Source organism: Kitasatospora sp. NPDC036755, from assembly GCF_040636595.1.
In the GTDB taxonomy this organism is placed as follows: domain Bacteria; phylum Actinomycetota; class Actinomycetes; order Streptomycetales; family Streptomycetaceae; genus Kitasatospora.
In genome coordinates this window covers 1-51,866 of record NZ_JBEZUT010000013.1, presented here as the reverse complement: position 1 = coordinate 51,866, position 51,866 = coordinate 1, and the positions used below count along the sequence as shown (strand labels likewise).

Sequence of the window (51,866 nt, the reverse complement as noted above, 5' to 3'; positions counted from 1 at the left end):
GAGGACAGCCCCCGCAGCCGGTCGAGCTTCCCGGCGGTGAGCGTGTAGCCGGTGGTGTCGAGACCGACCTTGAGGCCGGCGGCGACGGCACGGTCCACTTCGGCGGCCAGGACCTCACCGCCCCCGGCCAGGGCGATCTGCACCCAGTCGTTGGCCTTGTCGCGCCGACGCCGGGTCTCCCAGCCGTCGCCCATGACGGAGGCTCGGCCGGGAGCGTTCAGGTTGTGCGGGGAGGAGAAGTAGCGGTCGGACGCCGCCTCGGCCACGCCGCCGTACTCCTGGGCGGCCAGGTCGAAGGTGAGGCCGTCCAGTTCGCGCGGGTCGGGCAGCACCTCGCCGTGCACCCGCAGCCGGGCGACGCCGCCGTCCGGGAAGATGTTCAGCCGCACGTGGGTGTACCGGGTGCCGTCGGTGACGGCGAACTCGTGGGCGGTGTCGCCCCTGAGCGCGGTGCGCGGCACGATCGTGGTCCACTCGGCGTCCTGGAGCTCCTCGGGCGAGGGGTGGCCCGGGACGGAGGCGGCCTCGACGGAGGCGGACTCCGGGTAGTTGCCGGTGAAGTGCGCGGTGTCCACGATCACGCCGCGGACCACCCCGGCGGCGCCGAGCCGGACGATCGTCCGGTCGTGGTCCTCGTCGGTGGGGTGCGGGTGGTCCGCGCAGACCCCGCGGCGGCGCCTGGACTCCCAGCCGTCCATGATCTGGCCCTTGTGGCCGAAGGTGTGCGGGCGGAACTCGGCCGGCGCGGCGACCAGCAGGTTCTCGGCGTCCGCGAAGGTGTCCTCGTCGGTGGCGACGACGCCCGCGCCGAGCAGCCGTGAGGCCAGGTTGACCAGCTCGGTGAAGGGAGCACTCTGGGTGTCGACAGTGGTCACTGACTCTCCTTTGGGCGCGTGCGGATGTGGGCGCGTGCGGACGGAACGGTGGTGGGGCGGGCGTGCGGCCGGACGAGCTGCCGGCCGAACGGGCGGGCCGCGGGGTCCACCTCGCGGCCGCGCAGCCAGGTGGCGCGCACCGCACCGGTGAGGGTGCGTCCCGCGTACGGCGTCACCGGGTTGCGGTGGTGCAGCCCGCTCGCCCGGACGGCGAACCCGCCGTCGGGGTCGAAGGCGACCAGGTCCGCGTCGTGGCCGGCCGCGATGGCGCCCTTGGTGCCGGTCAGGCCGACCAGTTCGGCCGGGCCGGCGGACATCCAGCGCACCACGTCGGCCAGGCCGTGGCCGCGCCGGCGGGCCTCGGTCCAGACGGCCGGCAGGCCCAGCTGGAGCGAGGCGATCCCGCCCCAGGCGGCCGCGAAGTCGCCGCTGCCGCCGTACTCGGGCAGCAGCTTGAGGTCGGGCGTGGACGGCGAGTGGTCGGAGACGACGGCGATGAACTCGCCGTTCGCCAGGGCCTCCCAGAGCGCGTCCCGGTTGGCCTCGTCGCGGATCGGCGGGCAGCACTTGAAGGCGGTGTCGCCGTCCGGCACCCGCTCGGCCGCGAGGGTCAGGTAGTGCGGACAGGTCTCGGCGGTCACCCGCACGCCGTCCTCCCTCGCCTGCCGCAGCAACGGCAGCACGGCCGCCGAGGAGACGTGCAGGACGTGCACCCGGGCCCCGGTGCGCCGGGCCGCGTCGAGCAGGTGGGCGACGGCCTCGGTCTCCGCGTCGGCGGGCCGGGAGGCCAGGAAGTCCCGGTAGTGGACGCCGGGTTGCTGCGGGGCGGCGGCGAGCACGGCCGGGTCCTCGGCGTGGATGATCGCCAGCGCCCCGATCCGGGCCTGCTCGGCCAGCGCCGCCTCCAGGTCGACGGCCTCGACGTGCGGGAACTCGTCCACGCCGGAGGGAGCGAGGAAGCTCTTGAAGCCGAACACGCCCTCCCGGTGCAGGAGTTCGAGCTCGGCCACATTGCCTGGGACGGCCCCGCCCCAGAAGCCGAGGTCGATCCAGGCCTGCCCCTCGGCGACCTTCCGCTTGGCCGCCAGCCCGGCCACCGTGGTGGTGGGCGGGATGGAGTTGAGCGGCATGTCGACGACCGTGGTGACACCGCCGGCCGCGGCGGCCCGGGTGGCGGTGGCGAAGCCCTCCCACTCGGTGCGGCCGGGCTCGTTGACGTGCACGTGGGTGTCGACCAGGCCGGGCAGCAGGGCGGTGTCACCGAGGTCGACGAGCTCGCCCTCGCGGGCCGCCAGCGAACCGTGCGGGGCCGTCCGGGTGATCCTGCCGTCCTGGATCAGCACGTCCGCGGGGCGCTCGCCGTCGGGCAGGACCGCCCGCCGGGAGCGGATCACCGTGGGCTGGCCGAAAGGCATGGCGAACCTCCGAAACCTGGGAGTCGGGAGTGCGGGAACACGGGTGGAGGCGAAGGATTGCCGGGAGCCTAGGCCCGCCTTCAACAAAACGTCAATGGATGGACGGGCGAGGAATCAGCCCGGCAGCAACCGGCCGGCCAGCCGCTCCCCCGCGCGTTCGGCGAGCTCGGCGGCCCTGGTCATGCTCTCCCCTGGCCGTTCGGCCAGGTCGGTCAGGGCGATCGCGGCGGTGAAACCGGCCGCCCGCCACTCGGGCTCGGAGAGCTCCAGCCGGCCCGCCACGGCGGCCACCCGAACCCCCGCCCGGGCCGCCGCCGCGGCGACTCCGGCGGGGGCCTTGCCATGGAGCGTCTGCGCGTCCAGGCAGCCCTCGCCGGTCACGACGAGACGCGCCCCACGCACGGCCCCGTCGAAGCCCAGCAGGTCGAGCAGCAGCTCGATGCCGGGCCGCATGGTGGCGCCGAGCAGGGCCAGGGCGGCGAAGCCCACCCCGCCCGCGGCGCCCGCGCCGGGCGCCTCCCGGACGTCCCGGCCGGTCGCCCCGGCGACCAGGTCGGCGAACCGGGTCAGCCCCGCCTCCAGGACCGCCAGGTCCGCGCCGCCGGCACCCTTCTGCGGACCGTAGACGGCCGCGGCGCCGCGCGGCCCGAGCAGCGGGTTGTCCACGTCGCAGGCCACCACGACCTCGACCCCGCCCAGGGCGCCGGCCAGCGGGCCGAGGTCGATCTCCGCGAGCCGGCGCAACGCGGCACCGCCCGGCGGGAGTTCGACGCCGTCGGCGTCCAGCAGCCGCACCCCGAGCGCCTGCAGCATGCCGGCGCCGCCGTCCGTGCTCGCACTGCCGCCGAGGCCCAGGACGATCCGCTCGACGCCGAGCGAGACCGCCCTGGCGATCAGCTGGCCCACCCCGTAGGACCCGGCCGAGAGCGGCGCGGTCCGACCGCCGGGCAGCCGGGCGAGGCCGCAGGCCTGTGCCAGCTCGACCACCGCGGTGTCGCCCCGGACGGCCAGCGCGGCGTCCACCGGCAGTCCGGTCGGGCCGGCCACCTTCGCCGGGACCCTGCCGAAGCCGGCCGCGAGCGCGGCGGCCAGCGTGCCCTCGCCGCCGTCGGCGACGGGCAGTTCGCGCACCTCGGTGCCGGGCGCGGCGCGCCGGATGCCGGCGGCGATCCGGGCCGCCGCCTCGGCGCCCTCCAGACTGCCCTTGAACTTGTCGGGGGCGACGACCACATGGCCCTGGTGGGGGGTGGGGGGCATGGCGCGCTCCTCGCTTCCGTACGGGTCTGGCGGTGGTTCCGCGGCGTGCTGTCCAGCATGGGCCCGGGGCGGCCGGGGGTGCGAGCCCCTCGCCCGGAGGGGCCGGGGCCGGGGCAGCTGCGGGCCGGGTCCGTCGCCGGTGGCCCGGGGCAGCTGCGGGCCGGGTCCGTCGCCGGTCATCAGGAGGGGTGCGCCCCCTCCCCGCCGGTCCCCCTCGTCCCGCTTCCGACGCACGAGGGGCTCCCCGCGGCGGGGAGGGGGCCGGGCGACGCGCACCGGGCACGACCGGAGTGCCCCCAGGGGGTACGTACGCGTCACCGGCCCGGGTCGACCGGCGGGCGGGCGGATGAGCCCCGGCCAGCCCACCGGTCGGATCCGCCCTCCTGGCGGCGCGGGCACGACCGGAATGGGTACACGCCGCCAGGAGGAGTTCGGGCCGGGGCTCCGCAGGCGGAGCCCCGGGCGGTGTTACGCGGCCTCGCGCCCGGAGAGCCGCTCGACGCCGCGCAGGAGCGCCGAGTGGTCGAGCGAACCGTCGCCGTTGGCCCGGGCGGAGGCGACCAGCTGGGCCACCACGGCACCGACCGGCAGAGCGGCGCCCACGGCACGGGCCGCGTCGGTGACGATGCCCATGTCCTTGTGGTGCAGGTCGATCCGGAAGCCGGGGGCGAACTCCCGGTTCAGCATGTTCGCCCGCTTGCGGTTGAGCACGGTGGAGCCGGCCAGACCGCCGCCGAGCACGTCCAGCGCGGCCGCGAGGTCGACGCCGGCGTTCTCCAGGAACACCACGGCCTCGGCGAGCACCTGGATGTTGGCCGCGACGATCAGCTGGTTGGCGGCCTTGACGGTCTGGCCCGCACCGGACGGGCCGACGTGGACGACCGTGGTGCCCAGTGCGTCGAACAGCGGCTCGGCCTCGGCGAAGTCCTCGGCGGCGCCGCCGACCATGATCGACAGGACGGCCTCGACGGCACCGGCCTCACCTCCGGAGACCGGGGCGTCCAGGGTGCGGACGCCCTTCTCCCCGGCGGCGGCCTCGACCCTGATCGAGGTCTGCGGGGTGATCGAGGACATGTCGATCAGCAGGGTGCCGGGCCGGGCGTTCTCCAGCACGCCGCCCTCCCCCAGGACCACCTGCTCGACCTGCGGGTCGGCCGGGACCATCGTGATGACCACCTCGGCGTCCCGCACCGCCTCCGCGATGCTGCCGGCGCCGTGGCCGCCGGCCGCCACCAGGGCGTCGATCGGCGGCCGGGTGAGGTTGAAGCCGGTGACGTGGTGGCCGGCCTTGACCAGGTTGGCGGCCATCGGGCTGCCCATGATGCCGAGGCCGATGAAGGCGATCTTGCGGCTCATCGCGTCGAGGTTCCTTACGTGTGCGCGGGTGGGTGGTCGGGGCGGGCCGGCGGCGGTGCCTGACGGCGCCGCTCGGCGGCGGTCGTCGGCGGCGCTACTCGGCAGCGGTCGTCGGCGGCGCTACTTGGCGGCGCGCAGCTCGCGCGGCAACCACCCGAAGCTGTCGGTGCTGACCCCGCCGGAGGGGCGGTACTCGAGGCCGATCGAGCCGGTGTAGCCCACCGCCGAGAGCCGGGCGAACAGGTCCTCGAAGTCCAGCTCGCCGGTGCCGGGCTCGTTGCGGCCCGGGGTGTCGGCGATCTGCACGTGGCCGATGCGGTCGGCGTGGGTGTCGATGACCGCCGCCAGGTCCTCGCCGTTCCTGGCCAGGTGGTAGAGGTCGCAGAGGAACCTGGCGTTTCCCAGGCCGGTGGCGGCGTTGACCCGGTCGACCACCTCGACCGCGGCGGCGGCCGAGACCAGCGGGTAGTCCGGGGACTCGGCCCGGTTCAGGGCTTCGATCAGCAGGACGGCGCCGATCCCGTGCGCGGCCCGCGCGGCGAGCGCCAGGTGCTCCAGCGCGAGGGCGTCCTGTTCGGCCGGGTCGACGCCCTCGACCCGGTTGCCGTACAGCGCGTTGAGCGCGGTGGCGCCGAGCGAGGCGGCGAGTTCCGTGGCGACCGGGAGGTTGGCGCGGAAGCGGTCCCGCTCGGACGGCACCGAGACGGTTCCGCGGGCCCCCTTGCTCAGGTCGTCGAGGAGGTTGAGTCCGGTGAGCCGCACGCCTGCGTCGGTGAACGCCTTGCGCAGCGCGTCCAGTTCGGCCTGCGCGGGGTCGTGTTCCGCACCGAAGGGCCACCAGAGTTCGGCCGCGGTGAAGCCGGCCGCGGCGGCCGCGGCGGGGCGCTCCAGGAGCGGCAGTTCACCGAACAGGATCGACAGGTTGACCGTGAAGCCGTGCTTGGCGGCCGCCGTCACGTCGCTCACCTCTCATCTCTCTTCCCCCGACCTTCCCCGCCACCGTGAATTCCACAATGCGGAAGGGAGATTCTGTGTGGTGGAAGCATCTCCGCCCGCCGGGCGGGTGTCAAGGGAGTCGCAACATTTTGTTGAAGAAGCCCCGAGGGTTCGCCACCCACGGGGTCGGAGCGTTCGATCACCCGGCCCCCACCCGCCCGCAACCCCCGCTCGCTACAGTGACCCCGTGCGATTGATGGTGGAGTTCACGACAGAACCGTTCGAACTGGACACGTTCCCGGAGCACGCCTCGGCGGCCCGCAAGGTCGTCGACGAGGCCGGCCTGTCCGTGTCCGTCGGCCCCTTCGGCACCGGCGCCGAGGGCGGGGCCGAGCAGGTGCTCGCCGCGGTGACCAAGCTGCTCAAGGAGACCCTGGACGCCGGGGCGACCCGGATCTCCGTCCAGGTCAGCGTGCTGGGCGAGGAGGACGGTACGCCGTGACCGAGAACGTGGAACACCCGCTCGCCGCGGCGGTGAAGCCGCTGCTGGCCGCGGTCGGCGCGACGCCCGTCCCCCTGGACGAGGCCAAGCCCGACGACGTGGTCCTGGAGTGGGAGGGCTCGCCGGCCCTGGCCGTGCGACTGCCGCACCTGAGCAGCGCGCTGGACCGGCTGCTCGCCGAGATGACCCGCCAGTTCGACGGCCGCCCGCTGGCCGAGCTCGACCGCCTGGAGAAGCAGCGGGTCGTCGCCCTGCTGGAGGAGCGCGGGGCGTTCACCGTCCGCCACGGCGTGGAGACCGTCGCCTCGGCCCTGGGCGTCAGCCGCTTCACCGTGTACAACTACCTGAACCGCCAGGACGGCGCGAAGTCGTCCTGACGCCCGGCTCGGCGCCCTCCGGGGCGCGCGCGGCCCCCGCTCCGGGGGCTTCCGAACGGGTGACCCCGCCGGCACGGCAGGACTGGATCGGCCTGCGGCGGGGCACACTTGGCGAATCGCACACGAAAGGGCCCGGTCTCGTGGCCCGGTTCAAAACGTAACCACCAACCGTTCAACAAAGTGTTGACGGCCGGGTGGGGCCGATCTAGCTTTTCCGGGTGGCACCACTCTTCAGGAGGTCCACTCGTGACCAACCACCCCCACCCTCACCCCCACGCCCTCGACGCCCTGACCGCGGCCGGCGCCGCGGAACTGGAAGAGGTCCTGCTGGAGGTCTGCTCCAGCCCCCGCTGGGCCGCCGCGGTCGCGGCGACCGGCCCCTGGTCCGACCGTGACGCCCTGCTCGCCGCCAACGCGGCGGCCACGGCCTCCCTGACGGCCGAGGACCTGCGCGACGCGATGGCCGGCCACGCCCGGATCGGCGAACCCACCGCGGGCGACACCGTCTCCGAGCGCGAACAGGCCGGAATCCAGGGCGTGGACCGGGCGCTCCTCGACGAACTGCGCGAGGCCAACGCCGCCTACGAGGCCAAGTTCGGCCATGTGTTCCTGATCTGCGCGACCGGCCGCACCGCGGCCGGCATGCTCGCCGCCCTGCGCGAGCGCCACCCCCACGACGCCGCCACGGAGGCGGAGATCGTCCGCGGAGAGCTGCGCAAGATCAACGACATCCGGCTCAACCGCCTGCTCGACACGAACTGACGCATCGTCGGAATGACTGCCGCAACCCTGCCGCACGTCGCGCAGGATTCCACCAGGCGCACCTCGCCGCGAATCTGACACATCATCACCACTGCCATCAGTAAGGTCACTTCACCCATGGCTGGCATCTCCACCCACGTGCTCGACACCAGCCTCGGCCGCCCGGCCGAGGGTGTCCCGGTCGAGCTCGCGCTGCACACCGAGGGTGGCTGGCAGGTGCTCGGCACCTCCGCCACGGACTCCGACGGCCGGGTCAAGGACCTGCCGGCCGTGGAGGCGGGCTCGGTCGTCCGGCTGCTCTTCGACACCGGCGCGTACCTCGCGCCCGGGTCCTCCGAGCCGCCGTTCTTCCCCGAGGTCTCGATCGTCTTCACGGTCGCGCCCGACCAGCACCACTACCACGTGCCGCTGCTGCTCACCCCGTTCGGCTACTCGGTCTACCGCGGAAGCTAGTGGACCGATCTCGAGAACCCAGGAGCCACGTCATGGCCCACGTACTCGGTCAGAACCAGTACGGCAAGGCGGAGAACCGCATCGTCCGGATCCACCGCGACTCCACCCGGCACGAGATCAAGGACCTGAACGTCTCGGTCTCGCTCCGCGGTGAGTTCGAGGACGTCCACCTCACCGGATCCAACGCCAACTGCCTCCCCACCGACACCACCAAGAACACCGTGTACGCCTTCGCCAAGGAGTACGGCATCGAGTCGGCCGAGGCGTTCGGCATCCTCCTGGCACGCCACTTCGTCGACGACACCGAGCGCGGCGTCGTGCACGGCGCCCGGATCCGGATCGAGGAGTACGCCTGGGACCGGATCCGCACCCCGGACAGCTCGGCCCGCTTCATCGGCTCCGAGGAGGTCGGCCACTCCTTCGTCCGCAGCGGCCGGGAGGTCCGCACCAGCGAGATCGTCTACGACGGGCAGTCCGTCCAGGTCGTCTCCGGCCTGAAGGACCTGGTCGTCATGAACTCCACCAACTCGGAGTTCTGGGGCTACATCAAGGACGACTACACCACCCTCCAGGAGGCGTACGACCGGATCCTCGCCACCCAGGTCACCGCCCGCTGGAAGTTCGGCTACGGCGGCGGGGCCGGCGAGGCCCAGCCCAACTGGAACCGCTCCTACACCCAGGTGAAGCGGCACCTGCTGGAGGCCTTCGCCGAGACCTACTCCTACTCGCTGCAGCAGACCCTGCACGCGATGGGCACCCGGGTCCTCGACAACCGCGCCGAGGTGGACGAGGTCCGCCTCGAACTGCCCAACAAGCACCACTTCCTGGTCGACCTGGAACCGTTCGGCCTCAAGAACGAGAACGAGGTCTACTTCGCCGCCGACCGGATGTACGGCCTGATCGAGGGCACCGTGCACCGCGAGGGCGTCGTCCCGGTCATCCCGGTCGCCTGACGCCCCCCCAGCAGGTGGACGCCGCCCGGCATCGCCGCTCCTTCCGGCCCGCGCGGGCCGGTCGCACCGGGCGGGGCCGCTCCACCGCCCCCACCCCCGCACCACCCGTACCAGCAGTTTCTCCCCCACCCACCGGAGTTCGTGTCTGCCTCGCGGCGGCCGGCCCGGGGCGCACCGGAGAGGCCGGCCGAGGGACCCTTGCACCGCCGTCCCGCCCTCGGCCACATCGGCACCAGCCGCACTCCGGCGCCACGGGCGCGCCGGGAGCCACGGGCACAAGAGGGGCTCGACATGGCACCCAGCAACACCACCAGTACAGACGGCGGTTCCACCCCGGCAAGACCTCACGGCCCGGACGGCACGCCGGCACACCTCCCCGGTGCGCCGCCCGGGCACGGGACCCACCCCGTGGACGAGTTGCTGCCCCCGGTGAAGCTGTTCTCCACCGGGCTCCAGCACGTCACCGCGATGTACGCGGGAGTCGTGGCTCCCCCGCTCATCGTCGGCGCCGGCGTCGGGCTCTCCCCCGCCGAACTCGCCCTGCTCATCTCGGCCAGCCTGTTCACCGCCGGACTGGCCACCCTCCTCCAGACGCTCGGCGTCTGGAAGATCGGCGCGCGACTGCCGTTCGTGAACGGCGTCTCCTTCGCGGGGGTCGCACCCATGATCGCCATCGCGAAGGAGCACGGACCGAAGACCGCCCTACCGGTGATCTTCGGAGCGGTGATCGTCGCGGGGCTCCTGTGCTTCCTCGCGGCGCCGTACTTCTGCAAGCTCATCCGGTTCTTCCCCCCGGTCGTCCAGGGCACCGTGATCACCCTCATCGGGGTGTCCCTGCTTCCGGTGGCGGTCAACTGGGCGCGCGGCGGCTCGCCGGGCGCCCCCGGGTACGGCTCCATGCGGGCCGTCGGCCTCGCCGCGGTCACCCTCACCGCGGTGGTGCTCTGCAACCGGCTGCTGCGCGGGTTCTGGCAGCAGCTGTCCCTGCTCATCGGGCTGGCGCTCGGCACCCTGGTCGCCTTCCCGCTGGGGCTGGCCGACTTCGGCGCGGTCGGGGACGCGAAGGTCTTCTCGCTCCCCTCTCCGTTCCACTTCGGCGCGCCCGTGTTCGACGCCGCCGCGATCGTCTCGATGTGCATCGTCATGGTGGTCTCGATGACCGAGTCCACCGCCGACATGCTCGCCCTCGGCCGGATCGTCGACCGCGAGGCGGACGAACCCACCCTCGCCGCCGGCCTGCGGGCCGACGGTCTGGCCACCGCGCTCAGCCCCGTCTTCAACGGCTTCGCCGCCAGTGCCTTCGCCCAGAACATCGGGCTGGTGGCGCTGACGAGGATCCGCAGCCGCTTCGTGGTCGCGGCCGGCGGCGGCATCCTCGTCCTGCTGGGGCTGTTCCCGGTGCTGGGCTCGCTCGTCTCCCTGGTTCCGCAGCCCGTCCTCGGCGGCGCCGGGATCGTGCTCTTCGGCACGGTCGCGGCCAGCGGCATCCGCACCCTCGCGGAGGCCGGCATGGAGTCCGGCTCGAACACCGTGCTGGTGTCGGTCTCACTCGGTGTCGGGATCGTCCCGATCGCCGTGCCGACGTTCTACGACTCCTTCCCGGAGGCCGCCCGGACCCTGCTGCACTCCGGGATCTCGGCCGGCTGCGTGATGGCCGTCCTGCTCAACCTGCTCTTCCACCACGTCGGGGCCGCCCGCCGGGCCGGATCCGGGTCCGGATCCGGGTCCGGGTCCGGCCCGGCCGCCGGCGGCGCGACGGGTCCGACCGTTCCGAAGGGCCCGACAGTTCCGAAGGCGACACCGTCCTGACCGGCTTACCGCGGGGCGCGCACCATTCGGTACGCGCCCTCCCGGCCCTCCCCTAGGAGTCACACCATGGCAGTCCAGCCCCCTCCCGCCGACCAGCGGATCGTGATCGAGAACGCCGCGATCGCCACCGTGGACGCGCACGACACCGAGTACGCCCGCGGCCACGTGGTCGTCCTCGGCAACACCGTCGAGACGGTGGGCGACGGCCCCGCCCCCGCGTGGCTGGACAACGTGGTGCGCCGGATCAACGGCGAGGGCCACCTGGTGACCCCCGGCCTGGTCAACACCCACCACCACTTCTACCAGTGGATCACCCGCGGGCTGGCCCAGGACGACATCCTCTTCGACTGGCTGGTCGCCCTCTACCCGACCTGGGCACGGATCGACGAGAAGCTCGTGCACGCCGCCACCCAGGGCTCCGCCGCCGCACTCCTCAAATCCGGCTGCACCACCGCCTCCGACCATCACTACGTCTTCCCGAAGGACGGCGGCGACGTCCTCGGCGCCTCCGTCGAGGCCGTCCGGGAACTCGGCCTGCGGTTCACCGCGCTGCGCGGCTCGATGGACCGCTCCCGGAAGGACGGCGGGCTGCCGCCGGACCACGCCGTCGAGGAACTCGACGACATCCTGGCCGCCTCCGAGGCCGCCGTGGACCGCTACCACGACTCCTCCTACGGCTCGATGCTGCACGTGGCCCTCGCACCCTGCTCGCCCTTCTCCGTCTCCACCGACCTGCTGCGCCGGACCGCCGAACTCGCCCGCCGCAAGGGCGTCCGGCTGCACACCCACGGCTCGGAGACCGCCGAGGAGGAGGAGTTCTGCAAGGAGCTGTTCGGCATGGGGCCCACCGACTACTTCGAGTCGGTCGGCTGGCTCGGCGAGGACGTCTGGATGGCGCACTGCGTGCACATGAACGACTCCGACATCGCCAAGTTCGCCGAGACCGGCACCGGCGTCGCCCACTGCCCGTCCTCCAACGCCCGGCTGGCGGCCGGCATCGCCCGGGTGCCCGACATGCTCCGGGCCGGCGTCCCGGTCGGGCTCGGGGTGGACGGCACCGCCTCCAACGAGTCCGGCGAGCTGGGGACGGAGCTGCGCAACGCGCTGCTGATCAACCGGCTGCACGGCTCCCCCGCCGCGCTGACCGGACGGCAGGCGCTGCGGCTGGGCACGATGGGCGGTGCCCGGGTGCTCGGCCGGCAGGACGAGATCGGCTCCATCGAGGCCGGCAAGCTCGCCGACCTGGCGCTGTGGAAGATCGACGGGATCATGCACTCGTCCATCGCCGACCCGGTCGCCGCGCTCACCTTCGGCGCGCTGCCGCCGCTGTCGGTGCTGTTCGTCAACGGCAACGCGGTGGTCGAGAAGGGGCAGCTGACCACCGTCAACGAGGACCGGATCGCGCGCGACTGCGCCCGCGCCGCGCGCGAGCTGGCGGCCCGTCCGGTCTGACGCCCGGACCGGGTCCGGGTCCGGGGGCGGGTCCGGTGTCGGGGACGGGTCCGGTGTCGGGTCCCGTTCGGCACCCGGGCCGGGGCCGTGGTTCACCCCCGTACTCCCGGGGCGCCCAGGGACGGTGCGCCTCCGGGCTCCGCGCGGCGCGGGGCGGCGGACAGGTGACAGCTGACAACTTTCATCATCTGTCATCTGACATCTGTTGTCCGTTGTCCGTTGTCCGACATCTGTTCGCCGCTCCCGGCACGCGGACCGCGGCCCCGGACCCACGGCGAGGGTCCGGGGCCGCGGCATGTCCAGGGCCGCGCGCGGGCGGGGAACAGCGGACGGATGACAGATGACAACTTTCGTCAGCTGTCATCCGTCCGCCGTCATCCGTCGGATGTCAGCGCTCAGCCGTCGGGCCGTCAGGCCGTCAGGCCGTCAGGCCGTCCGTCCCAACGTGGCCAGGTAGGTGCGCCAGCCACCGTGGTGGGTGATCTCGCGGTGCACTCCGCGCTCGACCTCGCCACGGGCCAGCAGCATCGACAGACAGGCCGACCCGTCCTCCAACTCGATCACACCCAGCTCCAGTTCGCGCGGCTCGCCGGGGAGGATGACGTCCCGCAGGCGCTCCAGGCTGATGTCGTACAGCTCGCCCTCGATCGCGGTGTCGACGGCCGGATCGCGCAGGAGCCCCGGGCACACGTCGTCGATGGAGAAGAAGCGGTAGCCGGACGCCGTCCGGGCCGGCCCGATCAACGCGTCCGAGACCTTCGCGTGGAAGGGGCCGCCGACCATCGCCTGACCGTTGAAGAAGATGCGTGCCATGGTTCAACTCCTGTGCCGGGAAGTACCGGGAGGTACGGGAAAGAGCCGGGAATGTGCCGGAGAACGGAAGAAGCCGTTCCGTACGACGGCGGGAGGACGGGTGAATCCGTCGCCGTACGGAACGGAGCAGGGTGGGACGGGCCGGGGCCGTCCGGGCCGGGACGGCCGGGGCTCAGCCCAGCAGGCGGAGCGCCGGGAGGGTCAGGAAGTCCACGAACTCCTCGGCCAGGGCGACCTGTTCGAAGAGCCCGGCCGCCTCGCGCCAGCGTCCGGCTCCGTAGGCCTCCTCGCCCAGCTCGGCGCGGAGTTCGGCCGACTCCCCGGCGACCAGGGCGCGGACCAGCTCCGCGGTGGCCTTCTCGCCGGTGTCGGACAGCACGACCCCGTTGTGGATCCACTGCCAGACCTGCGAGCGGGAGATCTCGGCGGTGGCGGCGTCCTCCATCATGTTGAAGATGCCGACGGCCCCGAGGCCTCGCAGCCAGGCCTCGATGTAGCGGATGCCGACCTGGACGGCGTTGTGCAGCCCCGCACGGGTGCAGGTGCCGCCGGCCCCGGCGATGTCGAGCAGTTGGGCGGCGGTCACCGGCTCGGCCGGGCCGGGGGCGTCCTTCTGGTGGGGCCGCTCGCCGAGCACCGTGTCGAAGGAGGCCCGGGCGACCGGCACCAGGTCGGGGTGGGCGACCCAGGAGCCGTCGAAGCCGTTCCCGGCTTCGCGGTCCTTGTCCGCCTTGACCTTCTCCAACGCGGCCGCGTTGACCTCGGGGTCGCGGCGGCTTGGGATGAACGCGGCCATGCCGCCGATCGCGTGGGCGCCGCGCTTGTGGCAGGTCCGCACCAGCAGCCGGGTGTAGGCGGCCATGAACGGCGAGGCCATGGTCACGCTGTTGCGGTCCGGCAGGACGTAGTGGGCGCCGGCGTCGCGGAAGTTCTTGACGATCGAGAACAGGTAGTCCCAGCGCCCGGCGTTGAGGCCGGCCGCGTGGTCGCGCAGCTCGTAGAGGATCTCGTCCATCTCGAAGGCCGCGGTGATGGTCTCGATCAGCACGGTCGCCCGGATCGTGCCGTACGGGATCCCGAGTTCGGCCTGGGCGTGGGTGAACACGTCGTTCCACAGCCGGGCTTCGAGGTGGCTCTCGGTCTTCGGCAGGTAGAAGTACGGGCCGGAGTTGGGGTCCTCGGCGCCCTTGGCCAGCAGCCGGGCGGCGTTGTGGAAGAAGTAGAGGCCGAAGTCGACGAACGCGCCGGCCACCGGGGTGCCGTCGACCAGCAGGTGGTTCTCGTCCAGGTGCCAGCCGCGCGGGCGGACCACCACGGTGGCGAGCTCGGCGGCGGGCTTGAGGGTGTAGGCCTTGCCGGCCGAGCTGGTGAAGTCGATCCGGCCCTCGAAGGCGTCGACCAGGTTGACCTGGCCGCCGATCACGTTCTCCCAGGTCGGGGAGGTGGCGTCCTCGAAGTCGGCGAGCCAGACCCGCGCCCCGGAGTTGAGCGCGTTGATGACCATCTTGCGGTCGGTCGGGCCGGTGATCTCGACCCGGCGGTCCTGGAGCGCGCGGGGCGCCTCGGCGACCTTCCAGTCCCCGGCCCGGACCTCGGCGGTCCCGGGGAGGAAGTCCAGCGTTCCGGCCGCGGCGATCTCGGCGCGGCGGGTCCTGCGCCTGGCCAGCAGCTCCTGCCGCCGTCCCTCGAAGGCGCGATGGAGGCCGGCGACGAAGGCGACCGCCTCCGGAGTGAGCACCTCCTCCGCCCGGTGGACGCGAGGACCGGCGACAGTGACGACCGGAGCGGCGGGCGAGGCGCCGACGGGCCCCTGATCTGCAGCCATGAGCAGGACACTCCTAAGACGGTTGAGCCTGACGGAGGGAACTCCGGCGGGACGTTCCCTGGGGAACCTCCGCGGGGGACTTCCCCGACCGGAACCCGCCGGGCGGCGAGTCCGATTCTGTAAGGTGGAGACTAGTTTCCGCGATACAGAATTTCAACGGTTTGTTGAAGAGGTCGCCGAGACTCCACACCTCCCCGACAGTGAAGGGACCACCGGTGGTTGCGACCCCCGACCCAGCATCGACGACAGGCGCCGAGCGCGCGGGCGGCGGCGTGCAGTCCGTCGAGCGCGCCTTCCAACTCCTGGAGGCACTGGCCGACTCCGGCGGCGTGGCCACCCTCAGCGAGCTCTCCACCAGCTCCGGCCTCCCGATGCCGACCATCCACCGGTTGGTTCGTACCCTCGTCCAGCAGGGCTATGTCCGCCAGGACACCGCGCGTCGCTACACCCTCGGCCCCCGGCTGATCCGGCTCGGCGAGACGGCCGGCCGGCTGCTCGGCAGCTGGGCCCGCCCATACCTGGCCGAACTCATGGAGGCCACCGGCGAGACCGCCAACCTGGCCGTGCTGGAGGGCGGCGAGGTGGTGTACGTCGGCCAGGTGCAGTCGCGCCGCTCGATGCGGATGTTCACCGAGGTCGGCCGCCGGGTGCAGCCGCACTGCACCGGAGTCGGCAAGGCACTGCTCGCCCAGCTGCCCGAGGACGAGGCGCGCGCCGTCCTCGGCCCCAACCCGCTGCCCGCGCACACCGAGTACACGGTCACCGACCCGCAGGAGCTGATGCGCCAGCTCGCCGAGGCGCGCGAGCGCGGTTATGTGGTCGACGACCAGGAGCAGGAGATCGGCGTCCGCTGCATCGCGCTCGCCGTTCCTGGCGCGCCGACGCCCACCGCGCTCTCCGTCTCCGGCCCCGAGGCCCGCATCCGGGCCCTGGAGGAACAGGCCGGGGCCGCCTCGCTCGTACCGGTGATGCACCAGATCGCGAGCCGGCTGGGGCAGGTCCTCGCCCCCTGACGGCCGGTCAACCCCCGTTGCCGGACGACCCGGTCGGCGCGGCCCGCGACGTCATCCGTTCGAGCGGACGACGGGCGGGTTGCCACCGGGCTCCGGCCGCGGCTCCGCCACCCTGGTCCCGACGCGGCCCGCGACGGCGCGGGCGGCCGGGACGCGAGGGCAGGGTGAGCGGGGATGCAGCAGGGGATGCGGCAGCACCGGGACGTGCGGGAGAACGCGCGGGGTGCCGATGCGCGGGGTGGCGGCGGCGTACGGCGCGACGCCGTACGCCGTGCCGGGAGGGGCCGGAGGTTCGGCGGAGCCGGGCTGGTCGCGGCCGTGGCGGCGGGATGCGCGGTGACGGTGCTGGCCACCGACCCGTCCTGGGCGCTGCGGCGGCCCGAGCCCCGGCCCGCGGTGGAGGTCGTCGAGCCGGGTATCGCCACCGCCACCACCCTGCCCGCACCGGGCACCCCGACCGCCTCCGCCCTGCCGGCACCGGCGACGCCCCAGGCCTCCACCCTGCCCGCGCCGGCCAAGCCCGGTTCGGGCACCGGGTCCGAGGCGTCGGAGGCCTCCACGCTGCCCGCGCCGGCGACCACGGGCGCGGCCGCCGCGCGGCCGTCCGACTCCGACCTGGAGGTGGTCCGACTCGACCCCGACCCGGCCGCGCCCGGCGGCACCACGACCATCCACGCCTTCGTCGGCAACGGGGGCCCGGACACCACCGCCTCCCCGTTCACGGTCGTGATCACCCTGCCCGACGGCGTCAGCCCGGAAGGACCGTACTTCCCGTCCAGCTGCCAGGTGACGGGCCACGGCCGCACCGTGCGCTGCGTGTTCGGCCCCGGGCTCCGGGACGGACGCAGCGCGACCGCCCTCGTCCCGGTCCGGCTCGACCCGGAGCTGCCGACGGGCAGGCTGAGCGGCGGCTCGGTCACGGTGCGCAGCGCGGACGACCGGAACGAGGCCAACAACCGGCAGCCGTTCGACATCACGGTGGTCCAGGCGGCTGCCGCTTCCTGAGTCCCCCGGCCCCCGCCCCGGCCCCCGCCGACCGGACGGTCGTGTCGGCGGGGGCCGTCCTGCCGGCGGCTCGGCCGCGGCCTGGTTCAGCTCTGCCCTGCTCGGCTCGGCTCGGCTCGGCCCAACGCAACTCAGCTCAGCTCAGCTCAGCTCAGCCAGGTGTTGACCTGGCTCGCCGCGTCCGGCGCCCAGGCGAGCTCCAGGTGGTTCAGGCCCGCGAGCAGCCGGGTGCCGCCGACCGTCGCGATGCCGGTGGTGTCCAGCGCGCTCGCGGTGAAGACCAGGCCGTCGCTCGGCCCGCGGCCCTCGTTGAGCACGCCCGGGATGTCCGCCGACCCGCCCGCCAGCAGGTAGGTGCGCACCGGGGCCGGAACACCCGCCTGCCGGAGCGGGGCGATCAGCGAGCCCGCGTCGATCGCCGCCTGGATGCCCTGCCCGGAGGTGTAGAAGCCCTGCCCGCCGTAGTAGGTCGTCCACCAGTCCTGTGCGGTGGTGTCCACCCCGTAGGTGCCGTCCCAGCGGGCGAGCAGCTGGCGCTGGCCCGGATAGCAGTCGTAGCCGCCGCTGGGCAGCACCCCGAGGCAGGGCTGCGCGGTGTACGTGCCGTAACAGGTCATGTAGAGGTGCGGGGACGGCGCGTTGGCGGTGCCGCCGCAGGCGGGCCACGTCGCCAGGTCGAAGTCCCAGCCGTGCGCGTACACGTAGTCGAGCCCGCCGTGCGGACCGCCCAGGGTGACCAGCCGGCGCACGTCGCCCGCGTACGCCCTCCCCCAGGAGGGCTTCACCGAGGACACGTACGCCCGGGCGGCGACCTCACCCTTGCTCCAGGCCACCACGTCGACCTGGGAGACGCCGAGCCGGGCCCGGATCAGCGCGAGGGCGTCGCCGACGGCCTGCGCCTGGAGCAGGTTGTCGCCGTGCTTGTGGGCGAAGCCGATCGCGAAGACCCGGCGGCCGGTGCCGGCCAGGTACTGGGCGAGCCCGGTGGACGGGCAGCTCGCGGCGCCGCAGGTGCCGCTCTCCCCCGGGTTCGCCCAGGCCCGGTCGGCGTTGTCGTTGGCTCCGTGGACCAGCAGGACGGGGGTGGCCTGGCTGCCCGTGTCCCAGCCCGCGGCGGAGTAGAGCAGGAACCGGGCGGAGGAGGGCCGGCCGGTGCCGAAGTACGTCCGGCGGGCACCGTCCTGGTCACCGCGGCCGTCGGAGGGGAACTGCTCGGCGCCGAATCCGGGGGTGGTGTCGAGATAGCGCTCGACCTTCGCCCAGCCGTTGCCGGGAGCGGGGAAGGTGGCTTCCAGGGTGACCGGGGCGGCGGCAGCGGCCCGGGCCGTGCCCGCCCGCGCGGTGGTGGGGGCACCGAGCAGGGCGGCGGCCAGGGTCAGGAGCACGGCGGCGAGGGCGGTGGGGACGCGCCGCGCCGGGACGGGGCGGACGGTCCGGCCGGGACGGGAGCGCCGGACGGGGCGTGTGGGGGTACGTCTCATGACGGGACGGTAGGACCGGCACGCGGCCCTGCCCATGTGCCGGTCGCACACCCGGTCCGCCGGCCGGTGGCGGACCGTACCGTGGCGAGTGCCTGACCGAGTGCACCCGGTCGGATAAATTGGAGGCCTGGCATCATCCGCAGCGCACAAGAGCGGCGAACCCGACCCGGTGCTCGCCACGACCTGACAGAGACGAGGACCCGCCCCACCATGACCGCGCCCCTGCCCGCCTTCGCCGGCCGCACCTACCTCTTCCGGGCCGACAACGGCGCGGCCTTCCGCAACACCTACTCGGCCGACGGCACGCGGCTGCGCTGGGAGGGCCTCGGCGAGTCCGCGGGCCAGTGGGAGGACGTGCGGCTGCACGTCGCCGAGGTCGCGCCGGGGATCTACTTCGTCAGCTGGACGGAGCAGAGCGGGATCACCGTCAGCCACGTGATGGACCTCGGCAAGCTGACGGTACGGGCCTTCTGGACCTTCGAGGGCGAGGGCGGCCGGGTCGGCGAGCTCCACACCGGCACGCTGGAGCAGGTGGCCTGAGCGGCGGGGCTCCCGAACGGCCGAACCCCCGGGCCTCGGCTCCGGGGGTTCGATCGGTTCGCGGGTCCGGCCCGGTCGGCAGTCGGTTCGCGCGTCCGGTCGGTTCGCGCGTCCGGCCTGTCCGCGCGTCCGGTCTGTCCGCGGTCGAGCCGGGTCGCGGGTCGAGCCGGGTCGCGGGTCGAGCCGGGGCCGGGTCGGCTTCGGGCCTCCGCGTCGACCGGTCGGGGTCACGCGGACTGGTTCGGCACCTTGAGGTGCTGGGACAGCCACTCCAGCGAGGAGGGCAGCAGGGCGCTCCAGGTCTCGAAGTTGTGGCCGCCGTTCTCCAGCATGCTGTACGAGACCTTCATCGGGCTCTGCACCGAATCGACGAAGGCCTCGGTCTCCGGGCGGTAGTTGCCGTCGCCCTTCTTGGTGCCGGCGAGCAGCACGGACACCTTCGGCTGCGGCAGGTTCTTCAGCCGCCACAGCAGGTTGGCCTCGTCGCGCCGCTGCTTGCTGCCGCCGAAGAGGTCGCCCGTGGTCGGGTCGTCGGCGGCGTCGTAGTAGGCGGAGAGGGCGACGGCGGTCGGAAAGACGTCCGGGTGGCGCATGGCCAGCTTGAGCGCGCAGTAGCCGCCGGTCGAGTTGCCCATGAACGCCCAGGCCTGCGGGTCCGAGGAGACCCGGTAGCTGGCCTGGATCGCCGAGGGCACGTCCCTGGTGAAGTAGGTGTCGGACTGCGGGCCGTTCGGGACGTCCTCGCACTCCGTGTCCTGCGGCAGCGCGGGCGAGGGACGCACCAGGACCATGACGGTCGGCTGCATCCTCCCCTCCTGCAGCAGCTTGAGCGCGGCGCCGGGGTAGTTGAAGCGGGTGATCAGGTTCTCGGCGATTCCTGGGAATCCGGTGCTGACGATCACGGCCGGGAACTGCTTCTGGGCGTACTCCGGCTGGAAGTACTGCGGGGGCAGGTAGACGTAGCCCTCGGTGGACAGCCGGCTGACCGCACCGTCGATCCGGACCTTGCGGATCTCGCCGGACTGGGCGGGCTCGCGGCCCATCGCGCCACCGCCCTTGACCGAGGCCTGGCCCATCGTCTCGACCATCAGCCGGCCCGAGGCGTCCGCCTTGTTGTGGATGACCACCGGTCCGGTGTCGCCGGTGCCCAGCAGGTCGTCCCAACTGCTGTAGAAGGCGAAGTAGTTGTTCGCGACCAGGCCGAGTGCGGCGAGCACCGCGAGCTGGGTGGCGAGTAGCGCGCCGATCCGGCCGAGCACCGACTGCCAGGTCCTCTTCGCGAGTCTGGGCCACAACCAGACCGTGCCGACCATCATCACGACCGCTATCAGTGCGGTCAGCGCCAGCACCTTGTGGCTCGTCAGACCCATGTCCTACTTGCTCCCACGCCTCGAACTCCAGACCCCTCCGCTGGGGACATCCGAGGAGGTCACCCCGGTTCCCCCGCCGGGGCGCGAGGACCAACCCTAACGCCGGCTGGGAGAAAGCCGACCGTGGCTGGGAGATCACGGGGAGCAGGGAGGGTGGGTGACAACGTTCAGATAACAGATTTCGAAAGTTGTCAGCTGACATCTGTCGGCTGACATCCGAAATCCGTCGGCCGTCGGCTGCGCGCTGTCGGCTGTCCGCTGTCCGCTGTCCGCTGTCCGCTGTCGATGGTCCGCCGGCGCGGGGGCGGGCTCAGCCCACCCGGCCCCAGAGCCCCAGCCCCGCCGTGAGCTCGCGCATGCAGCGCGCGCCGAGGTCCTGCGGGGAGCCCGGACCGGCGAGGGGGGCCTCGGAGGAGGCCCACTGCTCCAGCGCCACCCGGATCGCCGCCGTCGCCGCGGCGGCCGCCAGCCGGATCTCCAGCGGGTCCGTGCCCTCCGGGCAGCGTTCGACGAGCGCGGCCCGCAGCCGCTCCTCCGAGTCGGCGTGGACGCGCTGCCAGGTGGCGTTCAGCTTCGGGTCCCGCAGCAGGCCGCGGGCCCACCGCATCATCTCGGCCCGCGCCTCGTCGGCCGGGGTCAGCGACGCGACCGCCGCACGCTCCAGCGCCTCGCGCAGCGGAAGGCCGACGGGGCTCGCCACGAACAGCTCCACCCACTCCTGCCCACCCGCGGCGAGCAGCGGGGCGACGGCGTCCTCCTTGACGGAGAAGTACCGGTAGAAGGTGCGCAACGAGATACCCGCGGCGAGGGCGATCTCCTCCGCGGTGGTCGCTTCCGCTCCCCGCTCGGCGAAGAGCGCGGCGGCGGCGCGGGCGATCTCCAGCCGGGTGGCCTCACGGCGGCGCTGGGTCAGGGTCGGGCGTCCGGTCACGGGGTCAGCCTACGCGGACCGACGCCAGGATGGCATGAAAGGACGAATAGACACGAAGAGACATGTTGGCACGATGTGCCACTTAGGCGTACCGTGCCCTTGTAGCCGAGAGGGCACGAACGAACGGAGTACCACCATGGAGCGCTTCAGCGGACGGAACGTCCTGATCACCGGCGGCGGCTCGGGCATCGGCCAGGCCACCGTGCACCGGATCCTCGCCGAGGGCGGGAAGGTCGTCGCCGTCGACGTCAACGAGGACGGCCTGAAGAAGACCCTGGACCGCGCCACCGCCGAGGGCACCGCAGACCGGCTGACCATCCGGGTGCTGGACATCTCCGACGAGGCGGCCGTCGTCGCGGGCGTCGCCGAGGCGATCGCAGGCCTGGGCGGCGGCCTGGACGCGCTGGTCAACGCGGCCGGCATCCTCCGCTCCTCGCACACCCACGAGACCAGCCTGGAGTTCTGGAACAAGCTGCTCGCGGTGAACCTGACCGGCACCTTCCTGATGACCCGTGAGGCGCTTCCCGCGCTGCTCGCGGGCGGCAAGGGCGTGGTGGTCAACTTCAGCTCCACCTCCGCGAGCTTCGCCCACCCCTACATGGCCGCGTACGCCGCGACCAAGGGCGGCATCCAGTCCTTCACCCACGCCATCGCCTCGGAGTACTCGAAGCAGGGCCTGCGCGCCGTCTGCGTCGCGCCGGGCAGCATCGACAGCGGCATGACCCACGACCCGGGCCTGCCCGCCGACGCCGACTTCAGCCTGCTGGCCAAGCTGTCGCCCGCCCTCGGCCAGGGCTTCGCCGGCCCGGAGACGGTGGCCGGCGTGATCGCCATGCTCGCCTCCGACGACGGCGCCTTCGTCACCGGCACCGAGCTCCGGATCGACGGCGGCACCCACATGTGACCGTCGCCCGCCCCGTCGAGCCCTGGGTCCGACGGGGCGGCGGGGCGGCGGGGCGGCGGGGCGGCGGGCCCGACGGGTGTCACCCCAGGGGCTTCGCCAGCAGGAGTTCCCGGGTGACCCCGTCGGAGAGCAGGTCGCCGGACTCCCGGAGCGGGGTGAAGCCGTGGCGGTGGTAGAGGGTGAGCGCCGCGCGGTTGCCGGGGAGCACGGCGAGGCGCAGCGTGGTCCCGCCGGTGGCCCGGGCCCAGCGTTCGACCTCCTCGACGAGCCGGTCCGCGACGCCCCGGCCACGCGCCCGCGGGGCGACCCAGAGCGAGCGCAACTCCCGTACGCCGTCCGGCGATCCGGGCAGGCCGCCGACCAGCCCGACCGGGTCCCCGTCCAGAAGGGCCGCGACGTGGTGGGCACCGGGGAGGCCGAGCCGCTCGCGCCAGCGGGCCTCGCCACCCCGGGGCCAATCGGCGAGGCCCGTCTTGAAGGCCTCCGGCGCATCGGTCAGGGCGGCGAGGCGGAGGTCCCGCCAGAGCGGCCAGTCGGCGGCCGTGAGGGTCCGGAGCGTCAGTGTCGCCATGTCCGGCACCGTAGCCGAGATCCGAGATCCGAGATCCGAGATCCGACGGCCGTCGGTCCTGTTCGGCCCCGGCACCGCGACGGAGGAACTCCCCACCCAGCCTTGCGCCGTGAGCGTCGAGTCGTGCGGCCACGAGACCGGCGACCGGATCACGGCCGCACTCGGCAGCCATCGTCGTGGACGTCCGACCGCAGGGGTCCGCCGGCCTCGGATCGGCTCCGCGATCCCGAGGTGGCACCCCCGCAACGCGCCATCGCCCTCGACTCTCATGGCATGTGCCGACAGGGCCATGCCCTCGACGACCACGGCGGGGCCGGCCCAGACGTCGGGGCCGGCCCCGACATCGAGCAGCCGCGCCGCCGCGTCCCCGTCTTCACGGTGTCGGCGGGGAAACGCAGTTGAGGCCGGAAGCCCCGCTGGCGGCAAACGAGGCCTGGTGTGCGCGGGAAGTCGGTCGGGCCGACTTCCCGCGCATCGCTGGTGCCACGAGCCGAGCAGGAGTGAACGCGCCCGGCGGGCAGGGCGCCGGCCCGGGGTGACCGCAGCACCGGAGGTCGGAGAACACTCCGGGCTGCCCGACCGCACCCTTCTGCGACTGGCTTCAGGGCGTGCGCCAGTCGGTGGCGAAGGCGGCGGCCGGGTTGGTGGTGAGGAGCAGTTCCGGCAGTTCGGGGCCATAGGTGTGGGCGAGGCGCGGAGCGAGCTCGGTGAGCAGGCGGACCGGGCCGCCGGCCGCGCGGGCGGTCCGGGTCGTGGTGTCCGCGCCGAGCAGCAGCTGAGTGGCGTGGCCCGCCTCGACCAGGTCGGCGATCATCTCGTAGGCCTGGTGGTCGCCGGGGTGGCCGGGCCGGGAGGGGCTGTCCAGGGCGAGACGCACGCCTTCGGCGGCCAGGGCGCGGTGCAGTGCGCGGTCGGGCAGCCGGGTGAGGTGGCCGAGGATGATCCGGTCGGGCGCGACCCCGTGGTGATCGCGCAGCCGGCGCAGGACGCGGTCCGGCGAGCCGTCGGCTTCCAGATGGACGGCGATCGGGGCGCCGGTGGCGTGGTGGGCCTCGGCGGCCGCAGCCATTGTCCACCAGGCGTGCCGGCCGGCGGGCCCCGCGTCGTCCGCGATCTTGATCAGCCCGGCCCGGACCCCTTCCGGCGCACCGTGCAGGCCGGTGGTGAGGTCGGCGACGAAGCGTTCCGCGAGGTCGGTGTTCGGGCCGGGGTGCTCGGCCGTCCCGGCGGCGGGTTCGGGGGAACCTGGGAGGCCTGGGACGTCGGGGAGGTCGGGGAGGTCGGGGAGGTCGGGGAAGAAGCCCGGCGCGTAGTGGACCGCCTGGTGCGCGCCGGTGGCGGCGACGATGTTCACGCCGGTCGTCCGGGAGAGCCCCGCGAGGGATTCCGCGCCCCGGCCCATACCGAGCGGGGTCCACTGGACGAAGGTGCGGCCACCGGCGGCGGCGTAGGCGCGCAGGACGTCCTCGGCGGCGGCCGAGTCATCCAGCTCCTGACCGGGGAGCAGCGGGCTGCGGATGAAGAGGTGGTCGTGGGAGTCGGTGACGCCGAGGTCGGCGGGGTCCAGGTCGCCGAGGACGGTGCGGACGGTGCGGCTCATGCCTCGGGCTCCTCGACGGCGGCAGGGCCGGTGGTCCCGGCAGCACCGCTGCTCTCCGCGCCCTCCGCGCCCTCGGCGCCCTCGGCGAAGGTGGCGGTGGCGACGCGCAGGCCGGCCAGGGCCTTGGGGAGGCCGATGTACGGGGCGAGGTGGACGAGGACCTCGGTGATCTCCGACTCGGTCAGGCCGATCCGTCGGCTGTACCGGACGTGGTCCGCGAGTTGGGGCTCGACGCCGCCGAGGGCGGTGAGGGCGGCCAGGTTGGCGATCTGGCGGTCGCGCAGGGCGAGGCCGGGGCGCTGGTAGGTGCCACCGAAGAGGCTGGTGACGATCCAGTCGGGGAAGCCGGGGGCCAGGGCGTCCAGGCCGCCGAGGGCGGAGGCGGCCTCCGGCCCCGCCAGGTCGGCGAGCAGGGCGTGGCCGGCCGCGCGGTCGAGTGGGGCCTCGGTGAGCGCGGCGCCGGCGGGAGCGGCCGCGGGCGAGGTCGGGCCGGGGGGTGTCGGAGCGGGGGACATCGAGGTGGGGGACATCGGGGAGGTGGGGCCTTTCACCAGTGGCGGCCGGCGGGCAGCCGGTCGAGTTCGGGGCGGGACAGGTGCAGCACCTGGTAGCGGACACCGGACGCGTCCTCGGGGGCCTGGCCGTGCCAGAGTGCGAAGCGGAGCAGTTCCCAGCGGCTCGGGTCGACGGCCACGGCCGCGGTGTGCAGGGCCGGGTGCGCGGGCAGGTCGGCGAGCGCCCGCTCGACGGCCTCGGCCGGGTCGGAGGCTTCCGGCAGCCGTACGATCTCGCGGGTGGCGGTGGTCGGCGACCCGACCGTCTCCCCCGCCGCTGCCGCCCTTCCCGCCTCGCCGTGGACCAGGCCCGCACCGAGCCAGTGCCGGACGGCAGGGCGGCCGAAGTCGGCGCTCAGCCCTCGGAACCCCGGCCCCCAGAGGAAGCCGTTCATGCCCTCGACGGTGCGCCAGAGGTAGAACGGCGCGTACTGGTTGACGGGCGAGTCCTGTCGTCCGCGCTCGCGGACCAGGTAGGCCTTGAGGCCGAGGCCCGGGTGGGCGTCGAGCAGGTGGCCCTTGTCGGCGACCCGCTTGCGGATGACGCCCGTGTCGTAGTCGGCGGGGAGGGTGATCTCGTACTGCATGGCGTGCACGGTGGGACTCCTGGGGGGACGACGGGGGCCCGGCGGGCGGGCTTCTGGCTTGCAGGACCCGGCCCGCAAGCCCTGGCCTGCGAGCTCTTGCGGGTCGGCGCGGCGCGTCAGGCCCTGCGGTGAGCCGCGAGCAGGCCGAGCGCGCCGCGGACGGCCTGCTCGAACGGCTCGGCGCTGTCGGCGGCGCGGGCCAGGACGTAGCCGCCCTGGACGACGGCGACCACGACGGCGGCGGTGTCGGCCGGGTCGACCCCGGGGTCGAACTCGCCGGCCGTCCGGCCCTCGGCGACCAGTCCGGCGATCCGTCCGCGCAGCCAGTCGAAGGTCTCCTGGACGGGCGTGCGCAGGAGCGGGTCGGCGGCCACCTCCGGGTCCTGGGCCATCCGGCCGATCGGGCAACCGCGCAGCACGTCGCGGTCGCGGAGGAGGTAGGCGGCGATCCGGTCGTAGGCGGTGCCGGGGGCGGCGAGATCGGCCTCGGCGACGCCCCGAAGCTGCTCGGCGCTGCGGCGCAGGGCGGCGGCCGCGAGGTCGGGCTTGCCCGTGAAGTGGTGGTACATGCTGCCCTGGCCGACTCCGGAGCGCTGCTGGACGGCCTTGGGGCTGGTGCCGACGTAGCCCCGCTCCCAGAGGAGGGCCTGGGTGCTCTCGATGAGGCGGTCCTGGGTGCTCATGCGGATCACTGTACATACCAGTAGGTACAGAACGCCAGCGCGAACCCCGTCCGGACCTCCCGGCCCCCGGGGCCCCCGGGCACCCCGAGGTCGCACCGCCGGGACGCCGACGATCGAGGGCCGTGCGCCGCCCCCCGGCGGCCACGGCCCCTCGACCGTTCGTCATCCCCCGCCCCGCCGAACGGCATTCCGGCGCACCCGGTGGCGCGCGTCACGTCACGGAAGGTCGTCGGCCCCGCACCACGTACGGGGCGCACGGCGCATTGCGCGGGCGGACGGACCCGGTCCGCTACGGCAGCGCGCGACGGACCTCCGGCGCCACCTCGCCGGCGAACAGCTCCAGCTGCTCGCGCTGCGCCCCCTCGGCGAGCGCGTCCACCCCGATGCCGACCACCTCGTTGCCGAAGGCCTCGTGGTAGCGGTGGATCTTCTCGATCACCTGCTGCGGGCTGCCGACCAGTGCCGAACCGCGCTCCAGCGCGTCCTCCAGCGACGCGAACGGCGACTGGTTGTGCCGACCGGCGGCTGAGGCGAACAGCGCGTTCCAGTACGGGCGGAAGCCCTCGACGGCGTCCTGCGAGCGCTTGGCGATGAACAGCCCGCCGAAGCTCGCCCCCACCCTGGCCAGCTCCGGGTCGCGCCCGTAGTGCACCCAGCGCTCGCGGTAGTGCTCCACCAGGGCCCGGTACTTCTCCAGGGGATGGAAGGAGTTGGCGGAGAAGAGCGGGTCGCCGTGACGGGCGGCGAGGTCGGTGGAACGGGTACTGGTCGCGCTGCCGTGCCACACCGGGATCGGATCCTGGAGGGGGCGCGGCGAGACGGTGGCGTCCTTGAGCGGCGGTCGGGTCGAGCCCTCCCAGGTCACCTTCTCCTCGCGCCAGAGCCTGCGCAGCAGCGCGTAGTTCTCGGCGAGCGCCTCCCACTGGCGCTCCTCGGGAAGGCCGAACAGCCCGAAGTGACGCGGGTCGTTGCCCTTGCCGACGATCAACTCCAGCCGCCCACCTGAGAGTTGGTCGAGCATCGCGTAGTCCTCGGCGACCCGGACCGGGTCGAGGACGCTGAGCACCGTGACCGTCGTGAACAGCCGGATGGTGGAGGTGCGGGCGGCGATGGCGCTGAGCAGCAGGGGCGGCGCCGGGGACAGGAACGGCTCGCCGTGCCGCTCCCCCACTCCGTAGCCGTCGTAGCCGAGCTGCTCGGCCAGCACCGCCTGGTCGATGACGTTGCGCAGCTTCTGCTGCGGGGTGCGCAGGACGCCGGTGACCGGGTCGGGGGCGTTGGCGACGAGGGACGAGACGGTGAACCGCACGGCGGTCTCCTTGGGCTCTCGGGTCGGGGTCGGGTAGCGCTCGGGTCGGGCTCTGGATGTGCTCGGGTCGGGCTCTGGATGTGCTCGGTTCGGGCCCCGGGATGATCGGTGCGCCGGTGGGGCCCGGCGAGCAGCGCGGATCGCGGGGAACCGGGACGCCGACGGGCGACGCGCCCTCACGGACGGTGGGCGGGCGGCCCGGACGGCTCCGGCGGATCGGCCGACGCGACGCGGCGGGGCGCGGGTGGCGTCAGCGCTCGGTGTCAGCGGCCGGCGCCGCGGTGGCGGCGACAACAACAGCGGGCTGCGGCGGCTGTCACGGTCCGGACTGCCATCTCGCCTCCCCGCCGACTCGCACGCACACGATGCCCCGCGAGCATAGGCACCGGCCGGGAACGGGGGCAAGGGCTTGATCCGCCGCGACCGGCTGGCAGGATGTCCGGCATGAGCTACCTCGCCTCGGATGACCGCTATGACTCGATGACCTATCGGAAGGCCGGCCACAGCGGCGTCCAGCTGCCCGCCGTCTCGCTCGGGCTCTGGCACAACTTCGGTGACGCCCAGCCGCTGGAGGTGCAGCGGGCGGTGCTGCGCCGGGCCTTCGACCGGGGCGTCACCCACTTCGACCTGGCGAACAACTACGGCCCGCCGTACGGCAGCGCCGAGCGCAACTTCGGCCACCTGTTCGCCCAGGACTTCCGGCCGTACCGGGACGAGCTGTTCATCGCCACCAAGGCCGGCTGGGACATGTGGCCCGGCCCGTACGGCAACGGCGGCAGCCGCAAGTACCTGCTGGCCAGCCTCGACCAGTCGCTGGACCGGATGGGCCTGGACTACGTCGACGTCTTCTACTCGCACCGGTACGACCCGGACACCCCGATCGAGGAGACGATGGGGGCGCTCGACAGCGCGGTGCGCTCGGGCAGGGCCCTGTACGCGGCGATCTCCAACTACCCGGCGGAGCAGCACCGGGAGGCGGTGGCGATCCTGCGCGAGCTGGGGACGCCGGTGCTGATGAACCAGTCCGCGTACTCGATCCTCAACCGGTACGTGGAGGACGAAGGCGTGCTGGACGCGGTGGGCGACACCCGGACCGGCCTGATCGCCTACTCGCCGCTGGCCCAGGGGCTGCTGACCGACCGCTACCTGACCGGGGAGGTCCCGGCGGGCTCGCGGATGTCGGTCGGGAGGTTCCTCACCGAGGAGGCGCTCACCGGGCCGAAGCTGGAGCAGCTGCGGGCGCTGGCCAAGGTCGCCGAGGGGCGCGGTCAGACGCTGGCGCAGCTGGCGCTGTGCTGGGTACTGCGGGACCCGCGGGTGGTCTCGGTGATCATCGGCGCGAGCAGCGTGGCCCAGCTGGACCAGAACCTCGACGCGCTGGCGGGCGGCCCGCTGACGGCCGAGGAGCTGGCGGAGATCGACCGCTTGAGCCGCTGAGCCCAGCGGGGGGCGGTGCGGGAGACGGCACGGTCCGGCGAAGGTCGGGTGACGGCTGACAGCCTGCCGCGAACAGATGACAGCTGACAGATTTCAAAATCTGTCAGCTGTCATCTGTCGTCCGTTACTTGTCATCCGTCACGCGTCATGCGCCGTGCGCCGCGCGCCATCACTCCCCCGTCAACGTCGGCCGCTTGACGCCCAGAGCGGGAAGGATCGTTTCTGCAACGCGGTGCGCCTCCTCCAGCAGTGGGTTGCCCGAAAGGATGAAGGTGTCGACGCCCAGCGCCTCGAACTCCTGCAGGCGCTCGATCACCTGCGCTGTCGAGCCGACCACCGCCGTGCCGGGCCCAGGGCGGAACAGGCTCATCCCCGGCCAGAGGTTGGGATAGGCCTCCAGCTCCCGGGCCCGAGCCGGCACCTTGCCGCCGTGCTGGCGGAACTGCCGCTGCCAGCCGACCCCGTCCTCGCCCTTCGCCCCGCCCAGCTGGCGCGCGTAGGTGGCCTCGCTGGTGACGTCCAGCAGCCGGTCGGCGGCCGCCCAGGCCTCGGCCTCGGTGTCACGGACGATCAGGTGCAGCCGTAGCCCGATCCGCAGCGTCCGGCCGTGGGCGGCGGCGCGCTCGCGAACCAGGTCCAGCTTCTCCCTGAGCAGGTGCGGGGGCTCGCCCCAGGTCAGGTAGACGTCCACGTGTTCGGCGGCCATCTCGATGCCTGCCGCCGAACTGCCGCCGAACCAGAGCGGAATGCCGCCCGGCTGCACCGGAGCCAGCTCGCGCAGGCTCGCGCCCGCGTTCTTCAGCTCGTAGAACTCGCCCTTGTGGTCGAAGACTTCGCCCGCCGTGAGGCGCTTGACGATCGACCAGTACTCGCCGCTGAGCCGGTAGCGGTCGTCGTGCTCGACGTCCAGGCCGTACTCCCGCAGCTGGGCGGTCGAGCCGTTGACCACGTTGAAGCGCAACCGACCGCCGTGCAGCCGGTCGAAGCTGAGCGCCATCTTGGCCAGCAGGGTGGGCGAGACCAACCCGGGGTGGACGGCCAGCAGCGGCTTGAAGGCCGGGGTGGTGGCGGCCGCGAGTGCGCTGCCGAGCGTCCAGACGTCGTACAGGTCGGTCGCGAGGAGGGCGCCGGTGTAGCCCAACCGTTCGACGCTGCCCGCCAGTTCCTGGAGGTAGCGGAGGTCCACCGGCCGGCGTCCGGCCGGCTCCCAGGGGTAGTGGCCCTCGCGCGGGATGATGTACCAGAGGACTTCGGACGCCACCGGTCAGACCGCCTTCGCGAGCGCGGCGGCCACCGGGGCCTCCAGTGCGGGGAGGTGGGCGTCGGCGACGTTCAGCGCCCGGTCGATGAAGCCCGCGCCGTGGAAGATGTCCGCGGCCTCCTGCTGCTCGGCGACGAACCCGGCGGTGGCGGGCTCCAGACGCCAGGGCAGTGCGACCAGCGCGGACCGCCAGTCGGCGGCCGTGCCGCCCAGTTCCTCGGCGGCGATCGCGGCGGCCTCGGCCGGGTTGGCGGCGGCCCAGGCGTCCGCCCGGCACAGTGCGGCCGCGATCGCGGCGACCACCTCGGGGCGGTCGGTGGCGAAGTCCCGACGGGTGAAGAACACCGAGCGGTCGGTGATGACGTCGCCGGTGCGGATCAGCTCGCGGAACTCTCCGCTTCGGCGGGCCGCGGCGAGTTCGGCGCCCTGCGCGATCCAGCCGGCGATCTCGCCGTCGCGCAGCCGTCGGGCCGGGTCCTCGCCGGCCGCCGGGCGCGCCGGGGTGACGTCGTCGCCGTACGAAAGTCCCTGTGCGTGCAGGGCCTTGGCGAGCAGGTGGGTCTGCCAGGAGCCCACGGCGAGGACGACGGTGGTGCCCTTGAGGTCCGCGACCGTCCGCACCGGACCGGAGTCCGCCACCAGCAGGGCGCCGTGGTCCGGGCGGGGGGCCGAGACCGCCGCGTAGACCAGGTCGTGGCCGGCCGCCTGGGCGGTGATCGGCGGGGTGGAGCCGGTGCCGCCGAAGTCGATGACGCCCTCGGCGAGCAGTTCGCCGGTGCGGGTGCCGTCCGCGTAGTGGTGGAAGGCGCCGGTCTCGCCGAGCGGGGCCAGTTCCTCGTCCAGGTAGGGGAGTCGGGCGAGGTAGTAGAGCGAGGGGTTGCTGGCGTGGACGCCGAGCGTGACGGTCATCTGGTCAACTCCGGTGGTGCGGACTCGGTTTGTCAGAAGTCGGGGGAAGTCGGGGATGTCGGCGGGGATCGGGGAAGTCGGCGGGGATCGGGGAGATCGGGAGAACCGCGGGTGGCCCCTGAGGGATCAGGGTGGATCCGGGGCGGATCCGGGTGGATCGCCGGTGTCAGTGGACACCGAGGTCGGCGAGCAGCCGGCGCCGCAGCTCGGCGAAGGCCGGATCGGCGGGATCACGCGGGCGCTCGACGGTGACGGCCTCGTCGCGGGCGAGCAGGCCCTCGCGCAGCACCACGACCCGGTCGGCGAGCCGTACGGCCTCGTCGACGTCGTGGGTGACCAGCAGGACCGCCGGGCGGTGGCGGCGCACCAGATCACCGACGAGGTCCTGCATGCGCAGCCGGGTGAGCGCGTCCAGGGCGGCGAACGGCTCGTCGAGCAGCAGGAGTTGAGGCTCCCGGACGAGCGCCCGGGCGAGCGCGACGCGCTGCGCCTCGCCGCCCGAGAGGGTGGACGGCCACGCCTCGGCGTGCCGCTCCAGGCCGACCTCGGCCAGCGCCTTCAGCCCGGTCTCCCGGGTGGCGGCGCCGCGCGGAAGGCCGACCGTGACGTTGGCCAGCACCCGTTTGGACGGCACCAGTCGGGGCTCCTGGAACACCACGGTGCGGACCGGCGGAACGAGCACGGTGCCCTCGTCCGCCTGGTCGAGCGCCCCGAGGATGCGCAGCAGCGTGGTCTTGCCGGTTCCGCTGGCGCCCAGCAGGGCGACGAACTCGCCGCGGGCGATGGAGAGGTCGACCCCGTCGAGCACCGCCCGGGTGCCGAACACCCGGCGCAGGCCGCGCAGGTGGACGGCCGGGGCCGCCCCCTCGGACGTTCGGACGGAACCGGGCGGAGCGGGCGAGACAGCCGGCGGCAGCAGGACGGAGGCGGAGGTGGACGAGGAGACGGAGGCGGAGGTGTCGGCGGTCATCGGGCCGCTCCCTGGACGGCCTGGCGCCACGGCATCAGCACGCGTTCCAGGACTCGGACGATGCCGTCGGCGGCGAGGCCGAGCAGCCCGTAGATCAGGATGCAGACGGCGAGCACGTCGGTACGCGAGTAGTTCTGCGCCTGGGCCATCAAGTACCCGATGCCCTCGGTGGAGTTGATCTCCTCGGCGGCGATCAGTGCGATCACGCTGAGCGTCATCGACAGGCGCAGCCCGGACAGCAGCGAGGGCAGCGCACCGGGCAGCACGACCGTGCGCACGATCGCCCAACGGCCCAGGCCGAAGCTGCGCATCGCCTCGACCAGCTTGCGGTCGGTGCTGCGGACCCCACCCGAGGCCGACACGTACATCGGGAAGCTGGTGGCGACCCCGATCAGGGCCACCTTCGCGGTCTCCGTGATGCCGAACCACACCATGAACAGCGGGACGAGGGCCAGGAAGGGGACCGTCCGCAGGATCTGGATCGCGGAGTCGAGCAACTCCTCGCCGAGACGGGTGAATCCGGTGACCACGCCGAGCACCAAGCCGGTGGTCGCGCCGAAGAACAGGCCGAGTCCGGCGCGGGTGAGGGAGACGGACAGGGCCTCGGTCAGCTGGCCGTTGCCCCACAACTCCCCCACGGCCTGGGCGACCTGGGCCGGTGAGGCGAGCACGTCCTGGGTCAGCGCACCGGTGGCGGACGCGAGCGCCCAGCCGCCGAGCAGGGCGAGCGGACCGACGGTGCGCAGGGTCACGGCGAGTGCGCGGGGTCGGGGGCGGAGCCGGCGGGCCTGCGGGGGGACCAGGCCGGCCGTCAGCGCCGCCCGGGTGTCGTCGGGCGCGGATCGCGCGACGGCGGCGGTCATTTGGTGCCCTCCCTGAGCCCGTCGACGTCGATCAGGAAGGGCTTGACGTCCACGAGCTGCTTGGTGACCTTCTGGTCGGCGAAGAACTGGGCGACCGTTCCGAAGCGTGCGACGTCAGCGTCGGAGATGGCGGCGGCCGGGGTGCCCTGCCGGCTGACGTTCACCGCGACGTCCTTCTCCGCGGGGGTGACGGCGGTCGGTCCGGCGTCGGTGAACACGTTGAGGTAGCCGGCGGGGTCGGCCTTCTCCTTCTCTCCGTTCTCCCGGAGGTAGGCGTAGAAGGCCTTGACCACCTCGGGGTGCTTGTCGGCGAAGCCGTTGCGCACCGCCCAGACCGCGTAGTTGTCGGAGCCGACCTCCTGGCCGTTGACCAGGAAGTGCGCGCCGGCGTTGGCGATGGCGGGCGTCGAGAAGGTGTTCCAGGTCGCCCAGGCGTCCACCTGGCCGGAGTTGAAGACCCCGGAGGTCTGGTCGGCCCGCAGGTAGACCCGCTCGACCTTCTCCGCCGGGATGCCGTTCTTCGCCAGCGCCTTGAGCAGCAGGTACTCGCTGGTGCCGCCCTGGGAGACGGCGACCTTCCGGCCGATCAGGTCCTGGACGGACTTGACGGGCGAGTCGTTCTTCACCAGGATCCCCTCGCCGACGCCGTCCGGCGCCGTCTGGGCGAACAGCTTGAAGCCGGGCTTCTGGGCGAGCGCCGCGACGGCCGAGGTGATCGAGCCCTGGGCCACGTCCAGTTGGTCGGCGGAGAGGGCCTGGGCGGCGGGGGCGAAGGGGCCGGCGCTGCCGGTCCAGGCGGCCTTGGCGTGGACGGCGGCCAGGGCCCGGTCGAGCGAACCGTCCTTCTTGCCGCGGGCGAGGAAGCCGTTGTTGCCGGGGTCGGGCAGGCGGAGCACCACGTCGGCCTTGCCGCCCGCTCCTCCGGAGGAGGCCTTGGCCCCGTCGGCGGACGAGCCGCAGGCGGCCAGAGCGGTGGAGGCGAGCAGTAGGGCGGCGACAAGAACGGGGCGAGGTGTCTTCACAGGGGTCTTCAGGACGGTCTTCACGGGGCCTCCAAGTGGGTGACAGATGACAGCCGACAGCTGACAACTTTCGAAATCTGTTAGCTGAACGCTGTTACCTGAAGTCTGTGATCCGACCGCCGCCGACGCCCTCACCCGCGCCGCCGACTCCCGCGCCCGCACCGCCGCCTTCACCCGCGCGCCGCTCGCGCAGCAGTTCGCGGGCGGCGCGGAGCGGCTCCGGGTCGACCCACGTCCGCACGTCCACCGGTCCGGCGAGGAAGCCCTGCTCTCCGAGGAATCGTTCCTGCAGCGCCAGCAGCTCCAGCCGCTCCGCCGACAGGTCCAGGTGAAGGGTCCGGTGACTGCCCGGCGCATAGGCCCCGGCGACCCCCTCGGCGCCGGCCCCGGTCTCGGCCCGCAGGATCCGAGCCACCTCCTCCGGACGCTCCGCCGCCCAGTCGGCGGCCTCCAGCAGCACGACGAGGAAGCGGGCGACCAGCTCGGGCCGCTCGTCCAGCAGCCGCTGGTGGACGGTGATCGGCCGGGGTGTGCCGTTGTTGACCCGGGCCCGGCGGTCCGGCGCCGCGTCCAGGTCCACCGCCACCTCCGCACCGATCCGGCGGGCCGCCTCCACGGCGAGCGCCCCCTTCACGTACACCGCGTCCACCGTGCCGTCCCGCAGGGCGGACAGCTCGGCGGACCACTGCCCGCCGCCCGGGACGCCGGGAACGTCCACCAGCTCGGCGTCGGCCAGGGTGAGGCCCGCGAGCCCGAGAGCGCCCCGGAAGCCCGCCAGCGCCATCGCCCGCCAGAAGTCGATGCCGATGCCATGGCGTGGCACCGCCAGCCGCAGCCCGCGCAGCTGCCCGGGTTCGCTGATGCCGCTGCCCGCCCGCACCAGCACCACCTGGCGTTCCTCGATCCAGGTGAGACCGATCAGCCTGGTCTCCTCACCGCGCGAACGGGCCCACAGGGCGGGGACGTTGCCGCCCTCCCGGAACAGGCCGGTCAGCGCGTGGGTGAAGTGGTGGTCGACGGCAACCTCCGGCGGTGCGTCCTGCAGGGAGCGGACGGCGATGCCGTCGGCGGCGAACTCCCGGGCGAGCCAGCCCTGGTCGGCGGCGATCCCGGTCGCGGTCGGCACCGGGCAGCGGGTGAACCAGAGGGTGTCGCGCAGCGAGGAGGGGTTCTGGGTGTGACTGGACAACGGAGTTGGTCCTCCACGGAGGCTCCGGCGACGGCCGGAGGAGTTCGGGATCGGTTACCGCACGATGGCCCATGAGGCCTGGTGCACAAGGGAGTTGTGCACCACGATGCAGAAGGGGGCAGGCTGGCGCCGGGGCGTCGGTCAGCGACGACACGCACGGGAGGGGAGACACCGGTGGGTCGTCACGGCGCTTCTCCTTCCGCGGGGTCGGGGGCTGGCACCGGCCGGTCCGAGTGGCCGTCGGTGCGATGCGAGGAGCGTTCCACGGCAGGCGAGCCGGAAGCAAGCCTTTGCCACATGGTGGGATCGGTTGTTCATCAACGCCATTCCATTGCAACGTCGTCGAAACAAACCCGCAGCTCCGGCTGCCCTACGCTGAGACCGCCCCCGGCCGCCCGTCCGCAGTGCCGGACCGAAGAGCGCTCCGGACCGCAACGATCCACGACGAACCACAACCATTCGAACCGAAACGCGAGGTGCCATGGCCGAGGCCGCCACCGCCGTCCAGAGTCCGCCGGCCGGTGCGCAGGCCGTCCAACGCGCGCTGGGACTGCTGCACTGCTTCCACGACAACGGGCCCGACCTGAGCGCCTCGGACCTGGCCCGCCGGACGGGCCTGTCGGTCTCCACCGCGCACCGGCTGGCCCGCACGCTGGTCAGCGCCGGGTTCCTGGAGCAGGACGAGCAGACCGCCCGCTACCGGCTCGGCCCGGCCGTCGCCGAACTCGGCCAACTCACCTTCCACCAGCGCGGACTGCACCTCGCGGGGCCCGAGCTGGAGCTGCTGTCCCGGCGCACCAAGGCGACGGCCGACCTGGCGATCCGCAGCGGCCCCCACGCGGTGATCCTGGTCGGCGGCTCGGTCCGTCCGGACACCGGGCTGGGCCTGCGCCGCCCGCTGCACTCCACGGCGCTCGGCAAGGTCCTGCTGGCCTGGCCCCGCCCAGGCGGGGCACCGCCTCCGGCGCTCGGCCCGCTGACCTCCTTCACCGACCGCACGATCACCGAACATGCCGACCTGGAGCAGGAGTTGGCCAAGGTCCGGTCGACCGGACACGCCCTCAACGACGGCGAGTCGGCCACCGGGGTGCGCACGGTGGCCGTGCCCGTCCTGGACGGTACCGGGCAGGCCCGGTTCGCCCTGGCGGTCCGCTCGACACCCGCCCACCTCACCGACGACCGGCTGGACTGGTTCCTCGGCCACGCCCGCAGCTGTGCCGACGCCCTCGCCGTCCTCCTGCTGCCGCCGGACCAACGCTCCTGACCGCCGCCGCAGGCCGTTACGCAGGCCGGAGACGCGGTGGGCCGCCCGTCCAGATGCAGGACGGGCGGCCCACCGCTTCGACCGGCTGTCAGACCGCGGCCGGGGTGTACTTGTAGCCGACCCGACGGACCGTCACGATGGTGTCGCGGTAGGCCGGTCCGAGCTTGCGGCGCAGCCGGGCGACGTGCACGTCCACCGTCCGCCCGTCCCCGACGTGCCCGTAGCCCCAGACCGCGGAGACCAGGTGGTCCCGGGTGTGCACCCGCTGCGGGTGCTCGGTGAGGTGGGCCAGCAGCTCGAACTCCAGGTAGGTGAGGTCGAGCAACCGCCCGTCGACGTAGGCGCTGCGCCGCTCGGTGTCGACGGAGATGCCGCGCCCGGCGGGGCGGACCGGACGGGCGCCCGCGACGATGTGGGCGACGGGCGCGCCGGTCGCCGCGGCAGGGGCGGGAAGCGTGTGAGCCCCGGCGGCGATCGCGCCCCCGACTCCGCCCCCGACGCCGGCAGCGGCCCCGACGCCGGTACCGCTCGGGGCCCCCGGCAGGACGGCGGCTCCCGCCGCCGGGCCCTCGGCCGGCACCAGCACCAGGTACCCGACCATCGGGCTGCCGGCCGAACCGCCGAACTGGGTTCCGTACTGGGCGAGCAGCCCCTGCGGCAGCGCGCCCTGCGGCAGGGTGGCGACGACGGTCGCACCCTCCGGCAGCGCGGCGAGCAGCGCCGGGGGCACCTGCGGGACCGTCGCGCCCGGCTGTGCGGCGGCGGAGGTCGGGAGGGCCGCCGGGCGGGTCGGGCCGCCGTGGGCCGCCCCCACCGGGGACGGCCCGGCATGGGACGGACGGGTCGCCGCCCCCGGCCATCGGCCGGAGACCGGCGCCGGAACGGACGGTCCCTCGGCCCCGGGCGTGCCGGGACCGACCGGCACGGCGCTGGGAACGGGGGCGGAGGAGACCGGCGGGACGGAACGGACCGCCCGCAGGTGCGGGGTCGCGGTGGGCAGGGGCAGGGTGGCCGTGGAAGAAGAAGACATGATGTGCCGCTCATTTCGCGCGTGACGGACGGGGTGGAGTCGTCTGCGCGTCGACCGGGCGTACTGCCTGGGCTGGACCGGATCGAACCGGATCAGCGGGCGGAGGACCGGGACGCGCTGGGCGAGCCGGGACACGTCTGATCGAACAGGTGCGGCTGCCGGGACGGCCAGAACGGCTCAAGGTCGAAGCGACCCTGCCGGCCGTCCCCGGCGCGGTTCCCGCACCGGTTCCACCGTCCGGTCCGTCCACCCGCGCACATCGCGGTGGCCGTCCCGGTCATTCGGGTACGGCCGACGGTGCCGGGGGTGGTGGCGGGGCAGACGATGTTCACTGGTGTTCTCTCCGCTGGGCGGGTCCGGTTGGTCGGCCGCGGGCTCGCCGGACGGGCGGTCCGCTACGGCCTGGTCGACGGGTTTCGGCGGTGCGTCGGGAGGCGGACCGGGAGGGCCGGGTGGGCCGTCGGCGCCGGGGGACGTACCGGGAAGGTCAGGCCGATCGGCGACAACACGCGCTGCAGATCAGCGCCTGGTCGATGTAGCGGCGGACGGTGAGCGCCGGATCGGCGGCACCGGACACGGAAGCGCCGGGCGCGAAGGCGCCGGGCATGACGGCGCCGAGGACCGGGGAGCCGGGAACGGCGGTGATGATGTGTCGTCCGACGGTCGTCATGCTGCCCTCCCCGTTCGTTCCCCACGCGGCGGCACACCGTTGCCGGTGCCCACCGACGATGCCTCGCCGTTTCGCCGAAGGCCGGTTGCCGGTCGCAACGCCCGCGTGAACGGGGCGTTTCCGGCGCTCCCGACGGCATGGCCGGGCGGCCTACATCCACAGAGCCTTCCATGGCCGGGGCGGTCTCGGCAACCTTCGACGCAGTGAGCGTCCGGGATGCGGACACATTAATGAGATCGCGGGCGGAAGGGGCAGGTCGGCGCACTCTCCTGCCGACCAGTCGCACCACCGTCGCCGAGCCCGAGCGGGGCCGGATTCGCACCGCCCGCGACCGGCACCCGCACCCGCACCCGGAACCCGAATCCGCCCGCCCGCCGAACCGCCGTCAGGTGCCGACCGGGGCCCGACGGTGCCGACCCGCGGCGGCGTGCTCGACCAGTGCGACGAGAAGGTCCTTGCCGTCCTGCCGCAGCCGAGCGTCGCAGAGCAGCACCGGGATGTCCGGGTCGAGGTCGAGCGCCTCGCGGACCTCGTCCGGCGAGAACCGCTCGGTGCCCTCGAAGCAGTTCACCGCGACCAGGAACGGGATGCCCCGCTGCTCGAAGAAGTCGACCGACGGGAAGCAGTCGGCCAGTCGTCGGGTGTCCGCGAGCACCAGCGCGCCGAGCGCGCCACGCGCCAACTCGTCCCAGACGAACCAGAACCGGTCCTGCCCGGGCGTGCCGAACAGGTAGAGCGCGAGGCCAGGCCGCAGGTCGATCCGTCCGAAGTCCATCGCCACGGTGGTGGTGCGTTTCGCCTCCACCCCCGAGGTGTCGTCCACCGGGCGGCCCAGTTCGCTGAGCTCCTCCTCGGTGCGCAGCGGCCGGATCTCGCTGACCGAGCCGACCAGGGTGGTCTTGCCCGCGCCGAATCCGCCCGCGACCAGGATCTTCAGCGCGACGGCCGGACCGCCGCGCCAGCGCGGGTCATTGGCGTTCGTGGGACGGGCCGCACCGCCGTCCGGGCGGGGCTGGGGGTCAGAGCGCACGGAGTCCATTGATCACGTCTCGCAGCAGGCGCTCGTCCGGCAGCTCGGCGAGCGGAACGGGTCGGGTGACGCTGATCAGGTCGGCGTCGTGGAGGTCGCCGAGCAGCACCCGCACCACGCTGACCGGCAGGTCGGTGTAGGAGCCGAGCTCGGCGACGGAGAGCGGCTCGCGGCGGCACAGGGTGAGCAGCGTCTGGTGTTCCGGGTCGAGGACGTGCGCGGGTACGGCCCCCGCGACCGACCCGGGATCGACGGCGGTGACCAGCGAGATCAGGTCGAACAGCCCTTCCTCGACCGGCCTGGTGCGGCCGCGGGTCATCGAGTAGAGCCGCACCACCGGGCCGGCCTCGTCGTCGAACCAGCGGTCGTCGACCGGGGTCCGCGGCCGGAACAGGTCGACCTCGGGCCCGTCCGGGTCCGATTGCCCGCCCTGGTCCGGCTGCCCGCCCTGGTCCGGCTGCCCGCCCCGCGCCGAGGCTTCCGGGCCGCCGCGCGGACCGTCCGGACCGTCCGAACCGCCGGCGCCGGCCGGGTCATCCGAGCCGCCCGGGCCGTCGACGGCCTTCGAACCGCCGGCGCCGGACGGCCCGACCGCGCCCACCGGCACCTGGGGGCCGTCCGACGCGTCCGGGCCGTCCGGCACATCCGCCTTCGGATCCGCCATCGGACCGCTCATCTCACCGGCGGGGCGGTTTCGGTGCGCGGCTCGGCGGCCATGTGCTCGCCGACCCGCTTGACCAGCAGCGCCATCTCGTACGCGATCTGGCCGATGTCCGCCTCGGCCTCGCTCAGCACGGCCAGGCAGCTGCCGTCGCCGGCGGCCGTGATGAACAGGAAGGCCTCGTCCAGCTCCACCATGGTCTGCCGGACGCCACCGACCTTGAAGTGCCCGCCGGCGCCCTTCGCCAGGCTGTGGAACCCGGCGGCGACGGCTGCCAGGTGTTCGGCGTCCTCGCGGTCGAGGTCGCGGGAGGCACCGGTGGCCAGGCCGTCGTTGGAGAGGATCACCGCGTGCCGCAGGGCCGCGACGCGCCCCACCAGGTCGTCCAGGAGCCAGTTGAGGTCCCCGGACGACTGCATCGACGTGGTCATGAATCAGTTCCTTCCGCTGGAGCGGGTGGTGCGTGTGGAGCGGGTGGAGCGGGCACTACGGGTGGTTCGGGTACGGCGGGTGGTGCCGGCGCACCGGTGTCCGGGCTCCGGCGGACCGGCTGCCCGGGCGGCACCCGTCGGGCGAGCGGCGCCCGGCCGGTGTCCTGCGGCGCGGGCAGCGCCGCCGGGGCGGGCGCCGGGGCGATCGCCCGCCGGGACCGGTCCGGGGGCTGCCAGGCCGGTACGGCGGTGGGCCGTCCCTTCCCCCGCACGGCACGATCGTCGGGCGTGTCGGGACGATCCGTCAACGGAGCGCCGGGGCGGTCCGCCGGCGCACCGGCGCGGTCCGCGGACGCGCTCGTGCGGTCGGCCGGAGCCGTGGCCCCTCGCCCCCGGGTGAAGCCGCGCTGGAACGAGGCGAAGGTGGCCCGGGCCTCCTCGGGAGAGCGCTCCCGGGCCTCGCGGGCTTCCTGGGCCCCTCCACCGTCGCGGGAGACCCCGCCCTCCCGGCCTGTCAGGCCGTCCCGGGTGTCTCCGGCCGAGGACCCTCCGGCCCCGTCGTCGACCCCGACCCCGTTGCGGAACCGTTCCTTCAGCTGCTCCGTGAGCTGGTCCCTGAGCTGCGGCGCCAGGTTCGCCTGCCGGATCCTCCGGGGCAGGCCGCCCGCCGTCCGGGGCCCGGCATCCACGGGCGGAGCCACAGCGGCCGGGGCGACAGCGGTCGGGACGACAGCGGCCGGAGCCGAGTCGGTCCCGTCGGCCCCGCTGGCACCCTCGACTCCGACACCATCGACTCCGGCACCGTCGACTCCGGCAGCCGCGACGGCCGCCTCGGCCGCCGCCACGACGACGTCCTCCCGCCGGTGCCGCCCCGTCCCCGGCGCGTCCTCGGTGTCCACCGCGGGCGCGGGGACCAGTACCGGTCCGCCCTTGCTCCGCGAGACCCGGCGCGGCAGCCCGCCCGCCGTACGGCCCGTGTCCGGTGCGGACGGCCGCGGCCCGCCCGTCGTCCCGCGGTGCCTGCCTCCCACGCCATCGCCGGCGCCGGCGCCCGTGCCCGTGCCCGCAAGTCCTCCGGCCCCGGTCCTGGCCGCGCCACCCGCACCGGCGGAACCGGCCGCGGACGCCGAGCGGGAGCCGCCTCCCGACCCGGGCACCGCGACCAGGTCGCGCTGGACGCGTCGACCGCCCGCCGCGGACCGCTTCCCCGCCGCGCCCGGCTCCGGCATCCCGTCCGGCGCCTCCGCGAGCAGCTCGCGCGGGATCAGCACCACCGCCGTCGTCCCGCCGTACGGGGACGGCCGCAGGTGCACCCGGATGCCGTGCCGCCGGGCCAGTCGGCTGACCACGAACAGGCCCAGGCGGTCGGTGTCGGCGAGGTCGAACTCCTGCTCCACGGCGAGGCGTTCGTTGATCTCGGCGAGCAGCTGCTCGCTCAGCCCGAGGCCCCGGTCGTCGATCTCCAGTGCGAAGCCGTGCGCCACCACCTCGCCCTGGACGGTGACCTGGGTGTTCGGCGGGGAGAACACCGCGGCGTTCTCGACGAGTTCGGCGACCAGGTGGGTGACGTCCGCGACGGCGCTGCCGAGCAGACCGGTGCCGGGGAACGGCCGGACGATCACCCGGGCGTAGTCCTCGACCTCGCCGACCGCCGCCCGGACGACGTCCACCATCCGGACCGGCTTGCGCCAGGCGCGCCCGGGCGAGCCGCCGGCCAGGATGATCAGACCCTCGGCGTGCCGGCGCATGCGGGTGGTGAGGTGGTCGACCTTGAACAGGTCCTCCAGCTCCGCCGGGTCCTCGGTGCGGCGCTCCATGGTGTCGAGCAGGGTGAGCTGGCGGTGCAGCAGCACCTGGCTGCGCCGGGCCAGGTTGACGAAGACCGCCGAGACCCCGCGCCGCAGCTCGGCCTGTTCGACGGCGGCCTCGACGGCGGCCCGCTGCACCGCGTTGAACGCCTGGCCGACCTGGCCTATCTCGGCGTCCCCGAAGTGCAGCTCCGGGGCTTCGCTGGCCACGTCCACCGGCTCGCCCCGGCGCAGCCGCAGCATGACGGACGGCAGCCGGGTGCCGGCCAGCTCGTCGGCCGCGTTGCGCAGGCCGATCAGCTCGCGGGCCAGGCCCCGGCCGATCCGGAACGAGATCATGATCGACAGCACCACGGCGACCAGGCCGACGGCACCGGCGATGCCGCCGCGCCACAGCAGCCCGATCGAGGCGGAGTGCGCGCGCTCGTCCAGCCCGGTGGAGATCCGGCTGTTGATCGAGGCGAGGTCGCCGAGCGAGCGGTCCGCGGTCTCCCGCCAGGAGTCGCCGTTGAGCGCCTGGACCACCCGGTCGGGGCCGCCGGCGCCGATGAAGTCCGCCTCGGCGCGGGCCAGCGCGCCCCAGGCCTCGCCGCCGCGCAGCGCGTTGTAGTCGGACTGGTCGGCGGGGTCGAGCTCGGCGACGTAGACGGTGAACAGCGCCTGCTGGTTGTGCAGGGCGTCCAGCGCGACCTGGTACTGCTCGGCGGTGGGCTTGGCGGCGCCGGTGCGCAGGCCCTCCATCGCCGCGTCCTCCTGCGACAGGTACTCGCGGGCGCGCACCAGCTCGATCAGGATGGTTCCCTGACGCGGGAGTTGGCCGCTCTGCCGGGCGACGTAGGCGGACCGGAAGCCGAACACCGGCTTGACCAGGTCGCTGTACTGCCCCAGCGCGAACTCCCAGTTCAGCGCGGAGCGGCCGATCTGGGCGCGCAGCGGGCCGATCTGGTCGGCGGCGGCGATGATCTGCACGAAGCGGCCGCGCTGCGGGGCGGAGAGCTTTCCCGCCGGGCCGTCCTTCATCTGCCGCAGCACCTCCAGGCTGCGGTCGGTGGCGGCCTTGGCCCGCTCGTAGGCCTCCTGGGCGGCCGGCGAGCGCGGGTCGGCCAGCCGCTGGACGGCGGCGCGGCGCTCGTTCTGCAGGTCGCCGGTGTACCGGTCGACCGGGCCCGCGAACTCCTTGTACGTACGGCTGATCCCGAGCTGGTTCCAGACGTCCCCCGTGGTGGCGATCGTCGCGTAGGCCCACAGGGCGGTGAGCGCGACGATGGGCACCAGGAGCAGCGCGATGATCTTCGCGCGGATCGAGCTGCTGCGCAGACGCATGGAGTCCTCGGTCGGGAAGTGCCAGGCGCGGACGGGGAGCGGGGGTGGTAGCGGTGCGGGTGTCGGGCGGTGGGGAGCGGTACGGCGTCGGGCGACGGAGTGACGGAGTGGGAGCGGTGCTGCGCCGGGCGGCGTGGAGGGCGCCGGGGAAGGGTCGGAGGAGGGGTTCCCGGCCACAGGTCTGCGCGACTCTACTACGCCGTCACCGCTCGTTCGAGGGGCGAACCAGTTCATCGACCGGTCTCGTCCCGCACACGTCAGGAACCGGTCGCCCCCTCCCCCGCTCCAGGTCCGGAGGGTCCGCCGGTGCCCGTGAGGGCGGAATCGCCCCGCCGGGACGCGGCACCGGCGCGGAGCCCGCTTCCCGCGCGAATCCTCCCCCGTGCCTCCCCACGCACGACACCACCGGAGGGTGACCGTGCCGATCTCGTCGTGTCACCGCCACAACCCTGGGCAGTGACAGGGTGATCCGATAGTTTCGGCCCACCCCGTACTACCGGCACCGAACTGGGGAGGACTGTGCGCGAGTTCACCACCCCCGCCCCGGCCGCGCCCGAGGCCACCGGAGGACTCGCCGACTCCCTCTACGACACCGCCGAGCACGCTCCCGAGCTCGTCCAGTTGTCCCGGCGGGACGGGGACGGGCAGTGGCGGGACGTCACCGCCCGGGAGTTCCGGGCCCAGGTGCTGGCCCTGGCCAAGGGCCTGCTCACCCAGGGCGTGCGCTACGGCGACCGGGTCGCCCTGATGTCCCGCACCCGCTACGAATGGACGCTGTTCGACTACGCACTCTGGTCGATCGGTGCCATCACCGTGCCCGTCTACCCCACCGCCTCCCCCGAGCAGGTCCGCTGGATCCTCGCTGAGACCCAGGCCGTGGCCTGCCTGGTCGAGGACGAGGACGCCGCGATGACGGTCGGCGCGGTCTGCGACGCGCTGCCCGACCTCACCGGCATCTGGCAGCTGGACCGCGACTGCGTCGCCGCGATCAGCGAGGACGGCCAGGGCGTGCCCGACGCCCTGGTGCACCGCCAGCGCCTCGGCGTCGCCGCCGAGAACATCGCCACGGTCGTCTACACCTCGGGCACCACCGGCCGCCCCAAGGGCTGCCTGATCACCCACGCCAACCTGGCCGCCGAGGCCGACGCCCTGCTCGCCGGCTGGGGCGACGTCCTGCGCGACACCGGCGGCGGACATCCCGCCACCCTGCTGTTCCTCCCGTTGGCGCACGTCTACGGGCGGGCCGTGCAGATCGCGGCGATCCGCGGCGGGTTCCGGATCGGGCACATCCCCGAGGTCTCCACCGACGCGCTGCTGCCCGCTCTGGAGACCTTCCGCCCGACCTTCCTGCACGCCGTCCCGTACGTCTTCGAGAAGCTCTTCCAGCAGGCCCGGCGGGCCGCCGAGGACGCCGGGCGCGGCGAACTCTTCGAACAGGCCCGGCAGGTGGCCGTCGACTGGGCCGCCGCCCGGGAGCAGAAGGCCTTCGGACGCGGCCCCGGCCCCGGCGCGGCCCTGCGGCTGCGCCACCTCGCGTACGAGCGGACCGTCTACCCGCGGCTGCGGGCGGTGCTCGGCGGCCGGGTGCGCAGCGTGATGTGCGGCGGCTCCACGCTCCGGCGCGAGCTGGGACTGTTCTTCACCGGCGCCGGCCTCCAGCTGTACGAGGGCTACGGGTTGACCGAGACCACCGCCGCGATCACGGCCAATCCGCCCGGCCGGCAGAAGCTCGGCACGGTCGGACAGCCGGTGCCGGGCGCCTCGGTGGCGATCGCCGACGACGGCGAGGTGTGGGTGCGCGGCGGTTCGGTCTTCGGCGGCTACCTCAACCACCCGCGGTGCACGGCCGAGTCCCTGGTCGACGGCTGGTTCGCGACCGGCGACCTGGGCCGGCTGGACGAGGACGGCTACCTCAGCATCACCGGGCGCAAGAAGGACCTGATCGTCACCAGCAGCGGCAAGAACCTGGCTCCGGCGGCCCTGGAGGAACGGGTCGAGGCGCACCCCCTCGTCTCCCAGTGCCTGGTGGTGGGCGACGACCGGCCGTACGTGGCCGCGCTGATCACACTCGACCCGGCGGCGCTGGCGCACTGGCTGAAGACCCACGGGCGGGAGCAGTCGGACCCGTGGACGGCGCTCGCGGACGAGGAGCTGCACGTGGAGGTCCAGCGTGCGGTGGCGGCCGCCAACACGGCCGTCTCGCGGGCCGAGTCGATCCGCGCCTTCCGGCTGCTGCCACGGGAGTTCAGCGAGGAGCAGGGGCTGCTGACCCCCTCCCTCAAGCTGCGTCGCGGGGCGATCGCCGCGCACTACGCGGCAGACATCGAGGAGCTGTACCGGTCCTGAACCGGGCCGGCGGGCGGGTTCCCTGACGAAGCGTCTTGTCCCCCCGCTCCGCACGACGGGCGGCGGCCGGGGTTCATCCGCCGTTCCCTTGACGGCCCGATTGGTCTAGTCCATTGTTGCGACGATCCAGAGTTCCACGGTCCGATTCCACTCACGCCCTCCCCACGGGCGTACCCCCACCTGCTGGAGTCCTCACGTGTCGATGTCCACGCGCCTCTTCGCGCGCTCTTCCGCGCGCCCTTCCGTGTGCTCTTCCGCGCGCCCTTCCGTCCCCCTGCCCCTGCGCCTGTCCGCGCTGGCCGCCTCGGTCACGCTGCTCACCGGGCTCGCCGCCCCGGCGGCCACCGCCGACCCCGGCCCCGGCCTCGCACCCGCCGTCACCGACGGCCCGAGCGCCCAGGCCGTGCCGACCGTCAACCTCGCCACCAATCCCGGGTTCGAGGCCCCCTCCCCCGACCTCGCCGACTGGGGCAGCATCCCCGGCTGGAGCTGCACCGGCGGTCCGGCCGAAGCGGCCGTCACCGCCACCGCCCCGCACACCGGCACCTCCGCGCTGACCGTCACCCCGGCGAACCCCGACTCCACCGGGGAATGCGCCCAGACCGTCGCGGTCCAGCCCAACACCACCTACACGGCCTCCGCCTGGGTGCGCGGCGACTTCGTCCACCTCGGCGCCACCGGCACCGGCAAGGACGTCGCACCCGCCTGGACGGAGACCACCCACGGCGGCTGGCAGCGGCTGAGCACCCGGTTCACCACCGGCCCGAACGCGCGCAGCATCCGGCTCTACGTCCACGGCTGGTACCAGCAGGGCCCGTTCTCCGTGGACGACGTCCGGGTGGACGGCCCCGCGCCCGCCCCGGCCGCGCCCGCGGGCTCCGTCGCCACCAGCGACAAGGTCGTCTTCTTCACCGTCGACGACGGCTGGCAGCGCACCCCCGAGGCCGAACGGTTCATCGCCGACCACCGGCTGCCGATCACCGCCTTCCCGCTGCCGATGCCGGCCGCCACCGACCCGGCCTTCTTCAAGCGGGTCACCGCCGTGCCCGGCTCCTCGATCCAGGACCACAGCGTCTCCCACACCGACCTCACCACGCTCCCGCTGGAGCGGCAGCAGGTCGAGATCTGCGACGCCCGTGACTCCATGACCCGCCTCTTCGGCACCGCACCGACGTTCTTCCGCCCGCCCTACTTCACATGGAACGCCGACACCCTGCAGGCCGCCGCCAACTGCGGCATCCGCACCGTGCTCACCGCCGACGCGGACTTCAGCTGGGGCGCCTCCAACATCTGGCACCCGGGCCTGCTGCAGCCGGGCGACGTCGTGCTGGTGCACTGGACCGACACCCTCGCCGCCGACCTCCAGCGCGCCCTCACCGCCGCCGACGCCGCCGGACTCAAGCCGGCCGGCCTGGTGGACTACCTCCGCTGACGACCGCCGTCCCACCCCGGAGCGCCGCCGCCCCCTCCCGGGCGGCGGCGCTCCGCCGTCCGACGCGGGTGATCGTTGACAGCGCGTCCGCCGCCTGGCTCTAATGGGGGCGTGCAGCGCGGCGTCGGCCACAGAGCAGTGGGCCGGCCGACAGCCGAGCGAGCACCCTTCCGAAGGGACGATGCGCGATGAGCACTCTCTCCGCTTCCCTGATCTGACGCCCGGCGGTCACCACGGTTCCCGTGCGCGAACCGCTGCCGGTGTCCCGTGCCCGAGTCCTGTGTCCTGATGTCCTGCGTCCTGTGTTCGACGCATCGCGGCTGGCGGCTGGCGGCTGGCGGCTGGCGGCTGGCGGCTGGCGGCTGGCAACCCGACGGTCGCCGGGTGGGCGACCGGCCGCACCACCGGCTCCGACACGGCACCGGAACCGCGGGTGACCGCGACCACCCCTTCCTCTCCGGAGATCCAGCACACACCCATGCCCATGTCCTTCGAATCCTTCAACCTGAATGTCATCGAGGAGTTCCGCGCCAACGGCGGGCGGGTCGGCGGCCCGTTCGAGGGCGGCGACCTGCTGTTGTTGACCACCGCCGGGGCACGCTCCGGGCGGCCGCACACCGTGCCGCTCGGGTACGTCCGGGCGGAGGGGCTGCTCCTGGTCGTCGCCTCGGCGGCCGGGGCGCCGGAACACCCCCAGTGGTACCGCAACCTCCTCGCCCACCCGGTGGTCCGGGTCGAACTCGGCACCGAGGCCTTCGACACCGTCGCCGCACCCGCCGAAGGCGACCGCCGGGAACGGTTGTTCGCCGCCGTCGTCCGGCAGGCTCCCGGCTACGGCGACTACCAGGAGCACACCGACCGGGAGTTGCCGGTCGTCGTCCTGGAACGGCCCGATCCGCCGGCCGGCGGCCCGGCCCCGGTGGTGCGCAGCCTCGCCGACAAGCTGCTGGAGGCGCACACCTGGCTGCGCGCGCAACTGCGCCTCGTACGGGAGGAGGCGCACGCCCAGGCCCCGGGCCGACCGGCCACGCTCGGGCTGCAACTGCGTCGGCACTGCCTGTCCTTCTGCGACGGGCTGACGCACCACCACACCGGCGAGGACACCGCGATCTTCCCCGCCCTCCGGCGCAGCCATCCGGAGCTGGCCGACGTCCTCGCGCGGCTCGACGAGCAGCACCGGACCATCGGACGGATCAAGGAGGAGCTGGTGGCCCTGCTGGCCGGGATCGAGGTCACCGAACCGGGGCGCCTCCGCCAGGAGTTGGACCGGATGTCCGCCGAACTGGAGGCACACCTGGACTTCGAGGAGGCGGAACTGCTACCGGTCCTCGCCGGGATCCCCTTCCCGCCGACCGGGGCGGCAGCACCGGGGCCCGCCACGACCGGACCGGCGAGCAGCGGACCTCCACCGACCGGGGGCTGAAACGGCGCTGCCGCCGTCCGCCCCCGGGCCCGGGAGTGGACGGCGGCCTGCGGCGGTCCGTCAGGACGCGGTGAACACCGGGAGGTAGCCACCCGCGTGGCCGGCCGCCTTCGGGTGGTAGCTCTCGTCGACCGGCAGGGTGGTGCTGTTCAGCCAGGTGGTCTGCGAGCCGCAGATCTCGTGCTCGGTGAAGATGCTGCGGACGTCGCCGAAGGCGAAGCCGGCGTTGGCGGCCCGCTTGGCGAGGACGCCGTCCAGGGTGTCGGCCGCGCCGTTGATGGCGGCGCGCTTGGTGTCGCCGATGCCGAAGATGCAGCTGCCGCCGACCTTGTAGATGTGCGGGTAGCCCATCACCACGACGTGGGCCTTCGGGGACTTGGCCTTGATCGCGGAGTACACCTTGTCCAGCTGGGCGGGCAGGGTGTTGGTGGCGTAGCTCTTGGCCGTGTTGACGGCGTTGACGCAGTCGGTGTCAGAGCCGAGGACACAGGTCTGCATGGTGTCGGCGAAGCCCGCGTCGTTGCCGCCGACCGAGATGCTGACCAGCGTGGTGCTGGCATCCAGGGCGGAGATCTGGCTGTTGAGGATGTCACCCGTCTTGGCACCCGAACAGGCCACGAACTTGAAGGAGGACGGCGCGTGCGCGTTCTTCCAGAGGTACGCGTACGCGTTGGTGCTGCGCTTGCAGCTGCCGCTGTCGCTCAGGTAGCTGCCGGCGCCGACGCCGGAGGAGTACGAGTCGCCGAGGGCCACGTAGTTGGCGCCGGCGGCGTTCGCGGACGACGCGGCGAAGAGCGTCGTCATGGTGAGGCCTGCAGCTATGGCGGCGATGGACAGGGCGCGGGCAGGACGGATCATCACAGCTCCAGTGGGGTGGCGTGGTGAGGGTCACAGAAGTGATACCAGGCAGTAGCCAAACCCGGAAGCGGTCATGCCAAGGATATTGACGGGCCGTCCGCTAGCCCGGAGATGAACTGCCGCTGACACTGCGTGATTTCACGCAGGTCAGCAGGGGTGCAGGGTGACGCGCGTAGCGCGGCTCGGACGGACCGGCAACTTGCAGAAATTCCATGCAAGATAAGCGGGGGGCCGCCGCCCGGCCATCGCCGGGTCAGATTCCGATCAGGAGTCAGCGGATGCAGGGGGGGGCCGATGGCACCCGTCGGGGAATGCCGGAAGGTGGGCCAAAAGGGGCATCGGCAGCCCCCCGGAATTCACCGTTGCGGCCGAGCCGTTCCGTGCGTCCGATGTTGACGTCGGCCACGGCGACGCGCGCCGGAACCGCCCTGCGAACGGCGACAGGTTCGGGCCCGCGTGCCGTAACGTCAGGGCGGCGAGCCGACACGGCGTTCCGGGCCAAGGGCGGGACGGAGACAGGGCGTCAGAGACAGGACATCAGGGACAGGACGCCGACGGCAGGGCGCCGGGACGTCCCGCGGGAGGACGGCGGCGCGCGCGCTCAGCCGTGCGCGCCGGAATGACCACCGCCGGAGTGCAGTGCGCCCTGGTACACGGCACCTCGGGAGACCGTGCAGCCCTCGACCGGCAGCTCCTCGATCGCCTCGTTCGCGGCCACGGGCACACCCAGCCGGCGTGCGGCGGTGGCGACCGCCACCCGGGCCTGCCGCAGCCCGGGCGCGCCCCAGCCGAGCAGCTCGACGGCGAGGCCCGGCGCGACCAGCAGCCGCCGGTAGTGCCGGCCCGAGGCCGGATCGGCCGCGCTCGGGCCGACCGCCCGCAGCGCCGCCGCCATCCGGACCCGCGCGCACTCGTGCCCGCCGTTGGCCGAACCGACCCGGTCGTACAGGTAACCGAGGTAGTACGGCCCGCCGATCAGGGCCTGCGCCTCCTCGGCCGCCTCCCGCGCCAGGGCGGCCGCCGGATCCCCGCCGTCCTCCGGCTCCAGCGAGCCGCCGGGCAGTGAGCAGATCCCGTCCCGGGGGTTCACCAGCGTCAGCACCCGCCCGTCCGGCGCGAACAGCCACCCCCAGGACTGCTTGACCGGCAGCCCCTCGGGCACCTGCTCGCCCGCCCGCCACGGCCAACCCGCCGTGGGGCGACGCCGCACCTTCCCGAGCAGCTCGGCGATCTCCGCGCTGTACTCGATCGGGCTCATGCTCTCGCCCCGCAGCGCCCGGTGGGGACTCCCGCCCCTGCGCACCCCCCGGCGCCGAGCTCGCTCCGCTCGTTCATCCGTCCCCCTCTCGCTGTCGGGCTCCGCCGGACCGGCGGTGCGCGGGAGGACCTGCAGGGCGCGGTACGGAGCGGCGGGAACGGCGGCGTGGGGCACCGCGCGTTCCTGCTGTTGATCTTCTCCGAATCTTCCCCGAACAGGCGGTCGATGAACAGTCCCCAGCGCCGCATGGTGGATAGGGAAGCGGTGAACCCGGCGAATGCGGAGACGGCGGACGTCCGGATCACCCCAGCGGCCCACCCCCTTCCGCCGCCCCCTGGAAGGCGGGCAGCGGGAAGCCGGGCAGCGGCTCCACCCCGGGCGGGAAGGGCAGCCCGCGCGCGGCGTCGTCGGCCAGTTCGTCGAACACCTCGTGCGCGGTCATCGGCCGCAACCGCCCGCCGGTCAACGCCCAGCCGAGCACCGGCGGCCGGGGCACGGCAGCACCGGCCGGGGAGGCGGCCGGACCACCGGGCGGAGCGGACCGGCCCTCGGCCCGGCCGACCGCCCGTACGCCCACCGCGGGATCTCCGTGCAGCAGCAGCGCACCTTCCCCGCCCAGGGCGACCCCCGCCGCGAGCGTGACGCAGAACGCCTCGGCGTCCCGCCCGGCGGGGTGGAGCCGGCCGTCCTCCACGCAGACGTCCACCGCCGAGGTGAGCTCCTCACCGTCCTCCGGGCCGTGGCAGCGCAGCGTCAGCAGGTGGCGCCCCTCCCCCGCGCCCTCGGCGAGCGCCAGGTAGACCGACGTCACGTACCGCATCACGGCCGCCATCCGGAACTGCCCCGCGGGGTCGTCGCCGACCGCGTCCAGCAGGGCCGCGCAGGCCACGGACATCCGCACCCGCGCCCGGTGGTCGTCCAGCAGCACGGGGACCAGCTCGGCCAGCCGCTCCCCCGCGTAGACGAACGGCTCCCCCGCCAGCTCCGGATCGCCCGCGTAGGCGACCCGGGCCGAGGGCATCCGGGGATCGAGGCCGAGCGCCTCGCAGTAGTCCTCGAAGTCGCCCGCCTCCAGGACCCGCAGGTGCACCTCCAGCCCCTGCCGGTGCAGCGCCGTGAGCTGCTCCTCTGCCCGCCGCAAGTAGGCCTGGTGCCCGAGCCCGCCGAACAGCCCGTACCGCGCCAACCCGGCGAAGTCCCCGGCATCGACGGCCAGGGCCACCGCCACCGGCTGGGGCGGCGGCGCGCCCCGGACCCGCCCACCGTACCCGGCCGCACGAGCCCCACCCCCTCCCGCACGCGCACCCCGCGGCCGCCCCCCCCCGGGCGGCACCACCCCCGAGGGGCC

General features: G+C 73.7%; 47 protein-coding genes. 16 read left to right on the top strand and 31 right to left on the bottom strand.

Annotation, left to right across the window (positions count from 1 at the left end; genetic code table 11):
• The 5 genes from alc to AB0E96_RS03655 form a co-directional block, all read right to left on the bottom strand.
• A partial coding sequence (gene alc / locus AB0E96_RS03675) for an allantoicase (RefSeq protein WP_359817971.1) occupies nucleotides 1-875 on the bottom strand: 875 nt, incomplete at its 3' end.
• On the bottom strand, nucleotides 872-2,290 hold the full coding sequence (gene allB, locus AB0E96_RS03670) for an allantoinase AllB (protein WP_359817969.1): 1,419 nt from the start codon (nucleotides 2,288-2,290) through the stop codon (nucleotides 872-874). The genes allB and alc, both read right to left, overlap by 4 nt.
• 114 nt (nucleotides 2,291-2,404) lie before the next feature.
• Nucleotides 2,405-3,547: a glycerate kinase gene (locus AB0E96_RS03665; protein WP_359817967.1), complete on the bottom strand. Its 1,143-nt coding sequence runs from the start codon at nucleotides 3,545-3,547 to the stop codon at nucleotides 2,405-2,407.
• 468 nt (nucleotides 3,548-4,015) lie between these two features.
• A complete protein-coding gene (locus AB0E96_RS03660; RefSeq protein WP_359817965.1) occupies nucleotides 4,016-4,903 on the bottom strand; it encodes a 2-hydroxy-3-oxopropionate reductase in 888 nt (295 codons plus the stop codon).
• Between the two features lie 120 nt (nucleotides 4,904-5,023).
• Nucleotides 5,024-5,869 carry a TIM barrel protein gene (locus AB0E96_RS03655; RefSeq protein WP_359817963.1) on the bottom strand — a complete coding sequence of 282 codons (846 nt, stop codon included), beginning with the start codon at nucleotides 5,867-5,869 and terminating at the stop codon, nucleotides 5,024-5,026.
• Between the two features lie 217 nt (nucleotides 5,870-6,086).
• Between AB0E96_RS03655 and AB0E96_RS03650 the strand changes: the two genes are divergently transcribed.
• From AB0E96_RS03650 to AB0E96_RS03620, 7 genes are all read left to right on the top strand, one after another.
• Nucleotides 6,087-6,341: a thiamine-binding protein gene (locus tag AB0E96_RS03650; protein ID WP_359817961.1), complete on the top strand. Its 255-nt coding sequence runs from the start codon at nucleotides 6,087-6,089 to the stop codon at nucleotides 6,339-6,341.
• Nucleotides 6,338-6,718, top strand: a complete 381-nt coding sequence (locus tag AB0E96_RS03645; RefSeq protein WP_359817959.1) for a helix-turn-helix domain-containing protein — start codon at nucleotides 6,338-6,340, stop codon at nucleotides 6,716-6,718. The genes AB0E96_RS03650 and AB0E96_RS03645 overlap by 4 nt, the downstream gene beginning before the upstream one ends.
• Nucleotides 6,719-6,964: 246 nt before the next feature.
• Entirely contained in the window at nucleotides 6,965-7,480 is a 516-nt protein-coding gene (gene uraD / locus AB0E96_RS03640; protein ID WP_359817957.1) for a 2-oxo-4-hydroxy-4-carboxy-5-ureidoimidazoline decarboxylase, read from the top strand.
• Nucleotides 7,481-7,597: 117 nt separating this feature from the next.
• Nucleotides 7,598-7,933 (top strand): hydroxyisourate hydrolase, encoded by a 336-nt coding sequence (uraH, locus tag AB0E96_RS03635; RefSeq protein ID WP_359817955.1) that lies wholly within the window; start codon nucleotides 7,598-7,600, stop codon nucleotides 7,931-7,933.
• 32 nt (nucleotides 7,934-7,965) lie between these two features.
• On the top strand, nucleotides 7,966-8,886 hold the full coding sequence (gene pucL / locus AB0E96_RS03630; RefSeq protein ID WP_359817953.1) for a factor-independent urate hydroxylase: 921 nt from the start codon (nucleotides 7,966-7,968) through the stop codon (nucleotides 8,884-8,886).
• A gap of 291 nt (nucleotides 8,887-9,177) precedes the next feature.
• A complete protein-coding gene (locus AB0E96_RS03625; RefSeq protein WP_359817951.1) occupies nucleotides 9,178-10,695 on the top strand; it encodes a nucleobase:cation symporter-2 family protein in 1,518 nt (505 codons plus the stop codon).
• Between the two features lie 66 nt (nucleotides 10,696-10,761).
• A complete protein-coding gene (locus AB0E96_RS03620; RefSeq protein WP_359817949.1) occupies nucleotides 10,762-12,147 on the top strand; it encodes an 8-oxoguanine deaminase in 1,386 nt (461 codons plus the stop codon).
• Nucleotides 12,148-12,573: 426 nt separating this feature from the next.
• Here the strand turns inward: AB0E96_RS03620 and AB0E96_RS03615 are convergent, their stop codons facing one another.
• Nucleotides 12,574-12,960 (bottom strand): gamma-glutamylcyclotransferase, encoded by a 387-nt coding sequence (locus AB0E96_RS03615; RefSeq protein WP_359817947.1) that lies wholly within the window; start codon nucleotides 12,958-12,960, stop codon nucleotides 12,574-12,576.
• 172 nt (nucleotides 12,961-13,132) lie between these two features.
• Nucleotides 13,133-14,785 (bottom strand): malate synthase A, encoded by a 1,653-nt coding sequence (gene aceB / locus AB0E96_RS03610; RefSeq protein WP_359817945.1) that lies wholly within the window; start codon nucleotides 14,783-14,785, stop codon nucleotides 13,133-13,135.
• A gap of 215 nt (nucleotides 14,786-15,000) precedes the next feature.
• On the opposite strand from aceB, the gene AB0E96_RS03605 reads away from it, so the two are divergent.
• Both AB0E96_RS03605 and AB0E96_RS03600 read left to right on the top strand, forming a co-directional pair.
• Entirely contained in the window at nucleotides 15,001-15,798 is a 798-nt protein-coding gene (locus AB0E96_RS03605; protein WP_359817943.1) for an IclR family transcriptional regulator, read from the top strand.
• A gap of 174 nt (nucleotides 15,799-15,972) precedes the next feature.
• Nucleotides 15,973-16,803: a hypothetical protein gene (locus tag AB0E96_RS03600; protein ID WP_359817941.1), complete on the top strand. Its 831-nt coding sequence runs from the start codon at nucleotides 15,973-15,975 to the stop codon at nucleotides 16,801-16,803.
• Nucleotides 16,804-16,949: 146 nt separating this feature from the next.
• Here AB0E96_RS03600 and AB0E96_RS03595 read toward each other — a convergent pair whose 3' ends face one another.
• Complete coding sequence (locus AB0E96_RS03595) at nucleotides 16,950-18,284, bottom strand: lipase (RefSeq protein ID WP_359817939.1); 1,335 nt, start codon at nucleotides 18,282-18,284, stop codon at nucleotides 16,950-16,952.
• 210 nt (nucleotides 18,285-18,494) lie between these two features.
• Here AB0E96_RS03595 and AB0E96_RS03590 point away from each other — a divergent pair, with 210 nt between their 5' ends.
• The gene (locus AB0E96_RS03590; protein WP_359817938.1) at nucleotides 18,495-18,824 is read left to right on the top strand and encodes a MoaF N-terminal domain-containing protein; all 330 of its coding nucleotides are present in this window, start codon (nucleotides 18,495-18,497) and stop codon (nucleotides 18,822-18,824) included.
• Between the two features lie 227 nt (nucleotides 18,825-19,051).
• Here the strand turns inward: AB0E96_RS03590 and AB0E96_RS03585 are convergent, their stop codons facing one another.
• Nucleotides 19,052-20,194 carry an alpha/beta hydrolase-fold protein gene (locus AB0E96_RS03585; protein ID WP_359817936.1) on the bottom strand — a complete coding sequence of 381 codons (1,143 nt, stop codon included), beginning with the start codon at nucleotides 20,192-20,194 and terminating at the stop codon, nucleotides 19,052-19,054.
• 310 nt (nucleotides 20,195-20,504) lie between these two features.
• Complete coding sequence (locus AB0E96_RS03580) at nucleotides 20,505-21,125, bottom strand: TetR family transcriptional regulator (protein ID WP_359817934.1); 621 nt, start codon at nucleotides 21,123-21,125, stop codon at nucleotides 20,505-20,507.
• A 136-nt stretch (nucleotides 21,126-21,261) separates the two neighbouring features.
• Here AB0E96_RS03580 and AB0E96_RS03575 point away from each other — a divergent pair, with 136 nt between their 5' ends.
• Complete coding sequence (locus tag AB0E96_RS03575) at nucleotides 21,262-22,029, top strand: SDR family oxidoreductase (RefSeq protein ID WP_359817932.1); 768 nt, start codon at nucleotides 21,262-21,264, stop codon at nucleotides 22,027-22,029.
• 79 nt (nucleotides 22,030-22,108) lie between these two features.
• On the opposite strand, the gene AB0E96_RS03570 is transcribed toward AB0E96_RS03575, so the two are convergent.
• The 6 genes from AB0E96_RS03570 to AB0E96_RS03545 form a co-directional block, all read right to left on the bottom strand.
• Nucleotides 22,109-22,600: a GNAT family N-acetyltransferase gene (locus AB0E96_RS03570; protein ID WP_359817930.1), complete on the bottom strand. Its 492-nt coding sequence runs from the start codon at nucleotides 22,598-22,600 to the stop codon at nucleotides 22,109-22,111.
• 601 nt (nucleotides 22,601-23,201) lie between these two features.
• Nucleotides 23,202-24,200: a phosphotriesterase gene (locus AB0E96_RS03565; RefSeq protein ID WP_359817928.1), complete on the bottom strand. Its 999-nt coding sequence runs from the start codon at nucleotides 24,198-24,200 to the stop codon at nucleotides 23,202-23,204.
• Nucleotides 24,197-24,730 carry a carboxymuconolactone decarboxylase family protein gene (locus tag AB0E96_RS03560; protein WP_359817926.1) on the bottom strand — a complete coding sequence of 178 codons (534 nt, stop codon included), beginning with the start codon at nucleotides 24,728-24,730 and terminating at the stop codon, nucleotides 24,197-24,199. Before AB0E96_RS03560 ends, AB0E96_RS03565 begins: the two co-directional genes overlap by 4 nt.
• A 17-nt stretch (nucleotides 24,731-24,747) precedes the next feature.
• On the bottom strand, nucleotides 24,748-25,350 hold the full coding sequence (locus AB0E96_RS03555) for a DUF4865 family protein (RefSeq protein ID WP_359817924.1): 603 nt from the start codon (nucleotides 25,348-25,350) through the stop codon (nucleotides 24,748-24,750).
• Between the two features lie 107 nt (nucleotides 25,351-25,457).
• Nucleotides 25,458-26,024: a TetR/AcrR family transcriptional regulator gene (locus AB0E96_RS03550; protein WP_359817922.1), complete on the bottom strand. Its 567-nt coding sequence runs from the start codon at nucleotides 26,022-26,024 to the stop codon at nucleotides 25,458-25,460.
• A gap of 289 nt (nucleotides 26,025-26,313) precedes the next feature.
• The gene (locus AB0E96_RS03545) at nucleotides 26,314-27,333 is read right to left on the bottom strand and encodes an LLM class flavin-dependent oxidoreductase (RefSeq protein ID WP_359817920.1); all 1,020 of its coding nucleotides are present in this window, start codon (nucleotides 27,331-27,333) and stop codon (nucleotides 26,314-26,316) included.
• Between the two features lie 444 nt (nucleotides 27,334-27,777).
• Here AB0E96_RS03545 and AB0E96_RS03540 point away from each other — a divergent pair, with 444 nt between their 5' ends.
• Nucleotides 27,778-28,770: an aldo/keto reductase gene (locus AB0E96_RS03540; RefSeq protein WP_359817918.1), complete on the top strand. Its 993-nt coding sequence runs from the start codon at nucleotides 27,778-27,780 to the stop codon at nucleotides 28,768-28,770.
• 169 nt (nucleotides 28,771-28,939) lie between these two features.
• Here AB0E96_RS03540 and AB0E96_RS03535 read toward each other — a convergent pair whose 3' ends face one another.
• From AB0E96_RS03535 to AB0E96_RS03510, 6 genes are all read right to left on the bottom strand, one after another.
• Nucleotides 28,940-30,031, bottom strand: coding sequence for an LLM class flavin-dependent oxidoreductase (locus AB0E96_RS03535; RefSeq protein ID WP_359817916.1), 1,092 nt, complete (start codon nucleotides 30,029-30,031; stop codon nucleotides 28,940-28,942).
• Nucleotides 30,032-30,034: 3 nt separating this feature from the next.
• A complete protein-coding gene (locus tag AB0E96_RS03530; protein WP_359817915.1) occupies nucleotides 30,035-30,940 on the bottom strand; it encodes an ABC transporter substrate-binding protein in 906 nt (301 codons plus the stop codon).
• Nucleotides 30,941-31,106: 166 nt separating this feature from the next.
• Nucleotides 31,107-31,910 (bottom strand): ABC transporter ATP-binding protein, encoded by an 804-nt coding sequence (locus AB0E96_RS03525; protein WP_359817913.1) that lies wholly within the window; start codon nucleotides 31,908-31,910, stop codon nucleotides 31,107-31,109.
• Nucleotides 31,907-32,773, bottom strand: a complete 867-nt coding sequence (locus AB0E96_RS03520) for an ABC transporter permease (protein ID WP_359817911.1) — start codon at nucleotides 32,771-32,773, stop codon at nucleotides 31,907-31,909. Before AB0E96_RS03520 ends, AB0E96_RS03525 begins: the two co-directional genes overlap by 4 nt.
• The gene (locus AB0E96_RS03515) at nucleotides 32,770-33,819 is read right to left on the bottom strand and encodes an NrtA/SsuA/CpmA family ABC transporter substrate-binding protein (protein ID WP_359817909.1); all 1,050 of its coding nucleotides are present in this window, start codon (nucleotides 33,817-33,819) and stop codon (nucleotides 32,770-32,772) included. Before AB0E96_RS03515 ends, AB0E96_RS03520 begins: the two co-directional genes overlap by 4 nt.
• A gap of 70 nt (nucleotides 33,820-33,889) precedes the next feature.
• On the bottom strand, nucleotides 33,890-34,984 hold the full coding sequence (locus tag AB0E96_RS03510) for an ABC transporter substrate-binding protein (protein WP_359817907.1): 1,095 nt from the start codon (nucleotides 34,982-34,984) through the stop codon (nucleotides 33,890-33,892).
• A 481-nt stretch (nucleotides 34,985-35,465) separates the two neighbouring features.
• Between AB0E96_RS03510 and AB0E96_RS03505 the strand changes: the two genes are divergently transcribed.
• Nucleotides 35,466-36,248, top strand: coding sequence for an IclR family transcriptional regulator (locus AB0E96_RS03505; protein WP_359817905.1), 783 nt, complete (start codon nucleotides 35,466-35,468; stop codon nucleotides 36,246-36,248).
• A gap of 88 nt (nucleotides 36,249-36,336) precedes the next feature.
• On the opposite strand, the gene AB0E96_RS03500 is transcribed toward AB0E96_RS03505, so the two are convergent.
• The 6 genes from AB0E96_RS03500 to AB0E96_RS03475 all read right to left on the bottom strand — a co-directional run bounded on the left by AB0E96_RS03500 (nucleotide 36,337) and on the right by AB0E96_RS03475 (nucleotide 43,201).
• Nucleotides 36,337-36,909, bottom strand: a complete 573-nt coding sequence (locus tag AB0E96_RS03500; RefSeq protein WP_359817979.1) for a winged helix-turn-helix domain-containing protein — start codon at nucleotides 36,907-36,909, stop codon at nucleotides 36,337-36,339.
• A gap of 856 nt (nucleotides 36,910-37,765) precedes the next feature.
• Nucleotides 37,766-37,948, bottom strand: coding sequence for a hypothetical protein (locus AB0E96_RS03495; RefSeq protein ID WP_359817903.1), 183 nt, complete (start codon nucleotides 37,946-37,948; stop codon nucleotides 37,766-37,768).
• Between the two features lie 385 nt (nucleotides 37,949-38,333).
• The gene (locus AB0E96_RS03490; protein ID WP_359817977.1) at nucleotides 38,334-38,885 is read right to left on the bottom strand and encodes an ATP/GTP-binding protein; all 552 of its coding nucleotides are present in this window, start codon (nucleotides 38,883-38,885) and stop codon (nucleotides 38,334-38,336) included.
• An 82-nt stretch (nucleotides 38,886-38,967) separates the two neighbouring features.
• Complete coding sequence (locus AB0E96_RS03485) at nucleotides 38,968-39,372, bottom strand: DUF742 domain-containing protein (RefSeq protein WP_359817975.1); 405 nt, start codon at nucleotides 39,370-39,372, stop codon at nucleotides 38,968-38,970.
• 278 nt (nucleotides 39,373-39,650) lie between these two features.
• A complete protein-coding gene (locus AB0E96_RS03480; RefSeq protein ID WP_049652175.1) occupies nucleotides 39,651-40,070 on the bottom strand; it encodes a roadblock/LC7 domain-containing protein in 420 nt (139 codons plus the stop codon).
• Nucleotides 40,067-43,201: a nitrate- and nitrite sensing domain-containing protein gene (locus AB0E96_RS03475; RefSeq protein ID WP_359817900.1), complete on the bottom strand. Its 3,135-nt coding sequence runs from the start codon at nucleotides 43,199-43,201 to the stop codon at nucleotides 40,067-40,069. Before AB0E96_RS03475 ends, AB0E96_RS03480 begins: the two co-directional genes overlap by 4 nt.
• Nucleotides 43,202-43,720: 519 nt before the next feature.
• Between AB0E96_RS03475 and AB0E96_RS03470 the strand changes: the two genes are divergently transcribed.
• The 3 genes from AB0E96_RS03470 (at nucleotide 43,721) to AB0E96_RS03460 (ending at nucleotide 48,402) form a co-directional block, all read left to right on the top strand.
• Nucleotides 43,721-45,547, top strand: a complete 1,827-nt coding sequence (locus AB0E96_RS03470) for an AMP-dependent synthetase/ligase (RefSeq protein WP_359817898.1) — start codon at nucleotides 43,721-43,723, stop codon at nucleotides 45,545-45,547.
• A gap of 244 nt (nucleotides 45,548-45,791) precedes the next feature.
• Nucleotides 45,792-46,979 (top strand): polysaccharide deacetylase family protein, encoded by a 1,188-nt coding sequence (locus AB0E96_RS03465; protein ID WP_359817896.1) that lies wholly within the window; start codon nucleotides 45,792-45,794, stop codon nucleotides 46,977-46,979.
• Nucleotides 46,980-47,457: 478 nt separating this feature from the next.
• Nucleotides 47,458-48,402 carry a nitroreductase/quinone reductase family protein gene (locus AB0E96_RS03460; RefSeq protein WP_359817894.1) on the top strand — a complete coding sequence of 315 codons (945 nt, stop codon included), beginning with the start codon at nucleotides 47,458-47,460 and terminating at the stop codon, nucleotides 48,400-48,402.
• Nucleotides 48,403-48,462: 60 nt separating this feature from the next.
• On the opposite strand, the gene AB0E96_RS03455 is transcribed toward AB0E96_RS03460, so the two are convergent.
• The 3 genes from AB0E96_RS03455 to AB0E96_RS03445 form a co-directional block, all read right to left on the bottom strand.
• A complete protein-coding gene (locus AB0E96_RS03455; RefSeq protein WP_359817973.1) occupies nucleotides 48,463-49,206 on the bottom strand; it encodes an SGNH/GDSL hydrolase family protein in 744 nt (247 codons plus the stop codon).
• A 655-nt stretch (nucleotides 49,207-49,861) separates the two neighbouring features.
• Entirely contained in the window at nucleotides 49,862-50,518 is a 657-nt protein-coding gene (locus AB0E96_RS03450; protein ID WP_359817892.1) for a hypothetical protein, read from the bottom strand.
• A 301-nt stretch (nucleotides 50,519-50,819) separates the two neighbouring features.
• Complete coding sequence (locus tag AB0E96_RS03445) at nucleotides 50,820-51,740, bottom strand: hypothetical protein (protein ID WP_359817890.1); 921 nt, start codon at nucleotides 51,738-51,740, stop codon at nucleotides 50,820-50,822.
• Between the last annotated feature and the right edge of the window lie 126 nt (nucleotides 51,741-51,866).

Coding starts and splice junctions, on each gene's coding strand:
- allB (WP_359817969.1), bottom strand. CDS start 2,290: ATGCCTTTCGGCCAGCCCACGGTGATCCGCTCCCGGCGGGCGGTCCTG.
- AB0E96_RS03665 (WP_359817967.1), bottom strand. CDS start 3,547: ATGCCCCCCACCCCCCACCAGGGCCATGTGGTCGTCGCCCCCGACAAG.
- AB0E96_RS03660 (WP_359817965.1), bottom strand. CDS start 4,903: ATGAGCCGCAAGATCGCCTTCATCGGCCTCGGCATCATGGGCAGCCCG.
- uraH (WP_359817955.1), top strand. CDS start 7,598: ATGGCTGGCATCTCCACCCACGTGCTCGACACCAGCCTCGGCCGCCCG.
- pucL (WP_359817953.1), top strand. CDS start 7,966: ATGGCCCACGTACTCGGTCAGAACCAGTACGGCAAGGCGGAGAACCGC.
- AB0E96_RS03625 (WP_359817951.1), top strand. CDS start 9,178: ATGGCACCCAGCAACACCACCAGTACAGACGGCGGTTCCACCCCGGCA.
- AB0E96_RS03620 (WP_359817949.1), top strand. CDS start 10,762: ATGGCAGTCCAGCCCCCTCCCGCCGACCAGCGGATCGTGATCGAGAAC.
- AB0E96_RS03615 (WP_359817947.1), bottom strand. CDS start 12,960: ATGGCACGCATCTTCTTCAACGGTCAGGCGATGGTCGGCGGCCCCTTC.
- aceB (WP_359817945.1), bottom strand. CDS start 14,785: ATGGCTGCAGATCAGGGGCCCGTCGGCGCCTCGCCCGCCGCTCCGGTC.
- AB0E96_RS03600 (WP_359817941.1), top strand. CDS start 15,973: ATGCAGCAGGGGATGCGGCAGCACCGGGACGTGCGGGAGAACGCGCGG.
- AB0E96_RS03595 (WP_359817939.1), bottom strand. CDS start 18,284: ATGAGACGTACCCCCACACGCCCCGTCCGGCGCTCCCGTCCCGGCCGG.
- AB0E96_RS03590 (WP_359817938.1), top strand. CDS start 18,495: ATGACCGCGCCCCTGCCCGCCTTCGCCGGCCGCACCTACCTCTTCCGG.
- AB0E96_RS03585 (WP_359817936.1), bottom strand. CDS start 20,194: ATGGGTCTGACGAGCCACAAGGTGCTGGCGCTGACCGCACTGATAGCG.
- AB0E96_RS03575 (WP_359817932.1), top strand. CDS start 21,262: ATGGAGCGCTTCAGCGGACGGAACGTCCTGATCACCGGCGGCGGCTCG.
- AB0E96_RS03570 (WP_359817930.1), bottom strand. CDS start 22,600: ATGGCGACACTGACGCTCCGGACCCTCACGGCCGCCGACTGGCCGCTC.
- AB0E96_RS03565 (WP_359817928.1), bottom strand. CDS start 24,200: ATGAGCCGCACCGTCCGCACCGTCCTCGGCGACCTGGACCCCGCCGAC.
- AB0E96_RS03560 (WP_359817926.1), bottom strand. CDS start 24,730: ATGTCCCCCACCTCGATGTCCCCCGCTCCGACACCCCCCGGCCCGACC.
- AB0E96_RS03550 (WP_359817922.1), bottom strand. CDS start 26,024: ATGAGCACCCAGGACCGCCTCATCGAGAGCACCCAGGCCCTCCTCTGG.
- AB0E96_RS03540 (WP_359817918.1), top strand. CDS start 27,778: ATGAGCTACCTCGCCTCGGATGACCGCTATGACTCGATGACCTATCGG.
- AB0E96_RS03530 (WP_359817915.1), bottom strand. CDS start 30,940: ATGACCGTCACGCTCGGCGTCCACGCCAGCAACCCCTCGCTCTACTAC.
- AB0E96_RS03525 (WP_359817913.1), bottom strand. CDS start 31,910: ATGACCGCCGACACCTCCGCCTCCGTCTCCTCGTCCACCTCCGCCTCC.
- AB0E96_RS03520 (WP_359817911.1), bottom strand. CDS start 32,773: ATGACCGCCGCCGTCGCGCGATCCGCGCCCGACGACACCCGGGCGGCG.
- AB0E96_RS03505 (WP_359817905.1), top strand. CDS start 35,466: ATGGCCGAGGCCGCCACCGCCGTCCAGAGTCCGCCGGCCGGTGCGCAG.
- AB0E96_RS03495 (WP_359817903.1), bottom strand. CDS start 37,948: ATGACGACCGTCGGACGACACATCATCACCGCCGTTCCCGGCTCCCCG.
- AB0E96_RS03480 (WP_049652175.1), bottom strand. CDS start 40,070: ATGACCACGTCGATGCAGTCGTCCGGGGACCTCAACTGGCTCCTGGAC.
- AB0E96_RS03475 (WP_359817900.1), bottom strand. CDS start 43,201: ATGCGTCTGCGCAGCAGCTCGATCCGCGCGAAGATCATCGCGCTGCTC.
- AB0E96_RS03460 (WP_359817894.1), top strand. CDS start 47,458: ATGCCCATGTCCTTCGAATCCTTCAACCTGAATGTCATCGAGGAGTTC.
- AB0E96_RS03455 (WP_359817973.1), bottom strand. CDS start 49,206: ATGACGACGCTCTTCGCCGCGTCGTCCGCGAACGCCGCCGGCGCCAAC.
- AB0E96_RS03450 (WP_359817892.1), bottom strand. CDS start 50,518: ATGAGCCCGATCGAGTACAGCGCGGAGATCGCCGAGCTGCTCGGGAAG.